General features: G+C 36.9%; 55 protein-coding genes, 12 tRNA genes, 2 rRNA genes, 1 other RNA gene and 2 riboswitches (2 of these 72 only partly in view). Of the genes, 55 read left to right on the forward strand and 15 right to left on the reverse strand.

Annotated features, from left to right (window positions below):
- From IGJ03_RS03915 to IGJ03_RS03980, 14 genes are all read left to right on the forward strand, one after another.
- Positions 1-94, forward strand: a 23S ribosomal RNA gene (locus tag IGJ03_RS03915); it begins 2,819 nt to the left of the window's first position.
- A 96-nt stretch (positions 95-190) separates the two neighbouring features.
- Positions 191-306, forward strand: a 5S ribosomal RNA gene (rrf, locus tag IGJ03_RS03920).
- A gap of 6 nt (positions 307-312) precedes the next feature.
- Positions 313-386 (forward strand) — tRNA-Asn (locus IGJ03_RS03925).
- 43 nt (positions 387-429) lie between these two features.
- Positions 430-518 (forward strand) — tRNA-Ser (locus IGJ03_RS03930).
- Between the two features lie 17 nt (positions 519-535).
- Positions 536-607, forward strand: a tRNA-Glu gene (locus tag IGJ03_RS03935).
- Between the two features lie 27 nt (positions 608-634).
- A tRNA-Val gene (locus IGJ03_RS03940) sits at positions 635-707 on the forward strand.
- 10 nt (positions 708-717) lie between these two features.
- Positions 718-793: transfer RNA gene (locus tag IGJ03_RS03945), tRNA-Asp, on the forward strand.
- Positions 794-838: 45 nt separating this feature from the next.
- Positions 839-911 (forward strand) — tRNA-Phe (locus IGJ03_RS03950).
- Between the two features lie 5 nt (positions 912-916).
- Positions 917-997, forward strand: a tRNA-Tyr gene (locus IGJ03_RS03955).
- Between the two features lie 4 nt (positions 998-1,001).
- A tRNA-Trp gene (locus IGJ03_RS03960) sits at positions 1,002-1,075 on the forward strand.
- Between the two features lie 36 nt (positions 1,076-1,111).
- Positions 1,112-1,184: transfer RNA gene (locus IGJ03_RS03965), tRNA-His, on the forward strand.
- A 14-nt stretch (positions 1,185-1,198) separates the two neighbouring features.
- A tRNA-Gln gene (locus IGJ03_RS03970) sits at positions 1,199-1,270 on the forward strand.
- Between the two features lie 25 nt (positions 1,271-1,295).
- A tRNA-Cys gene (locus IGJ03_RS03975) sits at positions 1,296-1,366 on the forward strand.
- A 13-nt stretch (positions 1,367-1,379) separates the two neighbouring features.
- Positions 1,380-1,463: transfer RNA gene (locus IGJ03_RS03980), tRNA-Leu, on the forward strand.
- A gap of 17 nt (positions 1,464-1,480) precedes the next feature.
- Here the strand turns inward: IGJ03_RS03980 and IGJ03_RS03985 are convergent.
- The 3 genes from IGJ03_RS03985 to IGJ03_RS03995 all read right to left on the reverse strand — a co-directional run bounded on the left by IGJ03_RS03985 (position 1,481) and on the right by IGJ03_RS03995 (position 4,676).
- Positions 1,481-1,741: a hypothetical protein gene (locus IGJ03_RS03985; RefSeq protein WP_033595476.1), complete on the reverse strand. Its 261-nt coding sequence runs from the start codon at positions 1,739-1,741 to the stop codon at positions 1,481-1,483.
- Between the two features lie 64 nt (positions 1,742-1,805).
- Positions 1,806-1,973, reverse strand: a riboswitch (M-box (ykoK) riboswitch).
- A gap of 62 nt (positions 1,974-2,035) precedes the next feature.
- A complete protein-coding gene (locus tag IGJ03_RS03990; protein WP_002360638.1) occupies positions 2,036-2,815 on the reverse strand; it encodes an ABC transporter ATP-binding protein in 780 nt (259 codons plus the stop codon).
- Between the two features lie 88 nt (positions 2,816-2,903).
- The gene (locus IGJ03_RS03995) at positions 2,904-4,676 is read right to left on the reverse strand and encodes an ABC transporter permease subunit (protein WP_002384764.1); all 1,773 of its coding nucleotides are present in this window, start codon (positions 4,674-4,676) and stop codon (positions 2,904-2,906) included.
- Between the two features lie 41 nt (positions 4,677-4,717).
- Positions 4,718-4,885: riboswitch (M-box (ykoK) riboswitch) on the reverse strand.
- Between the two features lie 314 nt (positions 4,886-5,199).
- Here IGJ03_RS03995 and IGJ03_RS04000 point away from each other — a divergent pair.
- The 3 genes from IGJ03_RS04000 to IGJ03_RS04010 all read left to right on the forward strand — a co-directional run bounded on the left by IGJ03_RS04000 (position 5,200) and on the right by IGJ03_RS04010 (position 8,007).
- Positions 5,200-5,715 (forward strand): AAA family ATPase, encoded by a 516-nt coding sequence (locus IGJ03_RS04000; RefSeq protein ID WP_375804665.1) that lies wholly within the window; start codon positions 5,200-5,202, stop codon positions 5,713-5,715.
- A 268-nt stretch (positions 5,716-5,983) separates the two neighbouring features.
- The gene (locus IGJ03_RS04005) at positions 5,984-7,582 is read left to right on the forward strand and encodes an Nramp family divalent metal transporter (RefSeq protein ID WP_113848388.1); all 1,599 of its coding nucleotides are present in this window, start codon (positions 5,984-5,986) and stop codon (positions 7,580-7,582) included.
- A complete protein-coding gene (locus tag IGJ03_RS04010; RefSeq protein WP_002358161.1) occupies positions 7,582-8,007 on the forward strand; it encodes a universal stress protein in 426 nt (141 codons plus the stop codon). Before IGJ03_RS04005 ends, IGJ03_RS04010 begins: the two co-directional genes overlap by 1 nt.
- 54 nt (positions 8,008-8,061) lie before the next feature.
- Here the strand turns inward: IGJ03_RS04010 and IGJ03_RS04015 are convergent, their stop codons facing one another.
- Complete coding sequence (locus tag IGJ03_RS04015) at positions 8,062-9,732, reverse strand: PucR family transcriptional regulator (protein WP_002358159.1); 1,671 nt, start codon at positions 9,730-9,732, stop codon at positions 8,062-8,064.
- 380 nt (positions 9,733-10,112) lie between these two features.
- Here IGJ03_RS04015 and IGJ03_RS04020 point away from each other — a divergent pair, with 380 nt between their 5' ends.
- From IGJ03_RS04020 to IGJ03_RS04040, 5 genes are all read left to right on the forward strand, one after another.
- Positions 10,113-11,774, forward strand: a complete 1,662-nt coding sequence (locus IGJ03_RS04020; protein WP_002406993.1) for a peptide ABC transporter substrate-binding protein — start codon at positions 10,113-10,115, stop codon at positions 11,772-11,774.
- Complete coding sequence (locus tag IGJ03_RS04025) at positions 11,775-13,025, forward strand: amidohydrolase family protein (protein WP_375804666.1); 1,251 nt, start codon at positions 11,775-11,777, stop codon at positions 13,023-13,025.
- Positions 13,022-14,239: an amidohydrolase gene (locus IGJ03_RS04030; protein WP_375804667.1), complete on the forward strand. Its 1,218-nt coding sequence runs from the start codon at positions 13,022-13,024 to the stop codon at positions 14,237-14,239. Before IGJ03_RS04025 ends, IGJ03_RS04030 begins: the two co-directional genes overlap by 4 nt.
- 234 nt (positions 14,240-14,473) lie before the next feature.
- Positions 14,474-14,953 (forward strand): GAF domain-containing protein, encoded by a 480-nt coding sequence (locus IGJ03_RS04035; protein WP_002365470.1) that lies wholly within the window; start codon positions 14,474-14,476, stop codon positions 14,951-14,953.
- Between the two features lie 66 nt (positions 14,954-15,019).
- Complete coding sequence (locus IGJ03_RS04040; protein ID WP_002390068.1) at positions 15,020-15,451, forward strand: VOC family protein; 432 nt, start codon at positions 15,020-15,022, stop codon at positions 15,449-15,451.
- Positions 15,452-15,496: 45 nt separating this feature from the next.
- Here IGJ03_RS04040 and IGJ03_RS04045 read toward each other — a convergent pair whose 3' ends face one another.
- The 3 genes from IGJ03_RS04045 to galM form a co-directional block, all read right to left on the reverse strand.
- Positions 15,497-16,135, reverse strand: coding sequence for a sugar O-acetyltransferase (locus IGJ03_RS04045; protein WP_002365472.1), 639 nt, complete (start codon positions 16,133-16,135; stop codon positions 15,497-15,499).
- A 120-nt stretch (positions 16,136-16,255) separates the two neighbouring features.
- Positions 16,256-16,402, reverse strand: a complete 147-nt coding sequence (locus tag IGJ03_RS04050) for a hypothetical protein (RefSeq protein WP_002384758.1) — start codon at positions 16,400-16,402, stop codon at positions 16,256-16,258.
- A 130-nt stretch (positions 16,403-16,532) separates the two neighbouring features.
- Positions 16,533-17,591, reverse strand: coding sequence for a galactose-1-epimerase (galM, locus tag IGJ03_RS04055; RefSeq protein ID WP_375804669.1), 1,059 nt, complete (start codon positions 17,589-17,591; stop codon positions 16,533-16,535).
- A 198-nt stretch (positions 17,592-17,789) separates the two neighbouring features.
- Here galM and IGJ03_RS04060 point away from each other — a divergent pair, with 198 nt between their 5' ends.
- The 18 genes from IGJ03_RS04060 (at position 17,790) to IGJ03_RS04145 (ending at position 31,801) form a co-directional block, all read left to right on the forward strand.
- A complete protein-coding gene (locus IGJ03_RS04060; protein WP_375804670.1) occupies positions 17,790-18,953 on the forward strand; it encodes a galactokinase in 1,164 nt (387 codons plus the stop codon).
- Positions 18,954-18,968: 15 nt separating this feature from the next.
- A complete protein-coding gene (gene galE / locus IGJ03_RS04065) occupies positions 18,969-19,958 on the forward strand; it encodes a UDP-glucose 4-epimerase GalE (protein ID WP_375804671.1) in 990 nt (329 codons plus the stop codon).
- 14 nt (positions 19,959-19,972) lie between these two features.
- Positions 19,973-21,463: a UDP-glucose--hexose-1-phosphate uridylyltransferase gene (gene galT / locus IGJ03_RS04070; RefSeq protein WP_002411158.1), complete on the forward strand. Its 1,491-nt coding sequence runs from the start codon at positions 19,973-19,975 to the stop codon at positions 21,461-21,463.
- A 6-nt stretch (positions 21,464-21,469) separates the two neighbouring features.
- Positions 21,470-22,474 (forward strand): LacI family DNA-binding transcriptional regulator, encoded by a 1,005-nt coding sequence (locus IGJ03_RS04075; RefSeq protein WP_074653268.1) that lies wholly within the window; start codon positions 21,470-21,472, stop codon positions 22,472-22,474.
- A 9-nt stretch (positions 22,475-22,483) separates the two neighbouring features.
- A complete protein-coding gene (locus IGJ03_RS04080; protein ID WP_002408620.1) occupies positions 22,484-23,050 on the forward strand; it encodes a kinase in 567 nt (188 codons plus the stop codon).
- A gap of 27 nt (positions 23,051-23,077) precedes the next feature.
- On the forward strand, positions 23,078-23,377 hold the full coding sequence (locus IGJ03_RS04085) for a hypothetical protein (protein WP_025186579.1): 300 nt from the start codon (positions 23,078-23,080) through the stop codon (positions 23,375-23,377).
- A gap of 67 nt (positions 23,378-23,444) precedes the next feature.
- A complete protein-coding gene (locus IGJ03_RS04090) occupies positions 23,445-23,957 on the forward strand; it encodes a GNAT family N-acetyltransferase (RefSeq protein ID WP_002386019.1) in 513 nt (170 codons plus the stop codon).
- A gap of 48 nt (positions 23,958-24,005) precedes the next feature.
- On the forward strand, positions 24,006-24,446 hold the full coding sequence (locus IGJ03_RS04095) for a GNAT family N-acetyltransferase (protein ID WP_425135816.1): 441 nt from the start codon (positions 24,006-24,008) through the stop codon (positions 24,444-24,446).
- 192 nt (positions 24,447-24,638) lie between these two features.
- The gene (emeA, locus tag IGJ03_RS04100; RefSeq protein ID WP_002358140.1) at positions 24,639-25,793 is read left to right on the forward strand and encodes a multidrug efflux MFS transporter EmeA; all 1,155 of its coding nucleotides are present in this window, start codon (positions 24,639-24,641) and stop codon (positions 25,791-25,793) included.
- 767 nt (positions 25,794-26,560) lie between these two features.
- Entirely contained in the window at positions 26,561-27,883 is a 1,323-nt protein-coding gene (locus IGJ03_RS04105) for a Y-family DNA polymerase (protein WP_375804721.1), read from the forward strand.
- A 4-nt stretch (positions 27,884-27,887) separates the two neighbouring features.
- Positions 27,888-28,277 (forward strand): hypothetical protein, encoded by a 390-nt coding sequence (locus tag IGJ03_RS04110; protein WP_010710518.1) that lies wholly within the window; start codon positions 27,888-27,890, stop codon positions 28,275-28,277.
- 71 nt (positions 28,278-28,348) lie between these two features.
- Complete coding sequence (locus tag IGJ03_RS04115; protein ID WP_002360617.1) at positions 28,349-28,546, forward strand: hypothetical protein; 198 nt, start codon at positions 28,349-28,351, stop codon at positions 28,544-28,546.
- A gap of 17 nt (positions 28,547-28,563) precedes the next feature.
- Positions 28,564-28,869 carry a hypothetical protein gene (locus IGJ03_RS04120; RefSeq protein WP_002397742.1) on the forward strand — a complete coding sequence of 102 codons (306 nt, stop codon included), beginning with the start codon at positions 28,564-28,566 and terminating at the stop codon, positions 28,867-28,869.
- A 52-nt stretch (positions 28,870-28,921) separates the two neighbouring features.
- The gene (locus IGJ03_RS04125; protein ID WP_002391595.1) at positions 28,922-29,353 is read left to right on the forward strand and encodes a universal stress protein; all 432 of its coding nucleotides are present in this window, start codon (positions 28,922-28,924) and stop codon (positions 29,351-29,353) included.
- A gap of 70 nt (positions 29,354-29,423) precedes the next feature.
- A complete protein-coding gene (locus tag IGJ03_RS04130; RefSeq protein ID WP_002358134.1) occupies positions 29,424-29,666 on the forward strand; it encodes a hypothetical protein in 243 nt (80 codons plus the stop codon).
- Between the two features lie 369 nt (positions 29,667-30,035).
- Positions 30,036-30,482, forward strand: a complete 447-nt coding sequence (locus IGJ03_RS04135) for a GNAT family N-acetyltransferase (RefSeq protein ID WP_002396414.1) — start codon at positions 30,036-30,038, stop codon at positions 30,480-30,482.
- Positions 30,483-30,621: 139 nt separating this feature from the next.
- Entirely contained in the window at positions 30,622-31,335 is a 714-nt protein-coding gene (locus tag IGJ03_RS04140; protein WP_033625697.1) for a DsbA family oxidoreductase, read from the forward strand.
- Positions 31,336-31,405: 70 nt separating this feature from the next.
- Positions 31,406-31,801: a DUF805 domain-containing protein gene (locus IGJ03_RS04145; protein ID WP_002358131.1), complete on the forward strand. Its 396-nt coding sequence runs from the start codon at positions 31,406-31,408 to the stop codon at positions 31,799-31,801.
- A 180-nt stretch (positions 31,802-31,981) separates the two neighbouring features.
- Here the strand turns inward: IGJ03_RS04145 and IGJ03_RS04150 are convergent, their stop codons facing one another.
- Positions 31,982-33,403, reverse strand: a complete 1,422-nt coding sequence (locus IGJ03_RS04150) for a helix-turn-helix domain-containing protein (RefSeq protein ID WP_002382000.1) — start codon at positions 33,401-33,403, stop codon at positions 31,982-31,984.
- A gap of 174 nt (positions 33,404-33,577) precedes the next feature.
- On the opposite strand from IGJ03_RS04150, the gene ebpA reads away from it, so the two are divergent.
- From ebpA to srtC, 4 genes are all read left to right on the forward strand, one after another.
- Entirely contained in the window at positions 33,578-37,042 is a 3,465-nt protein-coding gene (gene ebpA, locus IGJ03_RS04155) for an endocarditis and biofilm-associated pilus tip protein EbpA (protein ID WP_425135872.1), read from the forward strand.
- A gap of 3 nt (positions 37,043-37,045) precedes the next feature.
- Positions 37,046-38,476: an endocarditis and biofilm-associated pilus minor subunit EbpB gene (gene ebpB, locus IGJ03_RS04160; RefSeq protein ID WP_425135817.1), complete on the forward strand. Its 1,431-nt coding sequence runs from the start codon at positions 37,046-37,048 to the stop codon at positions 38,474-38,476.
- A complete protein-coding gene (gene ebpC / locus IGJ03_RS04165) occupies positions 38,473-40,356 on the forward strand; it encodes an endocarditis and biofilm-associated pilus major subunit EbpC (RefSeq protein WP_104866503.1) in 1,884 nt (627 codons plus the stop codon). The genes ebpB and ebpC overlap by 4 nt, the downstream gene beginning before the upstream one ends.
- 93 nt (positions 40,357-40,449) lie before the next feature.
- A complete protein-coding gene (gene srtC, locus IGJ03_RS04170) occupies positions 40,450-41,304 on the forward strand; it encodes an Ebp pilus assembly class C sortase (protein WP_002371340.1) in 855 nt (284 codons plus the stop codon).
- 67 nt (positions 41,305-41,371) lie between these two features.
- Here the strand turns inward: srtC and IGJ03_RS04175 are convergent, their stop codons facing one another.
- Positions 41,372-41,665: a hypothetical protein gene (locus tag IGJ03_RS04175; protein WP_002358125.1), complete on the reverse strand. Its 294-nt coding sequence runs from the start codon at positions 41,663-41,665 to the stop codon at positions 41,372-41,374.
- 193 nt (positions 41,666-41,858) lie between these two features.
- On the opposite strand from IGJ03_RS04175, the gene IGJ03_RS04180 reads away from it, so the two are divergent.
- The 3 genes from IGJ03_RS04180 (at position 41,859) to IGJ03_RS04190 (ending at position 43,103) form a co-directional block, all read left to right on the forward strand.
- Positions 41,859-42,062: a DUF378 domain-containing protein gene (locus tag IGJ03_RS04180; protein ID WP_002381996.1), complete on the forward strand. Its 204-nt coding sequence runs from the start codon at positions 41,859-41,861 to the stop codon at positions 42,060-42,062.
- 358 nt (positions 42,063-42,420) lie between these two features.
- Positions 42,421-42,933 (forward strand): enterococcin EntV, encoded by a 513-nt coding sequence (entV, locus tag IGJ03_RS04185; RefSeq protein ID WP_002358120.1) that lies wholly within the window; start codon positions 42,421-42,423, stop codon positions 42,931-42,933.
- Positions 42,918-43,103 (forward strand): hypothetical protein, encoded by a 186-nt coding sequence (locus IGJ03_RS04190; RefSeq protein ID WP_014524989.1) that lies wholly within the window; start codon positions 42,918-42,920, stop codon positions 43,101-43,103. Before entV ends, IGJ03_RS04190 begins: the two co-directional genes overlap by 16 nt.
- Positions 43,104-43,237: 134 nt before the next feature.
- Here the strand turns inward: IGJ03_RS04190 and ssrA are convergent.
- Positions 43,238-43,604: a transfer-messenger RNA gene (gene ssrA, locus IGJ03_RS04195) on the reverse strand.
- Between the two features lie 138 nt (positions 43,605-43,742).
- Entirely contained in the window at positions 43,743-44,063 is a 321-nt protein-coding gene (locus IGJ03_RS04200) for a DUF898 family protein (protein WP_425135873.1), read from the reverse strand.
- A 319-nt stretch (positions 44,064-44,382) separates the two neighbouring features.
- Here IGJ03_RS04200 and IGJ03_RS04205 point away from each other — a divergent pair, with 319 nt between their 5' ends.
- From IGJ03_RS04205 to IGJ03_RS04215, 3 genes are all read left to right on the forward strand, one after another.
- Positions 44,383-46,548 carry a collagen binding domain-containing protein gene (locus tag IGJ03_RS04205; RefSeq protein ID WP_438711078.1) on the forward strand — a complete coding sequence of 722 codons (2,166 nt, stop codon included), beginning with the start codon at positions 44,383-44,385 and terminating at the stop codon, positions 46,546-46,548.
- A 124-nt stretch (positions 46,549-46,672) separates the two neighbouring features.
- Positions 46,673-48,268, forward strand: a complete 1,596-nt coding sequence (locus tag IGJ03_RS04210) for an ATP-binding cassette domain-containing protein (protein ID WP_425135819.1) — start codon at positions 46,673-46,675, stop codon at positions 48,266-48,268.
- Positions 48,269-48,337: 69 nt separating this feature from the next.
- Positions 48,338-49,072 carry a class I SAM-dependent methyltransferase gene (locus IGJ03_RS04215; RefSeq protein WP_010822689.1) on the forward strand — a complete coding sequence of 245 codons (735 nt, stop codon included), beginning with the start codon at positions 48,338-48,340 and terminating at the stop codon, positions 49,070-49,072.
- Here IGJ03_RS04215 and IGJ03_RS04220 read toward each other — a convergent pair.
- From IGJ03_RS04220 to IGJ03_RS04235, 4 genes are all read right to left on the reverse strand, one after another.
- Positions 49,069-49,470: a YxeA family protein gene (locus IGJ03_RS04220; protein ID WP_375804674.1), complete on the reverse strand. Its 402-nt coding sequence runs from the start codon at positions 49,468-49,470 to the stop codon at positions 49,069-49,071. The two genes, IGJ03_RS04215 and IGJ03_RS04220, sit on opposite strands and share 4 nt — an antisense overlap.
- A 109-nt stretch (positions 49,471-49,579) precedes the next feature.
- Positions 49,580-50,932 carry an amino acid permease gene (locus IGJ03_RS04225; protein WP_016633854.1) on the reverse strand — a complete coding sequence of 451 codons (1,353 nt, stop codon included), beginning with the start codon at positions 50,930-50,932 and terminating at the stop codon, positions 49,580-49,582.
- Between the two features lie 172 nt (positions 50,933-51,104).
- Complete coding sequence (locus tag IGJ03_RS04230) at positions 51,105-51,290, reverse strand: hypothetical protein (protein ID WP_002358046.1); 186 nt, start codon at positions 51,288-51,290, stop codon at positions 51,105-51,107.
- Between the two features lie 180 nt (positions 51,291-51,470).
- Positions 51,471-51,758 (reverse strand): hypothetical protein, encoded by a 288-nt coding sequence (locus IGJ03_RS04235; protein WP_016633855.1) that lies wholly within the window; start codon positions 51,756-51,758, stop codon positions 51,471-51,473.
- Positions 51,759-52,127: 369 nt separating this feature from the next.
- Between IGJ03_RS04235 and IGJ03_RS04240 the strand changes: the two genes are divergently transcribed.
- The 5 genes from IGJ03_RS04240 to IGJ03_RS04260 form a co-directional block, all read left to right on the forward strand.
- Positions 52,128-52,889, forward strand: coding sequence for a (Fe-S)-binding protein (locus IGJ03_RS04240; protein ID WP_002360596.1), 762 nt, complete (start codon positions 52,128-52,130; stop codon positions 52,887-52,889).
- Positions 52,890-52,901: 12 nt separating this feature from the next.
- Positions 52,902-54,374, forward strand: a complete 1,473-nt coding sequence (locus IGJ03_RS04245) for a LutB/LldF family L-lactate oxidation iron-sulfur protein (protein WP_010777528.1) — start codon at positions 52,902-52,904, stop codon at positions 54,372-54,374.
- A complete protein-coding gene (locus IGJ03_RS04250) occupies positions 54,367-55,086 on the forward strand; it encodes a LutC/YkgG family protein (RefSeq protein WP_010777529.1) in 720 nt (239 codons plus the stop codon). The genes IGJ03_RS04245 and IGJ03_RS04250 overlap by 8 nt, the downstream gene beginning before the upstream one ends.
- Positions 55,087-55,306: 220 nt before the next feature.
- Positions 55,307-55,855 carry a signal peptidase I gene (gene lepB / locus IGJ03_RS04255; RefSeq protein WP_002358039.1) on the forward strand — a complete coding sequence of 183 codons (549 nt, stop codon included), beginning with the start codon at positions 55,307-55,309 and terminating at the stop codon, positions 55,853-55,855.
- A gap of 110 nt (positions 55,856-55,965) precedes the next feature.
- Positions 55,966-57,671: the start of a PD-(D/E)XK nuclease family protein gene (locus IGJ03_RS04260; protein WP_010777530.1), read on the forward strand. Its footprint extends 1,885 nt past the window's final position; 1,706 of the gene's 3,591 nt are visible here — the first part of the coding sequence; the start codon lies at positions 55,966-55,968; the stop codon falls past the right edge of the window.

The raw sequence follows: 57,671 nt of genomic DNA on the forward strand, positions 1-57,671 counted from the left end.
AGACCCCTGAGAGATGATCAGGTAGATAGGTTGGAAGTGGAAGGCTAGTGATAGTTGGAGCGGACCAATACTAATCGGTCGAGGACTTAACCAAAGAATGGATAAGTAAAAGCAACTTGGTTATTTTGATTCAAACTTCAATCCAGTTTTGAGTGAATGAAGATTCAACTCAATAAGAAACAACACCCAGTGTGGTGGCGATAGCGAGAAGGATACACCTGTTCCCATGCCGAACACAGAAGTTAAGCTTCTTAGCGCCGATTGTAGTGAAGGGTTTCCCTTTGTGAGAGTAGGACGTCGCCACGCGATTATTCCGGCATAGCTCAGTTGGTAGTAGCGCATGACTGTTAATCATGATGTCGTAGGTTCGAGTCCTACTGCCGGAGTTTAACATATGAAATATCACGAGTATGTGCTTCTTTCAGCTATGGAGAGTTGTCCGAGAGGCCGAAGGAGCATGATTGGAAATCATGTAGGCGGTAAACACTGTCTCAAGGGTTCGAATCCCTTACTCTCCGTTTCATATTTACAAACTGGCCCGTTGGTCAAGCGGTTAAGACACCGCCCTTTCACGGCGGTAACACGGGTTCGAGTCCCGTACGGGTCATTTATTTTAATAGTAACATTCCTTTTTGGAGGTTTAGCTCAGCTGGGAGAGCACCTGCCTTACAAGCAGGGGGTCAGCGGTTCGATCCCGTTAACCTCCATTACTCGGTTGGTTCCGTGGTGTAGGGGTTAACATGCCTGCCTGTCACGCAGGAGATCGCGGGTTCAAATCCCGTCGGAACCGCCATTTAATGTTGTTACTTGAAAATTATTTGAACAAGCTTTTGTTTTAGGCGTGGTAGCTCAGTTGGTAGAGCAACGGATTGAAGCTCCGTGTGTCGGCAGTTCGACTCTGTCTCACGCCATTTATGGAGGAATAGCGAAGTGGCTAAACGCGACGGACTGTAAATCCGTTCCTTAGGGTTCAGTGGTTCGAATCCACTTTCCTCCATTTTAGGGGCATAGTTTAAAGGTAGAACAACGGTCTCCAAAACCGTTGGTGTGGGTTCAATTCCTGCTGCCCCTGCCATTTAATTATTTAATAGATACACTTTTTAAAATTACGGCGATCGTGGTGAAGTGGTTAACACACCAGATTGTGGCTCTGGCATTCGTGGGTTCGATTCCCATCGGTCGCCCTTTGTAATTTTATTGGGGTATAGCCAAGCGGTAAGGCAACGGACTTTGACTCCGTCATGCGTTGGTTCGAATCCAGCTACCCCAGTTTTTTTGTAACAAAAATGGAATATGGCGGTATAGCCAAGTGGTAAGGCAGAGGTCTGCAAAACCTTCATCACCGGTTCAAATCCGGTTACCGCCTTCCAAAATATCTTGCCGGCGTGGCGGAATTGGCAGACGCGCTGGACTCAAAATCCAGTTCCTTCACGGGAGTGCCGGTTCGACCCCGGCCGCCGGTATACTAAAGACTGTTAAATCATTGATTTAACAGTCTTTTTTGTTTATTATTTTCTCGAATACATAAAAAAACCATCTCAAAAAAATGAGATGGAAAGTTAAGTGAGAGAGTGATAAGTATAGTGCGAATAAATACAAGGATTACAGAAGAATGTGGGGGTTCTGCATCATCGTCATTAAATGTTCCTGCAGTAGGAATATGAATTTCTGTCATATTATATTCAATAACTTGAACTGTGATGATTGCAACAGTTCCAATGATTGCTAACATAGTAGTCATACTTTCACTCCTCTCTTAATTTTAAATAAAAGTACTTAACTGATTGACTAGAGACTAAAAAGATACATCAACATGAACGTTGAGCTTTAGCACTATACAACGTAAAGATCACTCTTAGCTATTTTGAGAAAAGCCTTTTCCTCGACCAGTCTTGTTCTACTCATTGGTGTCTCTCGACATTTCTGAGCAATAGCCTATGTTTGTATAGGAGCCTCACCTAACTTATTACAAAGAAATAATAGTCTTTTAAGTAACTCTTTGTCAAGACATAAGCAGAAGTCAAAACAGTTCTATTTACAAATGAATGCGACGAACCATTTCTTCTGTTATTTGTTCTACAATATCAATGGTTGTTTTTGGCGAACGTTGATTTCTGGGGATATCGATTGAGTAAATTTTGGCAATACGACCAGGATTTGCATCCATTAATACAACCCGATCAGAAAGTTGAACTGCTTGTTGGACATCATGCGTGATCATCACAATTGATTTAGTCGCAATTTGATTGTTTAGCCAAATTTCTAATAAATCGTTAGATAATTGGCTGGCTGTAATGATATCTAAAGCTGAAAAAGGTTCGTCTAAGAGCAATAAGCTAGGTTCGATGGCTAAAGCACGAGCAAAGCCTACACGCTGTTTCATTCCACCAGATAACTCTCTGGGATAAGCTTTTTCAAAACCAGTTAAACCAATCATTTCAATGAGATTACTGACTCTTTTGTTTATTTGTTCACGGGAAATTTCTTTACGGTTTTCTAAGCCAAAGCTGATATTTTTTTCAACTGTCAACCAAGGAAAAAGGGCAAAATGTTGAAAAACCATGCCGATATTGGCATCAGGCTCATTAATGATTTTATCTTCAAAAGTAATTTCACCTCTAGTTGTACGAAGAAGTCCAGCGATACTTCTGAGCAACGTTGATTTTCCTGTTCCTGATTGTCCGATAATACTTAAAAATTCATTCGTTTTAACTGTTAAATCAATATTTTCAAGGACTTTTAAATGTTCTGAATGTCCTTCAATTTCAAATTCTTTATATACTGATTTTATGCTTAATAATTCTTTATTTTCCATCGTCTTATTAGATAGGTCAAGGTAAATCACCTATCGTTCTCCTCTCTAGTTTATCTTAAAAATTTAGTCGAGTTGAGTCGTCCAGCTATTAATAGTGAAATTTTTGTTTTGCTGCTCGATATAAAGGTTGCCAAACAAAGGCGATACATAAACCAACAACGAAACACATCGCTAAGGTTCCTAAGGCAGATTTATCTTTTACGCCATCGTTTGCCGCAATATATTGTCCTAGGCCAGTAACATCTATTGATTTTTTGCCCCATTGAATGCTTTCTGCTGCGATATCAGCGTTCCAAGCAGCACCAGCAGCGTTAATAATTGCTGTAATGAGGTAAGGTAAAATAGAAGGGATCAAAAATTTTGTCCACCATTGCCATTTAGATAATTTAAAAAGTTTGGTCACGTCACGAATATCATCAGGGATGGCTAAGTAGCCAGCAATTACATTAAAGAAAAAATACCATTGGCAACCAACCATGATGAGTGGTAAAATCCACCATTCTAATTTGTTGAAGCCCATACTAATAATCAACACAATGAATGGAGTATAAACATTTGACGGAATGGAGCCTAAAATTTGTCCAATCGGTTGAACGATACTTAAGCGCCGATTATCATTCGCAACCCAGATTGCTAAGGGAGTAAAGATAATGCCAGCAACGACCATAGCCAAGGTAACCCGTAGTGTAGTATAAAGGGTTAATCTAGGAATCATGCTGAAATCTTGATGGGGCAAGAAATGATAGAGCTTAATAGAACAATAAACCCCAATAATGGTTAAGCTGACATACCATAATGTTTTGAAGAAATGGCGTAATTTTGCTAGTAATCGATAGAGATAGTCTAGCTTGAAAAAGTACCAAACTTTTGGTAAATCGTAAATCCAAAAATGACTGAATTTCACAAAAGCTTTTGAAAAGTATTTCGTTAAAGTTGCTTTTTTTAATAAATGATAAATGATGGATTTAGGTGGCGTCGTACTTTCGACATCTGTTTCATATTTAAAATAATAAGTGGCTCGAACTAAAGGTTGAAAAACTAAAAAGTTTAAAATCACCACATTGATTAATAAGGCAAAAACAGCCCATAAACAGGATTTAAAGTCGGCTCGATTTAATGCTACTTGGATATAAGAACCAATTCCTGGTAAATAAAGGTTGGTTTCTTTAGGAAAGGCAACAGAAGCTTGCTCGCTGGCCACCAAGGCAAACCAAGCCGCAGTTTGAGAAATAATAACGTTCCAAAGTAAGCCAGGAATTGAGTAAACAAATTCAAGCCGCCAAAATTTTTCCCAAGCATTGTACTTGAACTGATCGGTCACATTGACTAGATCTGAAGGAATAACTTCCATTATTTGATAAAGAGTCAACATGATGTTCCAAGCTTGACCTGTGAAGATGGCAAAAATAGCAACCGCTTCTGCGCCCATCACATTTCCTGGAAATAAACCAAGTAACCAAGCAGTTGTAAAGGTCAAAAAACCTAGCAATGGAACAGATTCAAGGAAATTAACTAATGGTAAAATGACTCTTCGTGCCGTTTTATATTTTACGGCTAAAATACCAAAAACAAAGGAAAACAGGAAGGACCAAGCCATCCCCACAATCATTCGAAACATGGTTCGAATTGAAAAGTAAAAAAGATTTGATGGAGATAAGAAATCATCTGTTTTACTTGGTGTTGCGAGGAATTCTTCTGAGGGAAGGGTGTGGAGAGGGCGATTCATTTTTAGCCAAGAGAAGACGATGATAAAAATGAAAATGCCTAAAATGATGAGCAAGGTAAGATTCCCGATACTTTTAGCAAGTAGGGTATTTTTCTTAGATGATGCAGTGACAGCTTTCAATTTAAAAACCTCCAATTAATCATATTAAAGAGGTCGCCGAATAAAAGAAGATTATAGGGTAATCACAATAATTGAGCTTTGGCTTTCTGAGACGTAAGAAAAAAATTCTAGTTATCTTAGGAAAGCCTTAATTCGACAATCCCTGCTTTACTCGTTACTGTCTCTCGACATTTCCGAGCGATAACCTGTGTTCTTCAGAGTAACCTCACCTAATATGATTCTATTTGATTTACATGCTTATCATACTCGTGACTAAAAATAAAACAATTTCTAGCTGGTTATACCTGAATTACTGTTTGTTGTTATTCTATTCAATGATTCTTAAAAAGATTGCCCACATTCTGTTTTTTTAGGGAGAAATTATCAGATGAGTATGTTATATAACCCGAGGTTAATAGCGTAGGATGTTGTATTTTTAGTTTGTCTCGTTTACTGTTAAAGATGTAAGTAGTAACTATACGTGAATGGCTAAAAAAATTAAAAGTAATCTAGCACCTAAATTAAACAACAAAGAAATTTGTTCAGAAGAAAGGAAATTATGATGATTATTTGGTTAAACGGTGCGTTTGGAGCCGGAAAAACGACCATTGCACATGAGTTACAACAAAAACTTCCCAACGCAATCATTTATGATCCAGAAATTATTGGTAGTGCATTGATGGAGTTAGTTCCCGAAGAAATGAAAGAAAATGATTTTCAAGATTATCAGGAATGGCGTTGCTGGAATGCTCATTTATTAAAACGAATGTCCAAAGAGTCTGGACGGCCGATTATTGTTCCAATGACCCTTTATAAAAAAGAATATGAAGAAGAGCTGATTGGTTATTTGAGAAGAGCAGGCATTAACGTTTGTCATTTTTTGTTAGCGGTCGAGAAAGAAGAAATTTTACAAAGATTATTGAAAAGAAATGATGGAACTTTTGAATGGGGGAAGAATAAGTTGCCCGAAGTACTTGAAGGTTTTCGTCAGATTCAGTTTACCGAGATTTTTAGAAATCATTCAGCTGACACGACAGAAATTGTAGCAACCATTCTTAATAGAGTAACCGAATAAAAACAAAATAAGGGACCTAAGCCGAAATGACTTAGGTCCTTTATTTTCTACTTCTTAAGATAATCAACTACCAGCTACCCTAATTTCTTCAAACTTTAAGATCGCACATTTACGACAACCTATTTTTACACTGTCAAAATTTTCTTTCAAGTCTTGCATTTTGTTATTTTTAGCAGTATATTTTAGGTGTACCTAAAATATATTAGAGGTTAACCTTCTAACAGGAAGGGCCTTTTAAAATTATTGCAAAACGAAAGAAGGAATTGAATTGAAAAATTCAGAAGAACATGAACCAAAGCAAAGACATCATTTGATTGAATATGCAAATGGTCCTTCGCTTGAAGAAATTAATGGCACCATCGACGTGCCTAAAAATATGAGTTTTTGGAAAACGTTATTTGCTTACTCAGGTCCAGGAGCATTGGTAGCAGTGGGGTATATGGATCCAGGAAACTGGTCTACTTCAATTACTGGGGGACAAAATTTTCAATATTTATTGATGTCGATTATTTTAATTTCCAGTTTGATTGCAATGTTGCTCCAATATATGGCTGCTAAATTAGGCATTGTTTCACAGATGGATTTAGCACAAGCGATTCGTGCTAGAACTAGTAAGACGTTAGGTATTGTATTATGGATTTTAACAGAGTTAGCAATTATGGCTACAGATATCGCTGAAGTTATCGGGGGCGCAATTGCCTTATATTTATTATTTCATATTCCTTTAGGTCTGGCTGTCTTTATTACGGTATTTGATGTTTTACTTTTGTTGTTATTGACAAAAATTGGTTTTAGAAAAATTGAAGCTATTGTTGTTGCTTTAATTGTTGTTATTTTTGTGATTTTTGCTTATCAAGTGGCATTGTCAAATCCAGTATGGGGAGATGTAATTAAAGGGCTGGTTCCTAGCGCAGAAGCTTTTTCTACATCGCATGCGGTGAATGGGCAAACGCCACTGACAGGTGCATTGGGGATTATTGGTGCAACAGTGATGCCTCATAATTTGTATTTACATTCTTCTGTTGTGCAAAGTCGTAAAATTGATCGTAAAGATAAAACCGATATTCAACGCGCTTTACGCTTTTCAACTTGGGATTCTAATATTCAATTAACGATGGCATTTTTTGTTAACTCTTTGTTATTGATTATGGGTGTGGCCGTTTTTAAATCCGGCAGTGTCAAAGATCCTTCATTCTTTGGTTTGTTTGATGCTTTATCAAATCCAGCGGTTATGAGTAATTCTATTTTAGCGCATATTGCAGGTTCTGGAATTTTATCAATTTTATTTGCGGTAGCCTTATTGGCATCAGGACAAAATTCAACAATTACAGGAACCTTAACTGGTCAAATTATTATGGAAGGGTTTATTCATATGCGCGTACCAATTTGGTTACGTCGGATGGTCACACGTTTGTTATCTGTTATTCCTGTCTTAATCTGTGTTTTAATGACCAGCGGGAAAAGTACAGTGGAAGAGCATATCGCGATTAATAATTTAATGAACAATTCACAAGTTTTTCTAGCATTTGCTTTGCCATTTTCGATGTTGCCTTTACTGATGTTTACAGATAGCCGTGTTGAAATGGGTGAACATTTTAAAAACTCGTGGTTAATTAAATTATTAGGCTGGGTTTCTGTCATTGGCTTAATTTACCTCAATATGAAAGGCTTACCTGATCAAATTGAAGGATTCTTCGGTGATAATCCGACAGCGAGTCAAATTACGTTAGCCGATAATATTGCTTATGTCATCATAGCACTCGTCATCCTCTTGTTAGTTTGGACGGTTGTGGAATTATATAACGGCGATAAACGATATGCACAGCAGCTTGCAGCTATGGAGCAACAAGTAGAGGAGGTTAAATAATGAAATTTTCAAAAATTATGGTTGGTGTTGAAGAGTCGCCAGATGCGTTAAAAGCATTTCATTATGCTATCCAAAAAGCAAAAGAAGAACAAGCTGAATTGGTTATTGTTTCGATTTTAGAAGAGAAAGAGATTAATGTTTACCAATCGTTAGATAAAAATTATTGGCAAGAACAGTTGGCGAAATTAGAGAAACAAACGGAAAAATATCAACAAGAAGCGTTAGCGAATGGCATCGATAAAGTAAGTGTAATTGTCAATGAAGGGAACCCAGGAGAATTAATTATTAATAAGCTTATTCCTTTGAATAAACCAGATTTGTTAATTATTGGCTCCAAGTCAACTAGCAAATTAAAAAGCTTTTTTGGTAGCCAAGCAGCTTATATGGCTCGATATGCCCCAATTTCTGTAATGATTATTCGCTAACAAAATTGAAACAGTTAAAAAAGCCGCCACGATTTACTATTCGTGGTGGCTTTTTTATAGTAATTTTTGTTTGTATAAATAAACAGCCAAACTTAGTTGTAGCGAACTATCAGGAAATTCTAAAGTTAAGTGAAGAATCTCTTCTATTTTTTTTAAGCGGTAAATAATTGTATTACGATGTACATACATATTTGTGGCAGTCAACGAAATATTTTTATTCGATTGAAAGTAGGTATTGATGGTTTCTAGTAGGGAACTTTCATGTTTTTGATCTTCTTTTTCTAATGGTTCAATCAATCGTTGATATATTTTTTGTTTGGCTTGTTTAGTCAGGGTTTCGATCATTAAACGATAAAAAAAGAGGTCGTCATAATTCAAAATAGTTCGTTGTTGTAATTCTTGACTTGCTTGTGCTAAGTGGAATGTTTCTTGTGCTAATTTATAAGAATCACACAGATTGGTGATTTTTTTGACAGTTGGCCCAATCGCTAATTTAAATGATAATTTTGGATTCAGTTTCATTAGTTGCTCTAGTAAATTCTTGGCAAGATGAGTGGTTTGTGCAAGGTAGGTGGCTTCCTCTTGTGCTGGATTTTCTAGTAATAAAATAAAGCCAGTTTGTGTAGGAAAGGCAGTAATTTTTTGTCGATATCCTTCTAAAATATGATTCAATTGATGGCCAATGCTATTCATTTGAATAGTCGGATTAAACAGTTGTTCCAATTGTTCAATGGCTACAAGCAAGAGACTAAATGTATCTTTTTCATTTAATTGCAGATAATTACTAAATTCTTGCCAAGCTTGAGGATTGGTATTTTTTTCTTGGATAAGGTCTTGAAACAGCGCCCCGATCTTTTGCCTCGTTGTTAAATTTTCCGAAGATTCTAATTGAAGTTGTGGTAAAAGGTAGTGAGCACAGACCTCCACAGATAATAAATCAATCGTCTGTAATTTTTTGGTAGTTTGCCAAATCACTAAGTAAGATAAGCTGAGATTTTTCTTTTTGATGGGTAAAATTCGCAAAGATAACTGATGGTTCGCTAAGGAAAATTCAACAGTCAATGGTTCTTTATAAAATAATAGGAGCTCATTGTTCTGGGCTTTTAAAGCTGTCTCAAACTGTTTTTTGAGAGTCGCGTTATTTAAAATACTGGTGATTCTTGTTGGCGCATCAGGTAAATCAAAATGATTCATAATCTGAAAACGCTCGTCTAAAAGCATTACAGGCGCTTGAATCGCGGCACTTAATACTTCCAGTAATTGGGTACTTTTTCCGCCAGCTTTGATAATTGTATAAAATTTATTATGCATATGAACAGAATGTTGGCTAATCGTTTCGTCAGGTTGATTGACTCGGCGATTGACCAATGAAATAATTTGAGAAAAGTTGTAATTATAAGGGATTGAGAGAATTGGTAATCCGACGTCATTCGCTAATTGGATCATCTCTTGTGGAACTTCATTGAAATAACGTTGGACTTTAAAGCCTAGAGCAGCGCAGTTCATATTTGCTAGTTCTTGAATAAGACGTTTTTGCAAGCAAGGCTGATCTTTGAAAATATAGCCGGTAGTTAATAAAATTTCTCCTGGCGTTAACCAGTCAAAAGCATCAGGATTTTCTAAAATATTTGCTTGTAGAATTGGCGCATCTAAATTGGTCTCGTGCGTCAATAAGGTTAAACCAGGTAGTTCTTCTGCATGGAGTAGATCATTGACCGTCATCATTAGCAAGGCCTCCTTTTGTATGAATTATCTAAAAATTAAGTGTATTTATTGTAAGATGTTACAAAACTATTTTAGGGAAAATAAGGTATCCTTATACTAATAGAAAAAAGTTCCAAGTCATCACGTGATTGGTAGTCACAAATGACCAAATAAGAACAATCAGCGCTTACAACCTATAGAAACGCATCGTTTAAAGATATAGCAATAGTATACTTAATTTTTAATGCTTTTACTATTGTTTCAGCTACTTTAAATTTCTCAAGTATTTCTATAATCTGTAAGTTTTTTGAGACTCTTATCAGATATGCTTCTTTTTCTATATTTTATCAGAAAATTCTGGTAACTTTGAAGGTTATAGTTTGTAAAATGGAGGGATCGGTATGAAGAAATTAAAAATGTTAGGATGCGTCGGTTTGCTTTTAGCTTTAACGGCTTGTCAGGCGGGAACGGGAAACTCGGCTGATAGTAACAAAGCAGCGGAACAAAAAATTGCAATTAGTTCTGAAGCGGCTATTTCGACAATGGAACCACACACAGCGGGGGATACGACCTCGACTTTAGTCATGAATCAAGTTTATGAAGGACTCTATGTTTTAGGTAAAGAAGATGAATTAGAGTTGGGGGTCGCTGCCGAAGAACCAGCGATTTCTGAAGATGAAACCGTTTATACATTTAAGATTAGAGAAGATGCCAAATGGTCGAACGATGATCCAGTGACAGCAAATGACTTTGTTTATGCATGGCAACAAGTTGCTTCCCCTAAATCAGGGTCGATTCATCAAGCGTTATTTTTTGATGTCATTAAAAATGCTAAGGAAATTGCTTTAGAAGGCGCAGATGTGAATACTCTTGGGGTTAAGGCGCTAGATGATAAAACGTTAGAAATAACTTTAGAACGGCCCACCCCTTATTTGAAATCATTACTTTCGTTTCCTGTTTTGTTTCCACAAAATGAAAAATATATCAAAGAACAAGGGGATAAATATGCCACTGATGCAGAACATTTGATTTATAATGGTCCTTTTAAATTGAAAGAATGGGATAATGCCTCTTCCGATGACTGGACCTACGAAAAAAATGATACGTATTGGGATGCTGAAAAAGTTAAATTAACAGAAGCGAAAGTTTCAGTAATTAAGAGCCCAACGACAGCGGTGAATTTGTTTGACTCGAATGAATTGGATGTAGTGAATAAGCTAAGTGGTGAATTTATTCCTGGTTATGTTGATAATCCAGCCTTTCTTTCAATTCCTCAATTCGTCACATACTTTTTAAAAATGAACAGTGTTCGTGATGGAAAAGAAAATCCGGCTTTAGCGAACAACAATATTCGTAAAGCGTTGGCACAAGCTTTTGATAAAGAAAGTTTTGTAAAAGAAGTCTTGCAAGATCAATCCACGGCTACAGATCAAGTAATTCCGCCGGGGCAAACGATTGCGCCAGATGGAACAGATTTCACAAAACTAGCTGCTAAGAAAAATAGCTACTTAACCTACGATACAGCGAAAGCAAAAGAATTCTGGGAAAAAGGGAAAAAAGAAATTGGGCTGGATAAAATCAAATTAGAATTTTTAACAGATGATACAGACAGCGCCAAAAAAGCTGCTGAGTTTTTCCAATTTCAATTGGAAGAAAATCTAGATGGATTAGAAGTGAATGTTACTCAAGTTCCTTTTACTATTCGTGTTGATCGTGATCAAACGAGAGACTATGATTTAGAATTATCTGGTTGGGGAACCGATTATCGTGATCCATTAACAGTTATGCGCATCTTTACTTCGGATAGTACCTTGGGCGGCGTAACGTTCAAGAGTGATACGTATGATCAATTAATCCAAGAGACTAGAACAACACATGCGGCTGATCAAGAGGCTCGTTTAAATGACTTTGCTCAAGCACAAGATATTTTGGTGAATCAGGAAACGGTTTTAGCACCAATCTACAATAGAAGCATTTCTGTATTAGCTAATCAAAAAATCAAGGATCTGTATTGGCATTCATTTGGACCTACGTACAGTTTAAAATGGGCTTATGTTAACTAATTGAATGAAGGTAGGAAGGGGTTTGTCATGCTTTTAAAAAACTGTAAATTAGAAACAGGATTTTCTACTGTGAATCAGCGAATTGTTGCGACAGAAACAGCTAGCTATGATATTCGAATTGAAAACGAGGTCTGTACTGCGGTCGCACCGCAGTTAAGGCCTTTAGAGAACGAAACAGTTATCGATGTGAATCAGCAACTCGTTTTACCTGCTCTAAGAGAAATGCATATTCATATTGATAAAACGTATTTTGGGGGACCTTGGAAGGCCTGTCGTCCACTAACGAAAGGAATTTTAACACGTATTGAAGAAGAAACTTGGCTGTTGCCTGAACAATTACCAACTAGTTTAGAACGTGCTTGCCAAGTTATTGAGCAGTATATTCAACAAGGCCATTATCATATTCGCAGTCATTGTAATGTAGATCCATCTATTGGAACGAAACATATTGAAATCACTAAAGAAGCATTTAGTCGATATGAACAATACATTACTCATGAAATTGTGGCTTTTCCTCAACACGGATTACTCCGCTCACAAGTCGAACCTTTGATGCGCGAAGCCTTACGCATGGGGGCAACTCATGTCGGCGGCGTTGATCCAGCCCTTGTGGATCGTCATGTGAATCATTCAATCGCAAAAATATTTGAATTAGCTACCACATTTAATAAAAAAATTGATGTTCATTTACACGCCCGTGATACTTTGGGACTTTATGAATTTAATAAATTTGTTGATTATACAGAACAAGCAAAGATGTTTGGCAAAGTCACTTTAAGTCATGCTTTAGCCTTAGGGAGCTTAGAAGAAGCAGCAATTAGAGACATTGCGCAAAAATTCATCGAAACAGGTATTGATTTGACTTCGACTGTACCAATTGGAATGCCCACCATGCCGATTCCAACCTTGGTTGAACAAGGTGTTAAGATCTCCGTGGCTCATGACAGTTTGACGGATCATTGGTCGCCTTTTGGCAGTGGCAATACAATAGAAAAATTAAATACAGCCGCTCAAAGATTTAAAATTAGCGATGAGTATCGCTTGAATCGTTTATGGGGCTTAGCGAGTAATTTTGTAACGCCTCTTGATCCTAACGGGCAGCGAGTTTGGCCTAACGTCGGCGATTCTGCAGATTTCCTACTATTTAATGCTGAGAGCACTGCTCACGTGATTGCACGCCAACAGCCAATCCAACAACTGATACTAAAAGGACAACTGGTTGAAGCCGTTCAAAAGGGGGAAAGAGAATGACAACATCCATTGTTTATTTGAATAATGTTCGTTTAGAAACTGGTTTTGCTAAAGACCACCACGAATTAACGTATACTAAAACCTCACGCTATACTTTAGCGATTCAAGAAGGCAAAATCCAAGCGATTATTCCGCAAAATCAAGTCACTGAAAAGCAACAAGGCACTGATTTAAACGGACAACTGGCTATTCCCGCTTTTCAAGAGAGCCATAATCACTTAGATAAAACCTACCTTTCATTAGGCTGGCGCGCTAGCCAACCTGTTAAGAATTTAAAAGAGCGTTTAGCAGACGAAGCCAGTGAACTTAAATTGTTAGCTCCGTCAACAGAACAACGAGCGACGGCCATGATTGAAAAATTGATTGGGTATGGAGCCTCTTATATTCGGACACATGTCAACATTGATCCTTATGTAGAACTAGAAAACTTTTGGGGCGTCAAAAGAGCCTTAGAAAAATATGCGCATGTGATTGATTATGATATTGTTGTCTTTCCACAGCATGGATTATTAAAAAATCCCCAAACGGTTTTACTCATGAGAGAAGCTCTAAAAAATGGTGGAACAATGGTCGGCGGTTTAGATCCTGCAGGCATTGATTATGCAATTGAAGAATCTTTAGAAACTATTTTCGATCTGGCAGAAGAATTTCAAGTAGGAATCGATATCCACTTGCATGATACGGGGGAAGTTGGCGTTTATACAATTGATAAATTTTTAGACATTTTGGAAGAACGAAAATTTACTCAGCGAACCGCTATCAGTCACGCCTTTGCGCTGCTAGATGTACGACCAGCAGAAAAAGAAAAACTATACCAACGCTTGGCAACGCATCAAACGGCGATTATGTCTACAATTCCCTATGATCCTCGTTATTTATTGCCACCAATTGATGTGTTACGCCAAGCTGGTGTATCGGTTCATTTAGGTAGTGATGGCTTTTTTGACTCTTGGAGTTCTAATGTTTCAGGTGATTTATTTGAAAAATTACGTAATTTTTGTGAAATGACAGGAAAGATTACAGAAGAGCAACTTACTCAAGCTTACGTCCATGGCTGCGGCAAAGAAGCACCTTTTTCATTTGAAGAAGAACGCCTTTGGTTTACAGAAGGCGACGAAGCAAACTTTATTTTTACAGAAGCAGCTTCTACAGCAGAAGTGATTGCTAGAAAACCACAGAAACGCCAGATTATGTTGAAAGGACAATGGGTTTAACTTGCTTTAAAATTAGGTAGAAATAGAATGCTAAAAAGCCAAACAGAGGAAACAAGGTTCAGCTCTGAGCAACGCATAGTGTCAGTCTAGCGGTTACTCGTCACAGTTTAATCCTTATAAAGTGCTTCTGCTCACAACGTGGATCAGCGTTTCAAGTTTGTTTGACTCACTTTAACATAGCACTTTTGCGTATCTTCCTTTATAATAAGACAAAATGAAGGAGATGAACCAAGCATGACTGAACAAACGAGAGAAAACAAAAAAGCAGCCTACGAATTGTGCTTACAACAATTGAGCGGTTTGTTAGAAATAGAAACGGATGCTATTGCAAATTTAGCAAACTCGTCTGCGTTACTTGCACAAACATTACCAGATACCGTTTTTGCTGGGTATTATTTATATAAAAATGAAGAATTAGTTTTGGGTCCTTTTCAAGGGAAAGTCTCTTGTACCAGAATTAAAATGGGCAAAGGTGTCTGTGGTGAGTCCGCGGAAAAACAAGCTACATTGATTGTTGATAACGTGAAGACACACGCCAATTATATTTCTTGTGACTCAGCTGCGATGTCTGAAATCGTTGTACCGATGGTAAAAAATCATCAATTGGTCGGTGTTTTAGATATTGATAGTGGTGTAACAAATAGCTATGATGCGGTTGACCAACTGTATTTGGAAAAATTTGTTACCTTGTTACTAGAAAAATCAGATTTTTAAGCAGACTATTTTTGCTTTCTGACAAATCATGAGAAAATAAAGTATAAAATTTGATCATGAAAGAAGGTGAGTCATTTGTTAGAGCTGTATATAAATTTTAAAGGTGAAGCAAAAGAAGCAATTGCGTTCTATGAAGATGTTTTTGATACAAAATGTCAAAATTTAATGACTTTTGGCGAAGCACCTGAAGATCCTGAGCATCCTATAAACGACGAGATGAAGGATTTAGTGATGAACGCAAGTATCATTATTGAAGGAACCTATGTAATGATTTCAGATGTTCCTGATATGTTTGGTTTTGAAGTTACGGAAGGAAATAACCTTTCGCTCGTGGTTAGCACAGATGATGATGAAAAAATTGATCGCTTATTTAAACGATTATCTGAAGGTGGCACTGTTACAATGCCATTATCTGAAACTTTTTGGTCCAAAAAGTATGGTTCCCTAAAAGATCAGTTTGGCATCCATTGGATGTTTAATTATTATGAAGAAGATTAAAATAAAAAATCCCCAATCCGTTATTTTCATTGGATTGGGGATTTTTTATTCATGAAAGAATTGCTTCTTAGCGATTTGATACTGCCGTTGCTTTTCTGTCCAAAATTGCTGATCGTTTTCATCAATTTTGCGAATGACTTTTGCTGGATTACCCCCAACAATCGTGTTGGCAGGAACGTCTTTTGTAACCACAGCACCAGCAGCGACAATAGCATTTTTTCCAATTGTAACGCCAGGTAAAATGGTGGCACTTCCGCCAATCCACACGTTATCTTCAACAATAATTGGCGTCCCGAATTCTAATTCTGCAGTTCGAATCGTTGGATCAATTGGATGGCCGGCAGTATAAAAACTAGCACGAGGGCCAACCATGACATTATCACCGAAGATGATTTTGTTTACATCTAAAAAAATGCAATCCATATTTGCATAAAAATTTTCTCCTACCTCAATATGGCGACCGTAATCTACATAGAGGGGTGGGGTGATATATAACTCATTGCCAGTTTTTCCTAATAATTCTTTTTCTAGGGCCACAATTTCTTTCACATTATCGATAGGAAGTTGATTGATTTTTTGAGCTAACACCTTGCCTTTTGTTGATTTATTTTCGGGTAAAATGGTGGGGGCGTAATATAATTCACCTTTTAACATTTGCATATAATCAAAGTCATTTTGTTTCATGTAAGCGCTCCTTTAGGCTTTTTCTCTATTGTATCAAATTAATACAATAAGTCGAGGAATATGTAAAATAAAAAAGGACAGATAGCAAAATAGCCTTGCTTATCTATCCTTTACCTAAGGTTATCCAATTTTTTTAACTCTCCCGCCAATTTTATCTGCTAATTTTTGTGCTTCTTTTTCAGAGTGGTAAACTAAACAACCTGATTTATCTCGCGTACGTTTACCATCTGCAGTTAAATAGCCATGAAAAAATTTGATTGCATACATAGACATCACCACCTTTCTAATTGAAAATAGTGTAAATGGAGCGATTAAAAATGTCAAATAATAGAAGTGCTCTTAACCATTCTTATCTTTTTTAGTTCGAAGATAAGCTTGGTTAAGAGCATAATTTCACTTAATAAATTAGTTTGAAACGGGTCGTTGAGTGAAATTCCTGTTCAGGTGAGAGGGTGATAGAACCGAACAACGGAAATCTTTCAGCACCAGGACAGACTTGGGTTTCAAATGTGAGCGCTCCGTGATTGACTAATTTTTGCCCTTGAATATCGGGACCGTCATCAGCAAAATTTGCTGAAAAAATAACAACTGAAGGTTGATCAGTGAACATTTCTAAGGTGATATCTTTAGTAGGACTTTTTAAGATAACATCTGGGTTAATTAAATCATGATTGGTTAAGATGAAAGGGTGATCGAAGCCGTTCATCTTTTGGATTTGTTCATCGTTACTTGAAAAAATCTCAGCTAATTTTTTAGGTTTTTGTAAATCAAAAGCTGTCTGGTCGACGGAAGCTAATTCTCCAAGCGGTAAAACTCTTTCATCAAGCGGGACATACTTTTGGGCATTTATTTGTAACTCATGCGCATCAATGGGGATTGCGGGATTTCCAGTTAAATTAAAGTAGACATGATTGGTTGGATTAAAAAGTGTTTGTTCATCTGTAGTTGCCTGATACTCAATTTGCCATTCATTTTCTTCAGTCAATGTATACGTGACTGAAACAGTGAGATTTCCAGGAAAACCATTTTCACCAGCAGGACTCTCTAGCCAAAATTTCACAGAAGGATTCACTTGTGCCTCTTGGATTTCGCTGTGCCATTTTTTACTTTCAAACCCAGGTGTGCCGCCGTGAAGTGTTGTTTGAGTAGGAGTATTAATCATCGTTTGATACGTTTTACCCGCTAGTTTAAAGGAGCCATCGGCAATTCGACCAGCTGTTCGACCAATTGTTGCACCAAAATATAAGTCTTTAGACAAATATTCATCTGCTGAGGGAAAGCCTAGCACGAGTGATCGGGATTCATTTTTTGTAAGAGGAACGTCGAGCGCAACAATTCGCGCACCAAAATCTGTTGCTTTTAAAGTCACACCATTTTTATTCGTCAGTGTGTAAAGAAACATTCCTTGTCCAAATGATTCAGTTGAAATAGTCAAAATAATCAATCCTTCCTTCAAGTAAATATTTAGTAAATTTAACTTTGTTGTTTAGATTATTTAAATAGTCGAAAAGAAACACTAAGAAAATAAATCTTTATTTAATTGTATTGTACACGTTTTCAATCAAAATGACAATTAAGAAAATGTTAAGTAAATATTTGCAAAAGTTTAGTAAATATTATACAATTTGTTTACTAGTGAAAGGAGCGATTAGTGATGGAAGAACTGTTAATGAATCGATTTGTAGAAATATTTGGTGAGAAAGGGACAGCCTGTTATTTTGCCCCTGGAAGAATTAATTTGATTGGTGAACATACAGATTACAATGGCGGTCATGTTTTCCCAGCGGCTATTACTTTAGGGACATTTGGTGTGGCAAGAAAAAGAGACGACCAAAAAATTCGGATGTTTTCTGATAATTTTAAAGAGGTTGGTCTCATCGAATTTACATTAGAAGATTTAGCCTATTCAGATTCAGATGATTGGGCAAATTATCCTAAAGGTGTTTTAAATTACTTGATTGAAAGCGGACACAATATTGATTCTGGCTTAGATGTGCTCTTCTACGGTACGATTCCTAATGGTGCTGGCTTGTCTTCTTCTGCTTCTATTGAACTTTTAATGGGGACGATCTGTAATGATTTATATGCTTTACACTGTCCAATGCTTGAATTGGTGCAAATCGGTAAAAAAGTGGAGAATGAATTTATTGGCGTTAATTCAGGAATTATGGACCAATTTGCCGTAGGGATGGGAGAAAAAGATCAAGCTATTCTACTAGATACCAATAATATGCACTATGAAATGGTTCCCGCCAAACTAGGTGAGTATACGATTGTTATTATGAATACTAACAAACGTCGTGAATTAGCAGATTCAAAATATAATGAACGCCGTGCAGAATGCGAAGAAGCCGTTCGTTTGCTTCAAAAAGAGTTATCTATTGAATTTTTAGGTGAATTAGACAGCGAGACATTTGACCAATATCAAGCATTGATTGGAGATCCAACGTTGATTAAACGAGCGCGTCATGCCGTCACAGAAAATGAACGAACTTTATTGGCAAAACAAGCGCTAACTGAAGGGGATTTGGAAGAATTTGGCTTATTATTAAATGCCTCACATCGTTCGTTAAAAGAAGATTACGAAGTAACTGGCATTGAGTTAGATACCTTAGTGGCTTGTGCGCAAGAACAACCAGGCGTTTTGGGCGCACGGATGACTGGTGCAGGGTTTGGCGGTTGTAGTATTGCTTTGGTACCAAAGCAAAATATAGATGCATTTATTGAAGCTGTTGGCCAGAGTTATCAAGATAAAATTGGCTATGCTGCTGATTTTTATCCTGCATCAATTGATGACGGTGCCAGAAAGTTATTTTAGAAAGGAAGGCTTTAAATGTCTATTTTAGTATTAGGCGGCGCAGGCTACATTGGCTCACATGCCGTCGATCAATTAATTTCAAAAGGATATGCCATTGTTGTTGTTGATAATTTATTAACGGGACATCGTTCAGCAGTTCATGAACAAGCGACTTTCTATGAAGGCGATATTCGTGATAAAACTTTTTTACGTAGTGTCTTTGAAAAGGAATCAATTGAAGGGGTGTTGCACTTTGCGGCCAATTCTTTAGTAGGAGAATCCGTGGAGCAACCCTTAATGTATTTCAATAACAATGTTCACGGCACTCAAATTGCCTTGGAAGTCATGCAAGAATTTGGAGTGAAACATATTGTTTTTTCTTCCACAGCGGCCACTTATGGCGAACCAAAAGCAATGCCTATTACAGAAGAAACCCCAACGAATCCTAAAAACCCGTATGGGGAAAGTAAATTAATGATGGAAAAAATCATGAAATGGTGCGACAACGCTTATGGAATGAAATATGTTGCTTTGCGTTATTTTAATGTTGCAGGAGCAAAAAAAGATGCCTCAATTGGTGAGGATCACACGCCAGAAACGCATATTGTGCCAATTATTTTACAAGTGGCATTGGGCCAACGAGCAGAGCTAAGTATTTTTGGGGATGATTATGATACACCAGATGGCACGTGCATTCGAGATTATGTTTACATTGAAGACTTGATTGCAGCACATATTTTGGCTTTAGAATACTTGAAAAATGGCGGCGAAAGTGACGTCTTTAACCTTGGTAGCAACAACGGCTATTCTGTTAAAGAAATGTTAGATGCTGCTCGCGAAGTGACAGGTCAAGAAATTCCTGCAACAATCGCGCCACGCCGAGCAGGGGATCCTAGTACGTTAATTGCTTCTAGTGAAAAAGCCAAACGAGTTTTAGGCTGGCAACCAGAAGTAACTGAGGTCAAGGATATTATCGCCACCGCTTGGCAATGGCATGTGAAACATCCTCAAGGCTATAATGAATAGGAGAACATCAGATGATGAAAGAAAGTAGTAAATGGATTGCTGCATTTGTAGAGATAATCATAGAAAATGGCGATTGGACGGAAACAGACCGCTATTATTTGACGAATCGGATTGCCAAACTAGTTGGCTGTGATTTTTTTGAACAACCAGAAGCGGTTGCTTGTGAGCAAGAACCGTTGCGTGTGGTGGAACATCTTTTAAACATTGCACAAGCCAATCACCAAATCGATGACTCAATTACGGAAGCAGAACAACTAGAAGCGGAGTTAATGGATTTTATTACGCCGACCCCAACCATCATTAATCAGAAGTTTATGGATTATTATCAAGAGTCTCCACGAAAAGCAACGGATTATTTTTATCAGTTATGTAAAACGAATAACTACATTAAAACGAAAGCAATCGCCAAAAATATTATTTTCCCAATGGACTCACCCTATGGTAAACTAGAAATTACCATTAACTTATCGAAGCCAGAAAAGGATGCTCGAAAAATTTTGGCTGAAAAGAAAATGAGTCAAAAAAAATATCCAGCGTGTATGTTATGTATGGAGAATGAAGGCTATTATGGCCGTGTAAATTATCCAGCACGGACAAACCATCGGATTATCCGACTAAATTTAGAGGACGAAGCTTGGGGCTTTCAATATTCGCCATATGCTTACTATAATGAGCATGCGATTTTCTTGGACCAACAACATCGAGAAATGAAAATCGAGAAAAAAACGTTCCAGCGACTCCTTAAAATTACGGAGTTATTCCCTGAATATTTTGTGGGCTCTAATGCAGATTTGCCAATTGTTGGTGGTTCTATTTTATCTCATGATCATTACCAAGCAGGACGTCATACATTTCCAATGGATTTAGCACCAATGGAAAAAAGATTTTCTTTGAAAAAATATCCTGAGATAACTGCTGGTATTTTAAAATGGCCGATGTCTGTGATTCGTCTTCAAAGTGATCGTCAAGAGGAACTAGTTGAGGCGGCCGAATTAATTTTGACCAAATGGCGCAATTATTCTGATGAACGTGTCTCAGTTCGGGCCTATTCAGAAGATGGCACACCGCATCATACGATTACGCCAATTGCCCGACGCAAAGGGTCATTATTTGAATTGGATTTAGTTTTACGAGATAATAATGTTTCGGAGGAATTTCCAGATGGCATTTTTCATCCACATCCAGAAGTACAACATATTAAGCAAGAAAATATTGGCTTAATTGAAGTAATGGGACTAGCTATTTTGCCACCAAGGCTGGCACAAGAATTAAGAGAAGTCGAAAAGTATTTATTAAAGCAACCCAATCAAATTGCTGAAAGTCATCGAGCTTGGGCGGATGAACTCAGTCAGCAAACCATCACTGAAGCCAATGTCAAAGAAGTGATCCAACAAGGAATTGGGACAATTTTTGTTCAAATTTTAACAGATGCCGGCGTCTTTAAACGTGACGAAGAAGGTCGTCGTGCTTTTGAACGATTTATTCAATGTATAGAAAATGATTAGTTTGAGGTGAGGAACATCGTAACCATTAAAGATATAGCAGAGCAAGTCGGTGTTTCTTCAGCGACAGTTTCGAGAGTTTTGAACTATGATGAAACATTATCAGTTAGTGATGAAACGAAGAAGAAAATATTTGAAACAGCAGAAACGTTAAATTATAAAAAGCGAGCCAGAAAAAAACAAGCAGGAAAAAAGAAAATTCGGTTTGTCCAATGGTTCAGCGATCCAGAAGAACTGGATGATATTTACTATTTATCGATTCGTTTAGGTGTTGAAAAGCGGGCAGAGGAATTGGGTTTTCTTTTAGTCAAAGAATCTCTGACAAACCTGTCTCAAAAAAGATTTGATGGGACAATTGCCCTAGGAAAATTTGATGAAAAGCAAGTGGCGGCCTTAGCCGCCTTAGGCGCACCTCTTCTATTTGTAGACTTTGATGCAATGGCTTTTGGCCAAAACTCCATTGTTGTTGATTTTGCTGGAAGTGTTAAAACAATTGTGCAAGAATTTTTGGCGCAAGGGCATCAGAAAATTGGTATGCTTTCTGGGCAAGAATATACGAAAGAGTCCCACGTGGCATTGGTTGATCCACGTTTTGTCGCTTTTAAAGAAACCTTAAAAGATCTGGACCTTTATCATCAAGAATGGGTTGTCGAAGCAGCTTTTTCTGTTGAAGAAGGCTATCAAGCGATGAAAGACTTTATTGAAAAAGCGGACACTCGTCCAACCGCTTTTTTCGCTGCAAGTGATACGTTGGCAATTGGCGCGATGCGGGCGTTACAAGAAGCAGCCATTCGTGTGCCAGAAGATATTTCTATCATTGGTTTTAATGATATTAGTGTCGCAAAATATGTTTCACCAACATTAACAACAGTTAAAGTTCATACTGAATGGATGGGTGAGCTAGCCGTTGAGACAATGAAAGAGTTATGCTTGAATACCCCACCAGTTCCTAGAAAAATTATTGTCGGAACGGAATTCATTCAGCGAGATTCAACGAAACATTCATCAAAATAACAGCAAAACTTGGAGAGTTTTTTCCAAGTTTTTTGCTCTTTTCTGCTGGTTTTCAACAATCAAGAAAATGGAGGGAAACAGATGCAACCGAAATTAATTATTTTACGTGGTAATTCTGGTAGTGGTAAAACAACGATAGCTAAAGCGCTTCATCAGTGTCTTAAAGAACAATCGTTATTGATTTCTCAAGATGTGGTGCGCAGAGAAATGCTTCGTGTTAAAGATGAAACAGGTAATCTAAGTATTGCTTTGTTAAAACAGTTGGTAGCTTTTGGGTATCAAGAATGCCAGTATGTGATTGTTGAAGGGATTTTTCAAAAAGCTATTTATCATTCCTTTTTTCAGGAAATAATCCATCTCTTTGAAGGAAACGTTCAGGTTTATTATTTTGATATTTCTTTTGAAGAAACGCTGAAAAGACATAGCCAGAGAAACAAGAATCAAGAATTTGGTGTCGTGGAAATGAAACGTTGGTGGCTACCAGAAGATTATTTAGAGCTTCCGGGAGAAAAGCGGTTATCTGAACAACTGTCTGAAAAGCAGATTATCAGGCAAATTTTAGCAGATATTCAGTAGTGAGTGCTGCGCTTTTTAGAGAAATGGATGTTGTGGTATGATAAAAAAGAAGGAGTGGTTTCAATGGATTACCAAGAACGATTAAAAAATTTACCACCTGAAGTCATGACAGCTTTTTCAGAATCATTTATTTTTTTAATCAGTAACGATAAAGTTCAACATTTTCCTGCACGAGACTTAACGCAAGCTGAAATGATTCAACGAGTGAAAGAGAAATTAGGTGAAACGGTGACGTGGTCCTTATGGCAAGGGTTCGTTATTGCTGTTAATTCAGAAGAAACATGTGTTGCTGTTTTGCCCAAATATCATCAACTCGATGGTTTTTGAAAATGAATAAGGGAGCGAAGAATTATTCGCTTCGTTGTATAAAATGAAAACGTTTTTTTTGGAGGAAATGCTGATGTCTGAGCTAGTGGTTATTAGAGAAATGCAAGAGAAAGATATCTTAGCGCTGGATACTCAATTTGTCCAACAAGGTTGGCCAAGTCGCCAAGAGATTTTAATGAACTATTTAGAAGAACAATTAGTCAAGCAACGAACGGTTTTTGTAGCGGAGAAAAAGGCAACGCTGTTAGGTTATGTGACGTTACTGCCATTAGCTAAGGAAGGACCTTTTAAAAATTTATATCCTGAAATAGCTGATTTCAATGTATTCTTACCATTTCAAAAACAAGGAGTGGGGCGGTTATTATTAAATCGTGCAGAAAATGTTGCCAAAAGTTATGCAGATACTGTTTCTTTGGGAGTAGGCCTGCATCCTGGTTATGGTGCAGCGCAAAGATTATATATCAAACAGGGATATGTGCCAGATGGTTCAGGAGTCTGGTTTCAAAATAAGCAGCTGAAACCAAACGATCGGTGTGTTAATGATGATGCGTTAGTTCTTTATTTATCGAAAAAACTATAGAGTAGCCAAAGTAATACTCTATAAATATCATTTAGGAGGGTGTTACCCTTGATTAGAAAAATGAAGCCAACAGATGCAGCGGCGTTAACTATCATTAATAAAGAACAATTGGGCTATGAAGTTCCCATTGACGTGACCTGTAAACAGATTGAGAAATTACTACTAGCCAGTGACAGAGAGTTTTTATATGTTTATGAAGAAACGAAGACAGGGAAGATTTTAGGCTATGTGCATGCGCAACTGTATGAAACAATTTATTCCCAAACGTTATTGAACGTTCTGGGGTTAGCAGTGGCAAAAGAAGCAGAAGGCCGTGGAATTGGCAAACAATTAATGACGAAACTAGAAACGGAAGCTAAAAAGTGTAACTTGTCTGCGATTCGCTTAAATTCAGGGGAACAGCGTACAGCAGCACATCAATTTTATGAACACATTGGCTATGTTTCTGATAAAAAACAAAAGCGATTCATTAAATACTTGGATACTTAAGTTATGTCTTTAAAAAATAACAATTTCCTTTAAAAAAATAAGTAAAAACTAGTGAAATTTTCAGCGAATTAGTGTAAAATGTATCTCAATGACTCAACGAGTGTTTCAGCCGAAACACTGTCAAAGAAAGTACATACAAAGAAACAGAAATAGCCATTTTTGATGGCTGTTTTTTTATGGAGGAGGCAAATTATGACGAAAAAAAATAGTATGATGTACTTAGCAATTTCTAACTTATTTCTTGTTTTTCTAGGCGTAGGCCTAGTCATTCCCGTAATTCCCCAATTAAAAGAAGAAATGCATTTTTCTGGTACCACAATGGGAATGATGATTTCTATTTTTGCGATTGCCCAATTAATCACATCGCCAATCGCAGGTGTCCTTTCGGATAAAATTGGTCGGAAAAAAATGATTGCGACGGGCATGTTGGTGTTTTCAATTTCTGAGTTATTATTTGGTTTAGCCCAAGCGAAAAGCGGTTTTTATATTTCTCGTGGTTTAGGTGGGATTGCCGCCGCTTTATTAATGCCGTCAGTGACAGCTTTTGTGGCAGATATGACCACGATTTCTGAACGTCCGAAAGCGATGGGACTTGTGTCAGCTGCAATTAGTGGTGGTTTTATTATCGGACCAGGAGTTGGTGGTTTTATTGCTTATTTAGGTATTCGCGCTCCATTTTTTGCGGCCGCATTTTTAGCGTTTATTGGTTTTATTTTGACATTAACTGTTTTGAAGGAGCCAGAGAAACGAATTTTAGCCGCTGTTGAAGCGAAAAAAGGTTCATTTATGGATATTTTAAGAAATCCAATGTTTACCTCATTATTTGTGATTATCTTAATTTCCTCTTTTGGCCTGCAAGCGTTCGAATCTATTTATAGTATTATGGCGACTATTAATTTTGGCTTTACCACAAGTGAAATAGCAATCGTGATTACGGTTAGTGGTATTTTAGCGTTGATTTGTCAGTTGTTTTTCTTTGATGCAATCGTCCAAAAAATAGGTGAAATGGGTTTAATCCAATTAACCTTTTTTGCAAGTGCCATTTTTATTGCCGTGATTGCCTTTACAAAAAATAATTTAGTTGTTGTATTTTCAACGTTTATTGTCTTTTTAGCGTTTGACTTGTTTAGACCAGCAGTAACTACTTATTTATCCAAACATGCTGGAGATCAACAAGGAACCATCAACGGACTAAATTCGACATTTACAAGTTTTGGTAATATTTTAGGACCAATGGCAGCAGGAGCTTTATTTGATATCAATCACTTTTTCCCTTATTATGTTTCAGCAGTAATTCTGTTAGGAACGGGCTTTTTATCGTTATTTTTAAATCGAAATAAGATGTAAAAAGTGATAATAGGGTGTTACGGCGTCAAAAAGTTAGATGAATATTCTAACTTTTGATGCCGTTATTTATTTTTTTATAGGCAGAATATGCTATAAAAAAAGTATGATATAGATATGTTATTAGTAGTTTTGATAGCGGTTTCTGGAATTGTGTGTTATGCTTTTCCTGATTACTTTGATGTTAGAGCGACGCACACACAAACTTGGAAAGGCTAATCTTAGTAATTTAATAGAAAGTAGGTCTGGTTATGAATCTCCTTAAATATATTAGTAGCTTTATTTGGATGCTGTGCTCTTTGGGGATTATATATGCTATTCTTCGAATGATAACTAGTGTGAGCAAGACGGATTTTTCAGGAAATGGAACAAAAATCTATCTTATTTTGATAGTACTGTACACACTAGGAACGATAGGATTAGGGATGCTAGTTTCTAAAAAATGGTTCTATTTTTTGATTATTTTTATTTCTCTATGTGTATTATCACCTATAATATTGATTTTGATATTAAACTACACCAATCTATTAAAATAATCATGTTTTAGATAGTATTTATTCAAGTTTATCCTCTATGTATTAATCTGAATACACTGTTATTTTATTGGAGAGTTCTTTTTCAAATATATGTAAATAGTCTAACAATAGGGTTCTGTTTGTTGTTGGACTATTTTTTTGATCACCAACCGTTCTTGAAAAAAACAAAAAAATAAACAGTGTTCGCTTGATTAATCGAACGTTTGTTCGTATAATGATTTTGCAAGTGAGGTGATGTTTGTGAAATTTGATTATGAAAAAGAACCTAGTCGCGATATTCTTTGTATTGATTGCAAAAGTTTTTACGCTAGTGTAGAATGCGCAGAACGTGGGTTAGATCCGTTGAAAACGATGTTGGTAGTGATGAGTAATGCCGAAAATGCGGGGGGATTAGTTTTATCAGCATCGCCAATGGCAAAAAAAGTTTTAAGTGTTTCAAATGTTACGCGTAAAAATCAAGTGCCCGCTCATCCTGATTTATATGTGGTTCCGCCACGAATGAATTTGTACATGAAAAAAAATCAAGAAATCAATAATTTATATAAAAAGTTTGTCGCAGATGAAGATCACTCTGTGTTTAGTGTAGATGAATCATTTCTTGATGTAACGGCTTCTTTAAGTTATTTTCATTGTGAAACCGCCTATAAGATGGCTCGGATTATCCAAAGAGTCGTTTATAATCATGTGGGTATTTATGTGACCGTTGGGATAGGGGACAATCCGTTACTGGCTAAATTGGCCTTGGACAATGGCGCCAAACATTCGCCAGATTTTATTGCAGAATGGCGGTATGATCGTGTACCAGATACTGTCTGGCAGTTGCCTTCTTTGACAGATTTTTGTGGGATTGGTCGCAGAATGGCTAAACGACTGAATCGCTTAGGAATTGATTCTGTATATGAGTTAGCGCAAGCGAATCCGCATCTTTTACAAGAAACATTTGGCGTGATGGGGCTTCAATTGTATGCTCATTCATGGGGGATTGATCGTACCTTTTTAGGGAAAAAAGCACCACATAAAGCTGAAAAATCATTTGGGAATAGTCAGATTTTACCGAGAGATTATGCGCGAAGAGATCAGATTGAACTAGTCTTAAAGGAACTGACAGAACAAGTGGCTGCTCGTTTAAGAAAAGCGCATTGCCAAACGGAATGTATCACAGTCTACGTTGGTTATTCCAAAGGACAAATTGACCGTGAAGGACGAACTGGTTGGCGAAAACAACAAACGATTCCTGCAACAAACAATACAAAAGTTTTGATTACCTATGTATTAGCCCTTTTTAGAGAACATTATCTAGCGGGAACCGATGTCCGGCAATTAGGGCTTTCTTATGGGAAATTAGTTTGGAATGAATCTTTACAATTAGATTTATTTTCGGAACCAGAAGAGCAAATTAGTGAAATGGAGTTAAACTATCTGATTGATAAAATCCGACAAAAATTTGGCTTTCAAGCTTTAATCCACGCCTCTTCTTTGTTGGAAGGCGCGACGGCAATTCATCGTTCAGGATTAGTCGGTGGACATGCTGGAGGAAATGTCGGTTTAGGAGGATAACATCATGAAACGAACAAAAAAAGAATTTACACCTTATAATGAGTACCATGATCGGCCCTTTGAACTGAAATGGGCGACCGCTTTTGCATTGGGGGAGTTACAAGAAGGAATCGAAGCTTCTGACGAATATTCTAAGAGAGCGTTTGAACGCTTACCGCAACAGACAACAGAAGAAATTGAAGAATACTTAGAGCAGTCTTTAAAAAATAACCAAGTTTTAGAAATCCAATTGAATACATTGGATGATTTTGGCCGTGTTCAACCGCCAATTGTTGGTGTTTTTGAAGGGATGAGTTCAATGGAGTATGCAAAAGTTGGAAATACACATATTTTATTTGAAGAGATTCGGCATATTAAAAGTCATGAGTTTACAAAGTGGTCGAGCCTTGATTAAAAAACTATTGTTATACGTGTGTTTTGTGAAAACATATGAGATAATGTTCATAGGTGATAGAAATAAAAATTATGGAGGTGGCTAGGATGGGACATCATTTAAAAGGACACCATGGCAAAAAAACAAACGCAAATGGCGGCTTTTTAACAAAGTTATTGGCAGGCGGCGCCTTAGTGGGCGTAGGAAAAAAGTTATACGACAATCGTGAAAAAATTAAAGAGCTGTTAAGTGACGACAAAGAAAAAAGCAACGACACTGAAAACAAATAAAGGACTGGATTGACGGAATGGTAAAAGATGCAGCGTATATTATTGAAGAGATTACCACGATTTTAGAGGGAACCTATTTTGTGATAACCAAGAAAGCGAATAAGCGCCGCATGTGTTTACATGTTTCGGATACCGCGAAAGAATTTTTACGTTGTCGACTGGAATATGAAACATTCTTAGAGCAACAGTTTGATTATGCCACAAGGTTTTTAGAAACATGTACGGAAGATGTTTCTGTTGAAATTCAAACGGGACTACTTGAAGAAACAAATTATCAAGCATTAACTGTGGAAAAATTACAACAGATAGCCACTAAAATGTAACACAGCTGTTGTGTTAGTTTTGATTCTTAATTTGGTTAAGGAGGCGGATAAAATGTCAGTATATCAACATATTTTGGTTGCTCTTGATGGCTCAGATCAATCTGAAAAAGCTTTTCATGAAGCTGTCAGGATTGCCAAAGAGGAACAAGCCACTCTTTATTTAGCTACAATTATTAATGATGCTGAATTTACGACGAGTCCATTTTCTTTTGAAGAATTGTATGATTTAGAAAAACACAAGTCAGAAGAGATGCTCACTGAAAAGGCAAAACAAGCGAGTGAAATTGGTGTAAAAACAGTCAAAAAAATTGTTGAACTTGGGAGCCCAAAACGTTATCTTGCCAATACGATTTCTGAAAATTATGCCATAGATTTAATTGTGCTAGGTGCCACGGGAAGAGGTGCTATTCAACGAACCTTGATTGGTTCTACTACAGATTATGTGGTTAACCATGCTTTGTGCAATGTCTTAGTCGTTCGCTAATTGTGAGTAAATAATCAAGGAAACAATGTTTTATCGGGACGTTTTTTTAAATTAAACGAGAGGTGAGTTTATGAAAACAAAAATCGGAAAAACAGTTATCTTGTCAGCGTTTTTATTCACAAGTTTCCTTTTACTGAGTGGTTGTACCTCGGCTGGCGAAGAGATGGAAAAAACAATTGATCGACAGAAAGAAAAAGTCGATAAAACGGTCGATAAGCAGAAACATAAAAATGAAAATTCCATGGAAAGTTACGACGAAAAAGTTGACCGTTCTTTAGATAGTCAAGAAGACAAAATCGATACTACTGAGTAACGGGAAAGCTTTCAACTATCGGCTAGTAAATAAATAATATACAAAAGGGAGCATCCACTGCAGTTATTTCTCACAGCGGATCCTCTCTTTTGTGGTTAAAAAGAAAAAGTTAACTGCTCCCCAACAGTTAACTTTTAATCATGTTGCACATAGTTAAAACACTCTATATATCATTTATATCATTTGAAACGGGTAGTGTAAAAAGAAATCTCTTGAAAAGAGTCTCCATTTATAGGGAAGAATTCCCATAAAAAAGAGAAACGTATAATCACAGAGAGTTAGAGAAAGCAAAGGGAAATAAGTATGTTAAAATAAGAAGCAAGAAAGAAGACAAGTATGCAGAAAATAACAACTAATTAGGTGAAAACAATGGAAATACATTTTGAAAAAGTAACAAGCGATAATCGTAAAGCAGTGGAAAACCTACAAGTTTTCGCTGAACAACAAACCTTCATTGAATCAATGGCAGAAAATCTAAAAGAATCAGACCAATTTCCAGAATGGGAATCGGCAGGTATTTATGACGGCAATCAATTAATCGGCTATGCCATGTATGGACGTTGGCAAGATGGGCGCGTTTGGCTAGACCGCTTTTTAATTGACCAACGGTTCCAAGGACAAGGTTATGGGAAAGCAGCCTGTCGACTTTTAATGTTAATGCTAATAGAAAAATACCAAACAAACAAGCTATACTTGAGTGTTTATGATACGAACAGCTCAGCAATTCGGTTGTATCAACAACTTGGTTTTGTATTTAATGGTGAATTAGATACGAATGGTGAGCGGGTAATGGAATGGACACATCAGAATAAGTAGATAGAACAGGTGATACAAAAGCCATAGCGCATTTTGTTTCACCTTTTTCTTTTAATTGGCTCCATTTGTTTACTTTTAGTAAGTAAAATGGTAAATTTAGTTCAATCTGTTTTGAAAAAAGAGTTACTGGAGGGTAAGGATGAAAATAGAATTTTTCCATGATGTTATTTGTAGTTTTTGTTTTCCAATGTCTGACCGCATGCATGAGATTCAACAAGAATTTCCTGAAATTGAATTGATTCATCGGTCGTTTGCGTTAGGATGGTCAGCAAACGATTTTGAAACAATGTTTGGCTCACGAGCAGCAGTAAAAGAAGAAGTTTTGACGCATTGGGTGCATGCCAATCAAAACGATTCAAAGCATCGTTTTAATATTGAAGGGATGAGGAAGCAACGATTTGATTTTCCAACATCAAAGAATGCATTATTAGCAGCAAAAGCAGCTGGATACATTGGCAACCAAGACACTTATTGGTTACTGTTTGATAAGTTACAAGAAGGTTTATTTATGAGAAGTTTAAATATTGAAGAGCCAGAAGTAATTGAGGAGCTAGTAAAAGAGACAACGATTGATTTTGCTTTATGGAAAGAAGCTGTTGCTTCCGAGGCTGTTTGGACGGCGGTTCAAGAAGATTTCGCGCTAGCTTCTGCTTATGGTTTACAAGGAGTTCCCGCACTAATCATTAATCAAAAATATTTAATTAATGGTGCAGTACCGAAACAACAAATCAGCCAAACTATTCAAAAAATTCTCGCAGAAGAAAAACAACAGCAACCGTTAGTTTCATTAACTCCTTCTTCTGAAAAGTCAGCTTCGTGTGAGTTTAAGGAAGGCACATGGACGTGTCATTAAGCGGCATAAAATAACGTTATTCTTTGACAAAACGAAAGACTTCTGTAATAGTTAATGCGGGGGTGATAATATGTTTAACGCGTATAGAGAATACTGGAATAATATTACAACAATGAATGCGTCAGCAACACGAGCACAATATTGGTGGCCACAATTAATTAATTATTTGGTGTTAGGGATTTATTCAGCAATTACGGGCGTTTACAGATATATTGAAGTAACACCCAATGATGGAACAATCATTAAAGAATGGAATACCGTGACCATTATCTTTTTCTTGCTGACTGCTTTAATTTGGTTGGCAAACTTTACTGTTCGAGCAAGAAGATTGCATGATCGCGACCACAGTAACTGGTGGATTTTATTCTATTTACTTCCTTTTATCGGTACTTTAGTGATCTTCATTACATTAATTTTGCCAAGTAAAAGTCACACAAGATGGCCAGTGAATCAATCAGAAATTTAATTTGCTGGTTTAGCTGATTATCTTAAGAGTGAAAATAGGACATAAGTCATTTCGACTTATGTCCTATTTTCTTTTTTATTTCAGAAAAATAAAAATATCTTCTGTATGATGGCACCTCACATTACGCGGTTCTTGATAAAAGGGCTATCTTTTTGGTAGATAGGGAAAACCATTAAGACGTTAAAAGTTTAATAAATCGAGCAATTCTCTTTTGTTAGAAAATAAGATAGCATCATTAATTAAAATACTTGGAACACTGGTTTCAATAATTGGTTGATTGGTAATAATCAAGTCAAATTCTTCGAGTCGATGGTCACCTAATTGTTCTTCCGTAATTGCTAACGTATTTGAACGAATCCGATGCAAAGCTAAAATATCGTGGACATAGTTTCCAATATATTGACTATGATTCAGGCCCATGTCGCTAATAATCAAAATCTTTTTTGAGTCGAAACTCTGGTTAATTTCTGGAAAAGTATTAAGCAACCAAAAAATATAAGAAGATGAATAGTTTAATAGATTTGTTTCTAAAAGAGCGGAAAAGAAATGCAATTCTGCTTTTAATCGTGCATATAAGTGAAGCTGAGTAAAATGAATTTGTCGAGTGAAAAAGGTGGCCCTTTGTGTCAATTCGGAGGTGTCAAAAGGCACTAATTGAGAAAACAAATAAAGACAGGTTAACAAGTGAACAGCGAAGTCGACGACTTCTTCTGTTAATTGTTCAATCTGTGAAAAAGCATTAAATTTTAAATTTTCACGTATTCTTTGACTGATGACTTCTTGGTCTTCGGAGTAGTATTGCTGAAAAGCGCCTCTTTGAAAATATCGGAGAACTTCCCGATAGGTTTCACGGCTGAGCCCAGTAAAATGACGACTGAGTAAAAGATAATCTTCCATTTTGATTGGACTCTTTTTATCTGTTTTTTTCTGGAAACGTTGTTGAAATCCTTGATGCTCTCTTAATAAATCAACAATAAAATACATAATAAAGAAATCGTGTTCATAACTGTTATCCATACTAATAATATTTAATTGGCATTGATTGCGGCGCATTAATTGTTTGATTTCTTGCTTATCTAATTGATAAGGCAATTCATAATGACCATAATACATTAAAAAGAAAAAGGTCGTAAAAATACGTAAAGGCAATTCTTCTGTTTGGCTAGTTAATTGATAGCCTTGATCAACGATAACGCGAAGAGAGTAAGTTTCCAAGACCTGATTACACTGCTTCAATTTTCGAGCAAAAGAAGAGCGACTAATATTGATGGTATCGCAATAATATTCGATGGTTTTGCCAGGATTTTGGATAAACTCATGGAGCAATTGGGTGGTCGTTGACGTTTTTGCCATATCCGTCAGCACGTTTAAATATAAGGACACATTAAAGTTTTCTAAACGATAGCCTAATTTATGCGATGTTTTAATGGTTAAACTTTCGCCCCAACGCTGTTTAATCTCCTCAATATAACGAATAAAAGTAGACTCAGAACTACCAATATATTTTGCAAGTTCTTTTTTAGTCATCCATTTATCAGAAATGGATAAGACACGAATGATTTCTTCCATTTTCCGATAATTTTTTTCTAAAAACCTAATCATATTGTTTCCTCCCAAGTCCTTTACTTTAATGAAACAATCATCGAAACAATAACGCAATTTCAGAAATGAAACCGCTTGGTATGAAAGCTGGTGTGATTTAATGAGCTCCTTCTCTGTATAATAATTATCAGATTAGAATAATGAAATTTTACGTGCTAGGCAATTCTAATTTAACTGTTAATTCATAAAAGAAAGGAGAGAACAGACATTAAATTACTAAAGAAATTTGGGGTTTTCGGCGTAGTCTTTTTACTTGTCTCATCCTATTTCATACCGCTCATTGGCTATGCAGAAACAGCCAAAGAAGTTGAAATTACATCCGCTCAAATGATAACAGATGAGAATGATAAAACGAATATTAATATCGAGTTAAATCTTCTCAACCAAACAGAGCAGCCATTACAACGAGAAATTCAATTGAAAAATGCACAGTTCATGGATACTGCTGTAATTGAAAAAGACGGATATTCTTACCAAGTGACTAATGGTACGCTTTATCTGACTTTGGACGCACAAGTAAAAAAGCCGGTACAGCTTTCGTTAGCTGTTGAGCAAAGTTCGCTTCAAACAGCTCAGCCACCTAAGTTATTGTATGAAAACAACGAATATGATGTTTCAGTTACTTCTGAAAAAATAACAGTAGAGGATTCTGCTAAAGAATCAACTGAACCAGAAAAAATAACTGTACCAGAAAATACGAAAGAAACTAACAAAAATGATTCGGCTCCAGAAAAAACAGAACAGCCGACCGCAACAGAAGAGGTAACCAATCCATTTGCAGAAGCAAGAATGGCGCCAGCTACTTTGAGAGCGAATCTGGCACTGCCTTTAATTGCACCACAATACACGACGGATAATTCTGGGACTTATCCGACAGCTAATTGGCAGCCCACAGGCAATCAAAATGTGTTAAACCATCAAGGGAATAAAGACGGTAGTGCACAATGGGACGGCCAAACGAGTTGGAATGGGGACCCTACTAATCGCACAAATTCTTATATTGAGTATGGCGGTACAGGAGACCAAGCCGATTATGCCATCCGAAAATATGCTAGAGAAACAACAACACCAGGGCTTTTTGATGTATATCTTAATGTGCGTGGGAATGTTCAGAAAGAAATCACGCCATTGGATTTGGTCTTAGTCGTTGACTGGTCCGGAAGTATGAATGAAAACAATCGGATTGGTGAAGTTCAAAAAGGAGTGAACCGTTTTGTTGATACATTGGCAGATAGCGGTATTACCAATAACATCAACATGGGCTATGTTGGCTACTCAAGTGACGGTTATAATAACAACGCCATTCAAATGGGGCCGTTTGATACAGTCAAAAATCCAATTAAAAATATTACGCCAAGTAGCACTAGAGGAGGAACTTTCACTCAAAAAGCATTAAGAGATGCTGGTGATATGTTAGCAACGCCAAATGGACATAAGAAAGTCATTGTACTTTTAACGGATGGCGTCCCAACTTTCTCTTATAAAGTGAGTCGAGTTCAAACAGAGGCAGATGGTCGCTTTTATGGGACACAATTTACAAATCGACAAGATCAACCAGGTAGCACTTCCTATATCTCTGGTAGCTATAATGCGCCAGATCAAAACAATATCAGTAAACGAATTAACAGTACGTTTATCGCCACGATAGGTGAGGCAATGGCCTTAAAACAACGTGGGATTGAAATACATGGATTGGGCATTCAATTGCAAAGCGATCCACGAGCTAATTTATCTAAACAACAAGTTGAAGATAAAATGCGTGAGATGGTGTCAGCCGATGAAAATGGAGACCTTTATTATGAATCCGCGGATTATGCACCAGACATTTCTGATTATTTAGCGAAAAAAGCCGTTCAGATTTCAGGAACGGTTGTAAACGGAAAAGTAGTTGATCCAATTGCTGAACCTTTTAAATACGAGCCAAATACATTATCAATGAAAAGTGTGGGTCCTGTTCAGGTTCAAACATTACCAGAAGTGTCGCTAACAGGCGCTACAATTAATAGTAATGAGATTTATTTGGGTAAAGGGCAAGAAATTCAAATTCATTATCAAGTACGTATTCAAACAGAGTCAGAAAACTTCAAACCTGATTTTTGGTATCAAATGAATGGTCGGACAACGTTTCAGCCATTAGCCACGGCCCCTGAAAAAGTTGATTTTGGGGTTCCTTCGGGAAAAGCACCAGGCGTGAAGTTAAACGTGAAAAAAATCTGGGAAGAGTATGATCAAGACCCAACAAGTCGGCCAGATAACGTGATTTATGAAATTAGTAGAAAGCAAGTAACTGACACAGCCAACTGGCAAACTGGGTATATTAAATTATCAAAACCAGAAAATGATACCAGCAATAGTTGGGAGCGCAAAAATGTAACCCAACTTTCCAAAACCGCGGATGAAAGCTATCAAGAAGTTCTTGGGCTTCCCCAATACAACAATCAAGGACAAGCTTTCAATTATCAAACAACCCGTGAATTAGCAGTTCCTGGTTACAGTCAAGAAAAAATTGACGATACTACTTGGAAAAACACGAAGCAATTCAAGCCATTAGATTTAAAAGTAATCAAAAATTCTTCCTCAGGTGAGAAAAACTTAGTGGGAGCCGTCTTTGAATTGAGTGGTAAAAATGTTCAAACAACATTAGTGGACAATAAAGATGGTAGCTATTCTTTGCCAAAAGATATGCGCCTACAAAAAGGGGAACGCTATACATTAACTGAAGTAAAAGCACCTGCAGGACATGAGTTAGGTAAGAAAACGACTTGGCAAATTGAGGTGAGTGAGCAAGGCAAAGTAAGCATCGATGGACAAGAAGTGACCACCACAAATCAAGTTATTCCATTGGAAATTGAAAATAAATTTTCTTCTTTGCCAATCAGAATTAGAAAATACACCATGCAAAATGGCAAACAAGTGAACTTAGCAGAGGCGACTTTTGCGTTGCAAAGAAAAAATGCTCAAGGAAGTTATCAAACTGTGGCAACTCAAAAAACAGATACTGCAGGATTGAGCTATTTTAAAATTAGTGAACCTGGTGAGTATCGAATGGTGGAACAATCAGGACCATTAGGCTACGACACTCTTGCTGGAAATTATGAATTTACTGTTGATAAATATGGGAAAATTCACTATGCAGGCAAAAATATTGAAGAAAATGCGCCAGAATGGACACTGACACATCAAAATCATTTGAAACCTTTTGACTTAACGGTTCATAAAAAAGCCGATAATCAGACGCCACTTAAAGGAGCGAAATTCCGTTTAACAGGACCAGATACGGATATTGAATTACCAAAAGATGGCAAAGAAACGGATACTTTTGTTTTTGAAAACTTAAAACCAGGGAAATATGTCCTAACAGAAACCTTTACGCCAGAAGGATATCAGGGGTTAAAAGAACCAATCGAATTAATAATTCGCGAAGATGGTTCAGTCACGATAGATGGGGAAAAAGTAGCAGATGTTTTAATTTCTGGAGAGAAGAATAATCAAATTACTTTAGATGTTACTAACCAAGCAAAGGTTCCTTTACCTGAAACTGGTGGCATAGGACGCTTGTGGTTTTACTTGATAGCGATTAGTACATTCGTGATAGCGGGTGTTTATCTCTTTATTAGACGACCAGAAGGGAGTGTGTAATCAATGAAAAACGCACGTTGGTTAAGTATTTGCGTCATGCTACTCGCTCTTTTCGGGTTTTCACAGCAAGCATTAGCAGAAGCATCGCAAGCAAGCGTTCAAGTTACGTTGCACAAATTATTGTTCCCTGATGGTCAATTACCAGAACAGCAGCAAAACACAGGGGAAGAGGGAACGCTGCTTCAAAATTATCGGGGCTTAAATGACGTCACTTATCAAGTCTATGATGTGACGGATCCGTTTTATCAGCTTCGTTCTGAAGGAAAAACGGTCCAAGAGGCACAGCGTCAATTAGCAGAAACCGGTGCAACAAATAGAAAACCGATCGCAGAAGATAAAACACAGACAATAAATGGAGAAGATGGAGTGGTTTCTTTTTCATTAGCTAGCAAAGATTCGCAGCAACGAGATAAAGCCTATTTATTTGTTGAAGCGGAAGCACCGGAAGTGGTAAAGGAAAAAGCTAGCAACCTAGTAGTGATTTTGCCTGTTCAAGATCCACAAGGGCAATCGTTAACGCATATTCATTTATATCCAAAAAATGAAGAAAATGCCTATGACTTACCACCACTTGAAAAAACGGTACTCGATAAGCAACAAGGCTTTAATCAAGGAGAGCACATTAACTATCAGTTAACGACTCAGATTCCAGCGAATATTTTAGGATATCAGGAATTCCGTTTGTCAGATAAGGCGGATACAACGTTGACACTTTTACCAGAATCAATTGAGGTAAAAGTGGCTGGAAAAACAGTTACTACAGGTTACACACTGACGACGCAAAAGCATGGATTTACGCTTGATTTTTCAATTAAAGACTTACAAAACTTTGCAAATCAAACAATGACTGTGTCGTATCAAATGCGTTTAGAAAAGACCGCTGAACCAGACACTGCGATTAACAACGAAGGACAATTAGTCACGGACAAGCATACCTTGACTAAAAGAGTCGCAGTTCGTACAGGCGGCAAGTCTTTTGTCAAAGTTGATAGTGAAAATGCGAAAATCACCTTGCCAGAGGCTGTTTTTATCGTCAAAAATCAAGCGGGGGAGTACCTCAATGAAACAGCAAACGGGTATCGTTGGCAAAAAGAAAAAGCATTAGCTAAAAAATTCACGTCTAATCAAGCCGGTGAATTTTCAGTTAAAGGCTTAAAAGATGGCCAGTACTTCTTGGAAGAAATCTCTGCACCAAAAGGTTATCTTCTGAATCAAACAGAAATTCCTTTTACGGTGGGAAAAAATTCTTATGCAACGAACGGACAACGAACAGCACCGTTACATGTAATCAATAAAAAAGTAAAAGAGTCAGGCTTCTTACCAAAAACAAATGAAGAACGTTCTATTTGGTTGACGATTGCAGGCCTGCTAATCATTGGGATGGTAGTCATTTGGCTATTTTATCAAAAACAAAAAAGAGGAGAGAGAAAATGAAGCAATTAAAAAAAGTTTGGTACACCGTTAGTACCTTGTTACTAATTTTGCCACTTTTCACGAGTGTATTAGGGACAACAACTGCATTTGCAGAAGAAAATGGGGAGAGCGCACAGCTCGTGATTCACAAAAAGAAAATGACGGATTTACCAGATCCGTTTATTCAAAATAGCGGGAAAGAAATGAGCGAGTTTGATAAATATCAAGGACTGGCAGATGTGACGTTTAGTATTTATAACGTGACGAGCGAATTTTACGAGCAACGAGCGGCAGGCGCAAGCGTCGATGCAGCTAAACAAGCTGTCCAAAGTTTAACTCCTGGGAAACCTGTTGCTCAAGGAACCACCGATGCAAATGGGAATGTCACTGTTCAGTTACCTAAAAAACAAAATGGTAAAGATGCAGTGTATACCATTAAAGAAGAACCAAAAGAGGGTGTAGTTGCTGCTACGAATATGGTGGTGGCGTTCCCAGTTTACGAAATGATCAAGCAAGCAGATGGTTCCTATAAATATGGAACAGAAGAATTAGCGGTTGTTCATATTTATCCTAAAAATGTGGTAGCCAATGATGGTAGTTTACATGTGAAAAAAGTAGGAACTGCTGAAAATGAAGGATTAAATGGCGCAGAATTTGTTATTTCCAAAAGCGAAGGCTCACCAGGCACAGTAAAATATATCCAAGGAGTCAAAGATGGATTATATACATGGACAACGGATAAAGAACAAGCAAAACGCTTTATTACTGGGAAAAGTTATGAAATTGGCGAAAATGATTTCACAGAAGCAGAGAATGGAACGGGAGAATTAACAGTTAAAAATCTTGAGGTTGGTTCGTATATTTTAGAAGAAGTAAAAGCTCCAAATAATGCAGAATTAATTGAAAATCAAACAAAAACACCATTTACAATTGAAGCAAACAATCAAACACCTGTTGAAAAAACAGTCAAAAATGATACCTCTAAAGTTGATAAAACAACACCAAACTTAGATGGTAAAGATGTGGCAATTGGAGAAAAAATTAAATATCAAATTTCTGTAAATATTCCATTGGGGATTGCAGACAAAGAAGGTGACGCTAATAAATACGTCAAATTCAATTTAGTTGATAAACATGATGCAGCCTTAACTTTTGATAACGTGACTTCTGGAGAGTATGCCTATGCGTTATATGATGGGGATACAGTGATTGCTCCTGAAAATTATCAAGTGACTGAACAAGCAAATGGCTTCACTGTCGCCGTTAATCCAGCGTATATTCCTACGCTAACACCAGGCGGCACACTAAAATTCGTTTACTTTATGCATTTAAATGAAAAAGCAGATCCTACGAAAGGCTTTAAAAATGAGGCGAATGTTGATAACGGCCATACCGACGACCAAACACCACCAACTGTTGAAGTTGTGACAGGTGGGAAACGTTTCATTAAAGTCGATGGCGATGTGACAGCGACACAAGCCTTGGCGGGAGCTTCCTTTGTCGTTCGTGATCAAAACAGTGACACAGCAAATTATTTGAAAATCGATGAAACAACGAAAGCAGCAACTTGGGTGAAAACAAAAGCTGAAGCAACTACTTTTACAACAACGGCTGATGGATTAGTTGATATCACAGGGCTTAAATACGGTACCTATTATTTAGAAGAAACTGTAGCTCCTGATGATTATGTCTTGTTAACAAATCGGATTGAATTTGTGGTCAATGAACAATCATATGGCACAACAGAAAACCTAGTTTCACCAGAAAAAGTACCAAACAAACACAAAGGTACCTTACCTTCAACAGGTGGCAAAGGAATCTACGTTTACTTAGGAAGTGGCGCAGTCTTGCTACTTATTGCAGGAGTCTACTTTGCTAGACGTAGAAAAGAAAATGCTTAATTTCTAGCATCACTGAAGAAATTTTTAGAAAAACAAAGAGCCTGGGCCAATCACTGTCCCAGGCTTTCATGCTTTATTTTTAAGGAGGAAGCAATGAAGTCAAAAAAGAAACGTCGTATCATTGATGGTTTTATGATTCTTTTACTGATTATTGGAATAGGTGCATTTGCGTATCCTTTTGTTAGCGATGCATTAAATAACTATCTGGATCAACAAATTATCGCTCATTATCAAGCAAAAGCAAGCCAAGAAAACACCAAAGAAATGGCTGAACTTCAAGAAAAAATGGAAAAGAAAAACCAAGAATTAGCGAAAAAAGGCAGCAATCCTGGATTAGATCCTTTTTCTGAAACGCAAAAAACAACGAAAAAACCAGACAAATCCTATTTTGAAAGTCATACGATTGGTGTTTTAACCATTCCAAAAATAAATGTCCGTTTACCAATTTTTGATAAAACGAATGCATTGCTATTGGAAAAAGGAAGCTCCTTGTTAGAAGGAACCTCCTATCCTACAGGTGGTGCGAATACACATGCGGTCATTTCAGGCCATCGTGGTCTCCCTCAAGCCAAATTATTTACAGATTTGCCAGAATTAAAAAAAGGCGATGAATTTTATATCGAAGTCAATGGGAAGACGCTCGCTTATCAAGTGGATCAAATAAAAACCGTTGAACCAACTGATACAAAAGATTTACACATTGAGTCTGGCCAAGATCTCGTCACTTTATTAACTTGCACACCGTATATGATAAACAGTCATCGGTTATTAGTTCGAGGACATCGTATCCCATATCAACCAGAAAAAGCAGCAGCGGGGATGAAAAAAGTGGCACAACAACAAAATTTACTATTATGGACATTACTTTTAATTGCCTGTGCGTTAATTATTAGCGGCTTCATTATCTGGTACAAGCGGCGGAAAAAGACGACCAGAAAGCCAAAGTAGTATGACGAAAAGGCTAAACATACTAAAAAAAAGAGTAAAAAAATAGCTTTTCAATTTTTAATCCTCCTTATCGTGCATAATTGAACCAGAGAAACAGAAGTATTAACGAAATAACTAAAAGAGCAAGCCCTGAATAAAAAGCGACAAAAGGCCAATCAATCGATTGTTTAAATTCCTGCCAAGTTTGGATTTTTCTGTTTTTTTTCGCGCTATCCTCAAGCGTGAGTAAATAATTCAATAGTAAGAGGAGCAGCAACACCGTGAAATCATTTGTGGTAAAAAGCACATGTAAAAATAGAATGACAAAGACAACACGGGATAACACTCGATTCCGCAAAATTAAAAATAACTTAGCACGCATAATAAACCACCATTTCTTATCAGAGATAATGACTCTGTTTTTGTCTACTCTTTAGTTATATCATAAAATTCTTAATAATGAAAAAATGATTCGAGAAAATAATTGAAAAAATTTTTTTCCTGAATCATTATTTTCGTAAATAAAGAATAAACGTGTTACTCTTGGCTTATCAAATTTGGAAGGAGTGTTAAAAATGAAATATCTGGATATTATTGCTTTAATTTTATTGATTGTCGGAGGTTTAAACTGGTTATTAGTTGGTGCATTTAATTTTGATTTAGTTGCAACAATTAGTGGCGGTGCAACCACACCATTAGCAAAAATTATCTATATTATTGTCGGAATTTGTGCGATTTATTCTATTAAGTTTTTAGCTCCTTTGTTCCGCGAACCATAGGATTGATTTAAAAGATTTAGATAACGTGAAGTTATTTTGACTTAGTAATTGAGAGTTTCCTTGAGAAAGGGGACTCTTTTTTTATTTTCTATATTCGTTTCAGAAGGTTTAGGCAAGCTCAAAAAATATTTCAAGAGAGCAGCGTTGTTTTCAAAATAGAACCTAGCATTACCTCGAACGTACCTCAAATAACCTGTGTCTTTTTTTGAATCATTAGTTCAAATTGATGTGATCACTAGTGAGAAAAATCAGCTCTAGGATATATAGGAAAATATAAGCATCAAATAGGGATTTTGATGATAAATTATCTTTTTCCTTGTTATGATTATAACAAGGAAAAGAAAGTAGGGATTTATTTATGGAATTACAGGTGACAAAAAAGGCTAAATTTTTTTGTTTGGCGATGGCATTACTAATGACATTAGGTATTTTTATCAGCGCTGGTACAAGTGTTTATGCATCTGACCAACTAGAGGATTCAGAAGTTGAGGCTGTAGCAAAAGGACTGGAAGAAATGTATGCGAATGGAGTGACGGAAGATAACTTTAAAAACTATGTCAAAAATAATTTTGCTCAGCAAGAGATTTCTTCAGTTGAGGAAGAGTTAAATGTAAATATTTCTGATGCTTCAACAGTAGTTCAAGCACGTTTTAATTGGAATGCATTAGGAAGTTGCGTTGCTAACAAAATCAAAGATGAGTTTTTTGCAATGATTAGTATCAGCGCAATTGTAAAAGCTGCACAAAAGAAAGCCTGGAAAGAATTAGCAGTGACTGTATTACGCTTCGCTAAAGCCAATGGGTTAAAGACGAATGCTATTATTGTAGCTGGACAACTAGCTTTATGGGCAGTTCAATGTGGGCTAAGCTAATGAATTTAAAAGATCATGTTACGGAAATAGTAATTACTTTTATCATCGCTTTTGTGTATACTTGGATAGATTCAGGAGAACTTGAAATCTTAAAAACTCTTTTGATAACAATAATATTTTTAGCCATGTTCTATGCAATACCCAAAATCACCAATAGAAAAAGAAAATGAAGTGGTTTTAGAAAGATAATGTGATAGGAAGTGTAAGAGGAGGTAACGAGCCTTCTCTTGCTTATAGAAAAAAAGAGCTAAAACCTTATAAAATAAAGGTTTTAGCTCTTTTTTGTTTTTCTCTACTTTTCTAAAAATGGAGACGGCGGGAGTCGAACCCGCGTCCAAACATATTGCCACTTAAATCTCTACGTTCATAGACACTCATTTAAAGGTTCGCTTTACAGCGTGCCGAGTGACAGGCATTCTGTATTGCTAGTCTGGTAAGCTCTTCTAAATTTTACAGACGGAAAAATTTAGCGTATCCCACTTCGATTAGGACCCTGACCCGAGCACATGGGCGATGCCGGGAGGATCTTCGCTAGCTGGTTTTTAGGCAGCTAAAGCGAAAGAATTGTTTTCGTTTTTAGCAGTTATATTTAACTGTAACGTTTTAACGTAGCCGTAACCTACGAAACGCAATTCAAGCTCAACTATGCCTGTCGAATCCGTAACGCCCCCGAAATAACATAAGTATCCCTTGATACTTATCAAAGTATAGCATAAATTCCTTGTTTTTTCAAAGAGTAGGATAACACTCTGTTAGATATTCATAAAAAGAGGAAGGATGGACCGTAACTCAGTTCATCCTTCCTCTTTTTATGAAAGTGTGTGGGTATGTTTTGTAATCCATTGTTGCAAACGGATATTCAACCAAAAACCATAAATTCCTAAAGTAATTATAGTTAATAAAAGCCATTTAATCCAATGACCGAATAATTGCATAGCTGTACCGTCAAAATAAAGGCGTTTACCATCAATAACGGTATGCTTGATTTTCCAGTTGTACATCATACAAATTCCCCAAGGTGCGCAAATGCCTAATGTAAAGACAGTAATCAAGGTTGCTAAAATTGAAGTCCCGATATACGTGGCTAAATCACCGTCAAAATATGAATTTTTCCTTCTTTTCCTTCTTATCTCATAACTTTTATTATAACAAGAATAAATGGCCTGGGAAACAAAATGAGGATGAAATAAGTATTTTTATTCATTATTGATGTGAAATATGTTATTTATGCAACTCAAACTTGGCAGCATTAGATATTTTGTAACAAATGTTATCTAATGTAACTACAATAATAAAACGTTTTCCTTAGGAAGTGAATTAGAAATTAAAAAAAAAGGCTACTTAAATGAGCATTAATATTGTGCGAGACATATCTTTTTGCTATTGTCAACTTCTGAAAAAGACCACTAAGTGGAAAAAATAAGAGAAAAGAAGGGTGAATAATTTTTTATGACAAAAAGTGTAAAATTTTTAGTGTTACTGTTGGTAATGATTCTACCAATTGCGAGGGCGTTATTGATTGGTCCAATTTCGTTTGGCGCCGAATTGAGCAAAAGTTCAATCGTTGACAAAGTAGAATTAGATCACACTACTTTATATCAAGGAGAGATGACCTCAATTAAAGTATCTTTTAGTGACAAAGAAAATCAGAAAATAAAACCTGGAGATACTATTACTTTAACTTTACCAGACGCACTAGTTGGAATGACCGAGAACGATGGTTCACCACGAAAAATCAATTTAAATGGTTTAGGGGAAGTTTTTATCTATAAAGATCATGTTGTAGCAACATTTAACGAAAAAGTTGAATCTTTACATAATGTGAATGGGCATTTTTCTTTCGGGATTAAAACGCTTATCACCAATAGTTCGCAACCGAACGTGATAGAAACGGATTTCGGAACAGCAACGGCGACTCAACGTTTGACGATTGAAGGAGTGACTAACACAGAGACTGGCCAAATTGAGCGAGACTATCCGTTTTTTTATAAAGTAGGCGATTTGGCTGGAGAGTCAAATCAAGTACGTTGGTTTTTAAATGTGAACCTCAATAAATCCGATGTCACAGAAGATATTTCAATTGCGGATCGACAAGGAAGTGGTCAACAATTAAATAAAGAGAGTTTTACATTTGATATTGTGAATGACAAAGAAACTAAATATATTTCACTTGCCGAGTTTGAGCAACAAGGTTATGGCAAAATTGACTTCGTGACAGATAATGACTTTAATTTACGTTTTTATCGGAATAAAGCACGCTTTACTTCCTTTATCGTCCGTTACACTTCGACAATCACAGAAGCAGGCCAACATCAAGCAACATTTGAAAATAGTTATGACATCAATTATCAACTAAACAATCAAGACGCAACGAATGAAAAAAATACATCACAGGTTAAAAATGTTTTTGTAGAAGGCGAGGCAAGCGGCAATCAAAATGTGGAAATGCCAACAGAAGAAAGTCTAGACATTCCTTTAGAGACAATAGATGAATGGGAACCAAAGACACCTACTTCGGAACAGGCAACAGAAACAAGTGAAAAGACAGGCGCAACAGAAACTGCAGAAAGCAGCCAACCAGAAGTTCATGTCTCGCCAACAGAAGAAGAAAATCCAGATGAAGGTGGAACACTAGGCACGATTGAGCCAATCATACCTGAAAAACCAAGTGTGACAACTGAAGAGAATGGCGTAACAGAAACTGCAGAAGGCAGCCAACCAGAAGTTCATGTCTCTCCAACAGAAGAAGAAAATCCAGATGAAAGTGAAACGTTAGGTACAATTACACCAATTATTCCTGAAAAACCAAGTGTGACAACTGAAGAGAATGGCGTAACAGAAACTGCAGAAGGCAGCCAACCAGAAGTTCATGTCTCTCCAACAGAAGAAGAAAATCCAGATGAAAGTGAAACGTTAGGTACAATTACACCAATTATTCCTGAAAAACCAAGCGTAACAACTGAAGAGAACGGCGCAACAGAAACGGCAGAAAGCAGCCAACCAGAAGTTCATGTCTCACCAGCGGAAGAAGAAAATCCAGATGAAAGTGAAACGTTAGGTACAATTTCACCAATTATTCCTGAAAAACCAAGTGTGACAACTGAAGAGAACGGCACAACAGAAACCGCAGAAAGCAGTCAACCAGAAGTTCATGTCTCACCAACAGAAGAAGAAAATCTAGATGAAAGTGAAACACTAGGCACGATTGAGCCAATCATACCTGAAAAACCAAGCGTAACAACTGAAGAGAATGGCACAACGGAAACGGCAGAAAGCAGCCAACCAGAAGTTCATGTGTCGCCAACAAAAGAAATTACTACAACTGAGAAAAAACAGCCATCCACAGAAACAACTGTGGAGAAAAATAAAAATGTTACATCAAAAAATCAACCACAAATACTAAACGCTCCATTAAATACAGTGAAAAATGAAGGAAGCCCACAGTTGGCTCCCCAACTGCTTAGTGAACCAATTCAAAAATTAAATGAAGCAAACGGGCAACGAGAACTTCCCAAAACAGGCACAACAAAAACACCGTTTATGCTAATAGCAGGAATACTGGCAAGTACATTTGCCGTTTTAGGTGTAAGTTATCTACAAATCAGAAAGAATTAACAATAGAAAAGCCATCCAGCTTTCGCTGGGGGGCTTTTCTATTATCTGGAGATAAATTGCTGATAGGCGCCAATCAAAAACTATGCTACAGTAAGGTATGTACTGCTCGAAAAGGAGGGAGTAAATGACTAAAAAAATATGGTCGCACTTTCAGAAAAGCTTCACTTGGTACATTTTGATTGGTGTGATTGTTTCATTATGTAGTGCTTTAGCAATTTATTTTTTTCAACAGTTGTTAGATCATTATCAAAAAAGTTTCCAACTAGGGTTGTTAGTAGCGTATGGAACGACAATTATTTTAATTCCGCTATTGTCTTACTGTGAACAGAAACCGAAAGCTTACTTAACTAATGGCATCTATTTCTATTTGAAGAAATTAAGTTTAATAAAAATGAGCAAGATTTCCTATGAAGAATATCTAAAACTGGGAGCGGGAGCTTTACTACAAAAAGTAGAAGTTGGTGCAGCAGCTGGGAGAAATATCCACTTGAATTTTTATGGGCGCTTATTTCGAGAGCTAATTCCAGAGACGTTATTTAATTTATTTTTCATAGCATTGATTGATAAAAAATTACTGCCAGCAATTCTAATTGGTTATGTGATTGTATTTATTTTAACCAAAATACTTTTGAAAACGCTACAAAACATGAAAGAAAAAACACTTATTTCCGAAGAAGCAATGAATGCTACTTTGATACGAGGGATGACAGAACTAGTAACTTTTAGAATTAATGGAAAATATAAAAAAGAGATTGAAAATTACGCGTTAATGGCAGAGGAAAATAGTCAAAATATAACAAAAATGACTATGATCCATGAATTTTTCTTTGGCTTTTTTGCCTTGTTAGTCGCACTAATCAAAGTAAGTATTGTCGTACTTAGTTTTACTAACGTCGTGACGTTAAGTTTAGGTGGACTTGTAGCGATAGTGATGTATATCGATCGAATTTATACGCCGATAGCCATATTTAATGTTTTATTTGTTCAATATAATTTGGATAAAGTAGCCTATCAGCGCTTGGAAGATTTTTATAAAAAAGAAGATGATCCTGATTTAGCGGTTTCCGGCAAAGCGTTACCTGAAATTCAAACAATTTCATTAAAAGATGTGTGTTTTAGCGTAGATAGTCAAACGATTATGTCCCAACAAAATCGACAATTTTCAATGAATAAAACCTATGGCTTGATTGGAAAAAGTGGGACAGGCAAATCTACCCTGATTAAATTGATTTTAGGATTATTGAAGCCGACAGAGGGGACAATTTATGTGAATCAATTTCCTCTAACACAATTTAATTTGGAAGATTATTATGAAAAAGTTTTTTATTTATCTCAAGATGTGCCAATATTTCAAGGAACGTTAAAAGAAAATATTGTATTGAATCAAGAAATTTCTGATGAACAAGTAATTGAAGCTATGTATCGTTTTCAGTTGGGGGAACTTTATGAACGGTTGCCGGAAGGCTTAAATACTATTGTGAGTGAAAAAGGAATGAATTTTTCTGGTGGCGAGAAACAACGGATTGCTTTCACGCGCTTAGCATTTACACAAGCAGAGATCCTTATTTTAGATGAGGCGACTTCCGCATTGGACGAAAAGACCGAAGAAAAAGTGTTACAAGAAGTACAAAAATTTACCCACAATAAGTTGACTATTTTGGTTACTCATCGACCTAAAACCCTGCGATTTGTAGATGAAATTATTGATTTAAATGAGTGAACTTGTTAGCTCTTTGGCGCTTCTTTTGCTACACTTTTTATAAGAATTGAGAGAAAGGGGCAACTGTTGATGAATAATAATGAGCAAGAATTAGCGGAATTTTGGGATGAATTTGCAGAAGAATATGAAGAAATTCAACAAGAATCGCCATTTCCAATTGCCCGAGAATTACGTGATTTCTTGGTCCAAGAAGGTCTTTTTCCGTGTCAGACATTTCTGGATATCGCAGGTGGGACGGGACGATATTTACCTTTTTTTCAAGAGCAAGTCACGGAGTATACGCTAGCCGATATTTCTCAGAGAATGTTGGAGATTGCGGAAGCAAAAGCACAAAGCAACGTTGTTTTTCTTCACCAAAGCCAAGAAAGACTGATTGAGACTGGGAAAAAATTTCAAGTCGTTTTTTCAGCGATGAACCCTGCTTTGGATACGCCGGAAAAAGTTAATGCATTGTGCCAATTAAGTGAAGAATGGTGTCTTATATTTCGGCTAGTGGAAGAGCAAGATTCGTTGTTTTCTCCTTTTGAGCAAGAGAGCAACCCGCAGTTAAATTGGATGGCAAAATACAAAGCATTTCTAAAAAAAGAACAGCGACCTTTTTTCACAAAAAAATTTTTCTTTGAAGCATCAGAAACTATTTCAAAAGACTTTTTCCGCAGCTATTTTGAAGAACAATGGTCACTTCCAATTTTAGAACAACGCATACAAGAAATTTTTGGTTCTCATGAAATTAAGCAAAATCAGCGTACCATTATTTATGAATTAATTGCGATTCCATGTAAAAAAACAACCAGCGATGACTAATTATCGCTGGTTGTTTTTCGGTTATTTAATTGTGCGAAAGCTTTTTCTGGAATCTCTTTTTTATCAATTTTAACAGGAGATTGGATGATTCTTTTTTTACTAATGGTTGCTTCTATGTAAGCATTTGGTTCCAAAGGTTGCGGATTTTTGTCTGTCCGTTCGTAATCCATGACTTGTGTTTTTCCATTACTTTTAACAAAAGTTAGTCGATAGCGTAAAGAATATTGGCCATCTATGCTTTTTTGATTGTCATCTACTGTTTGTTTTCGTTCAGGAATTTCTAGAGGAACTTGTGCATAGGCTTTTTCACCCTTATATGTATCTGCATAATAACGATAGCCTGTATAACCACCAACAATCAATAAGCCAATAAATAAAATAGCACCGATTTTTTTCATTTTTTCTCCTCCTAACAATTTACAAAAATAGCATAGCAAAAGAAGAAGGAGATGGAACATCGAAAAAACGAACAGTTGTCTTACAAAACTGTTCGTTTTTTTGGTCTATTTAGCTTTCATCAGAGAGTAGAAAGGAATCATTTTTCTTACGATAACTAAAGAAAATAACAAAGTACAGTAGACCTGTTAAAAGAGTGACGCCTAACGAATTTGTAAATAAGATGCCAATAAAGATGAGTCCTAAAATGATTAAAGCAAGGAGATTAATACTTTTTTCAAAGAGAGACCCTCGTTTTAAAGACAGAACAAACGCCGCAGCGCTAATTAAAATCCAAATTAGCAAGACAGTGTAAGAGAGAGAACCGGCTAAGTAACCAAATAATTCATCGCCAACAAAATAAGAAAGAATAACTCCCAGATATAAAACACTTGCGCAGAAGAAAACTGAACGTTGAGGTACTTGGTGCTTGTTTAAAACCGCTAGTTTACTCATGGGTCCTTTTTTATCTTTTAAGCGAAAATATAAAAGGCGAGAAGAGGCGTATACCCCAGAATTAATAGAAGAAAACAAGGCTAAAATAATCACAAAATTTACGATGTCAGCAGCAAAAGGAATATTCATTTTTTCAAAAACCATAACAAATGGACTCACCGTTGTGCCTGCTAATGTATTCCAAGGGAAAATAATCAAAAGTAAGAATAATGGAATGATATAGAAGGAAATAATCCGTCCCATCACACCACGAATCGCCTTAGGAATGGCTTTTTTAGGATCATCTGCTTCACTGACAGTAATCGCGATTAATTCTGAACCGCCATAAGAATAAATAACTACTAATAAAGAATTAACAATACCTTTCATGCCATGTGGGGCGAAGCCACCATGATCGGTGATACTTTGTAAAGTAGGGAAGACACCATTGCCTAGCATTTGTTGTCCCACCAGATAAACACCAAAAATAATTAACAAAATGATGACACTAATTTTAGCAAACGCCAACCAATATTCTGTTTCTGCAAATAAACGAACCGAGTAAAGATTAATGAGCGTCGTTAAAATAGCTAAAATGAAAACAAAAAACCAAGCAGGAATATTAGGAAACCAAAGTTGTAAAAAGGAAGCTGCGGCAACCGCTTCTGCGATAATATTAATTGTCCACATGGAATAATAAACCCAATCAATAAAATCAGCAGAATGTGCACCTAAAAATGGTCGAACCAAGCCAGACAAACCATGATGTGTGTCTCCGCCATCTAAAACGAGTTTTCCTAAACCACTCATGACGATGAAGAGAACAGCACCGCCAATTAGAAAGGCGATTAATACAGAAGGACCAGCAATACCAATTGCTTCGCCACTTCCTTTAAAAAGACCTGCGCCAATCGCTCCTCCTAAGGCTAACATCGTAATATGGCGCGAGCTTAATTGTTTTTTTAAGGTTGTTTGTTGTGTTTCACTCATAGGATTCTCCTTTAATTGAAAAAAAATAATATGAAAATAACTTTCTTTATTATATACAATTTTCTGACAATTACAACTATTCTGTCAATGAAAATGAAAAAAATAAGTGAAAAATATTATGAAAATAAAAAAATCGAGCAATTTAAGTGATTAAAATCGCTCAATTTTTTTATTAATTTTTATTTTTTAATAGAGTCATAATTGTTAATGGAACAGTAATGACTACATAGCCGATGATACTAGCCACTACTAAATAAGCTATAGGACTCGAGAAATTAAATAAGTCCGTTAAAAGTATTGCGACAATCATTGAAATAGCATAACAAATGAATAATTGAATAAACCGCTTTGCAGACAAAAAATCACCTCTTCCTAATTAGTTAAAGTCTCTTTTCAATCATTTAGTATACACCTGAAAAGAAGAATAAACTATCATTAATTAAAAGAAAAAGTGAAACCACTAGCGGATTTTTTGTTCAGCTGATTATCTTAAGAATTAGAAAATGGGACATAAGTCATTTCGACTTATGTCCCATTTTTATTTATGACGTTGGCTTCGTGTAAATTGAGAAGTCTCGTCCTCTCTAGTGGTTGGTTGTTGTGTTCGTTGTACGGCTTGCTTTTCCGGCTCGCTCTTTTTTGCAACATCAGTCACAACATTTGGCTTCTGAGAAGGGGGAACGGTTGTTTTTTTGTTTAAAGTTGGCGTAGTTCTTTTTGTTTCTTTCTTTTGTTTCTTTATATTATTTTTATCATTTCCAGTGACTGTCAAATAGATAATCAGAAAAATCATTAGGATCGTTGCAACAATTAATAGAATAAACATGTTAAATGAAATGAACATGCATGGCCCTCGTTTCTCGTTTTTTCTTAGTTTACCAAAATTTCAAAATTTCGTCACTCTTTTCTTCAGAAAAAACGAATTTCGAAGGGGGTAAAAGAAACTTTTATAAAAAAGCCTCCTTTTTTGTGTGAAAATGCACAAAATTTCTGGAATCGTTTGCTGTTAAAACCAGATACTGGTAAAATAATTATTGTATAAGAATCATTTTAAAAAACGATTTTTGTTACAAATAACGTATTTGTTGAAAAGGCACTGTGAAGTAGTTAGAGACGACAGCCAAGTGACTTTTAATGACAGCCGCCCAATTAATTTCATGGAGCCTTTTCGTAGAAAACGAGGAGGTTATTTTGCGTGAAAGTGAGTATATTTTCGACATGCGTGGTGGATTTACTTTTTCCAAATGTAGGGCAAGCAATGGTAGAGGTTTTGGAACGGTATGGCTGTGAAACGGTTTTACCAACAAGCCAAACGTGTTGTGGTCAGCCAACGTACAATAGTGGCTATGTGACAGAGAGCACGACAACGCTTAAGAATCAAATTGATAGTTTTGACGGTGCCGATTATGTGGTGGGACCTGCGGGGTCTTGTGTCGGCATGATGAAAGAATACCACAAATTTTTAGCAGATGATCCTATTTATGGACCAAAAGCACAACGTTTAGCTGAGCGAACTTACGAGTTTAGTCAGTTTCTTTATCGTGTCTTAGGGGTCAAAGATGTTGGCGCAACGTTATATGGGAAAGCCACTTATCATCGTTCTTGTCATATGACGCGAATTTTAAATGAACGAGAATCACCCTTTGTTTTGTTGGATCATGTGAAAGGATTAGAAATGATTCCTTTAGGACATCTTGAAAATTGTTGCGGATTTGGCGGAACGTTTTCAGTGAAAATGCCAGCTATTTCTGAACAAATGGTGACGGAAAAAATGAACGATGTGATTGATACAGGCGCAGAAATTTTAATTAGTGCGGATATGGGTTGCCTGATGAATATCGGGGGTAAATTCAATCGTGATGGGAAAAAGATTAAGATTATGCATATTGCAGAAGTCCTTAATCACGAAGTGGATGAAGCACGCATGGACCAACCGCAAATCATATCGGTAGGGTAAGGGGGAAGAACTGTGGGATTATCAACGAGCAATAAGCCGTTAAGTGAACGAATTGAAGAAAGTAAAAAAGATGTGTTTATGCAAAAGGCTGTCGCCAAAGCACAAGATGCCCAATGGGAGAAACGAGAAGGTGCGCGGGAAGCTTTAGGCAATTGGCCACAATGGCGTGAACTGGGAGAACAAATTCGCCAACATACAATTCAGTATCTGCCTGACTATTTAGAAGAGTTCAGTGATAACGTTGCCAAACGAGGTGGCAAAGTCTTTTTTGCTCAAACCGCCGAAGAGGCCAATGAATATGTGAAGCAAGTGGTTCTAGAAAAAAAGGCGAAAAAAATTGTGAAATCTAAATCAATGGTGACGACCGAAGTCGATATAGATCCAATGTTATTGGGATTAGACGATGTTAGTGTGATGGAAACAGATTTGGCGGAATTCATTTTACAAATGGATGACTGGGATGAGCCGTCACATATTGTTTTCCCAAGTATTCATAAAAATCGCGAACAGATTCGTCAGGTTTTTGCGAAAAAATTAGGGTATCAAGGAGATAATGACCCGGTAAATTTGGCACGCTGTGCACGAGAAGTGATGCGCAAATTCTTTTTGGAAGCGGAGATTGGCATTACAGGTTGTAATTTCGCTATTGCGGATAGCGGCTTAATTAACTTAAATACAAATGAAGGAAATGCTGATTTGACCATCAGTATTCCTAAGACACAAATCGTGTTAATGGGGATGGAAAGAATCGTACCAACAATGCGTGAAGCAGAGGTTTTAGATAACCTTTTAGCCAGAAGTGCCGTTGGTCAAAATTTAACAACGTATGTGACGTTTGCCGGGCAAAAAAATGCGGATGAATCCGATGGTCCAGAAGAATTTCACGTGGTCATTTTGGATAACGGACGTTCAAAAGCGTTAGGAACAGCCTTTCAGCCAGTCTTACAGTGTATTCGTTGTGGGTCTTGTCTGAATGTTTGTCCGGTCTATCGCCATATTGGAGGGCACGGTTATGGCTCTATTTATCCAGGACCAATTGGTGCTGTGCTTTCTCCAATTTTAGGTGGATATAAACAGTTTGGGGAATTGCCTTATGCGTCTAGTCTTTGTGGGGCATGTACGGAAACGTGTCCTGTGAAAATTCCATTGCACGAATTATTAATTGAACATCGTAAAGTGATGACCGATGATCTGAAAATGAAACATGGATTCGAAGATTTCCAAATGCGTATGGTAGGCAAAGCCACTGGTTCACCAGCAATGTTTAAAGCAGCCATGAAAGTCGATCATGCTGCAGTGGGCATTTTAAGTAAACAAAAAGACATTACTGTTGAAAACATGTACAATCATGGGGGCTACCTTGATAAAGGACCAGGGTTAGTAAAAGGCTGGACCGATGTTCGTGATTTGCCAAGACCACCAAAATCTTCAGAAAACTTCAGAAGTTGGTTCAAAAAACATCAAGAAGGTGAAAAAAATGACTAACGAAGCGATTCAAAATCGAGAACCTTTTTTACAAAATCTACGAGAAAAATTAGGCGTAGAAAAACAGCCTGTTTCGGCCCAGCCATTTGAGCCAGTTAATCATTTACCAGAAGAACAGTTGGCAGATAAAACACCAGCAGAGCTATTAACGATTGTGAAGGAGCGTGTGGAAACGATTCACACGAACTTAGTGGAAACCACACAAGAAAATTTACTGACGACGATTCAGCAAATTGTTGCTGAGTTTGGTGGGGGCAATCTTTTATTGCCAACAGATGCACGTTTTGAAGCCTATGGATTAGCTGATTTAGCTAAGTCATTAGAGGCTGTTTCTGTTAAGCAATGGCAACCTGGAAGTGAGCAACGAGAAGCGAATATTCAAACAGCTGCTCAGGCAAATATCGCGATTGCCTTTGCTGAGTTTTTACTAGCTGAATCAGGAACGATTGTGGTGGAGTCCAATGCGGGACAAGGCAGAGCCTTACATTTTTTACCGAAGCATTACATTTCAATTATACCGTTTAGCAAACTCGTTCCACGTTCGACTCAGCCAGCAGCTTTTTATACAGAAAAAATAGAAAAAGGCGAAAAAATCGGCTCAGCGATTCACTTTATTTCAGGGCCTTCTAATTCAGGAGATATTGAAATGCAACTGGTTGTCGGGTTGCATGGTCCTTTAGAAGTTTGTTACGTGGTTGTGATGGATCGCTAAAACGCTAGAAGCATAATCAATTCAGCCCTTTTTAGAATTGATTATGCTTTTTTTATGAGCAGGATCAAAAAAGTAAGAATCAAATTTGAAAGAAATACGTTTTTTTTCTGACCATTTTGTAAAAAAAGCGTACATAAAAATTAATTGGGTGTTAAGCACTATAGGATTGATTTACTTTGTGGTAGAATATGAGACATAAGATAATAAGGTTTTTGGAGGAATGAGTTTGAAATCAAAAGAATTAATTAAAACAGTCGTCTTTTTTGCCTGTTTAGCTTTGGGTCTGTTTTTACTGAGACAATTTGTATTTACGCCTGTCGTAGTGAGAGGTCATTCAATGGATCCAACGTTAGCAGATGGTGAACGGGTAATTACGTTAAAAAACACAGAAATTAATCGTTTCGATATTATTACTTTCCCAGCGCCAGATGAACCAGATAAAAATTATATTAAACGTGTGATTGGTTTACCTGGAGATACAATTGCGTACAAGGATGATACGTTGTACATCAATGGAAAAGAAGTTGACGAACCCTATTTAGATGAATTTAAAAAAGCCTTAACAGATGGTCAACCTTTGACAGGCGATTTTTCATTAAAAGAAAAAGTACCAGCAGATAGCTACTTTGTTTTAGGTGATAATCGACGGAATTCAAAAGACGGTCGTGTCATTGGTTTTATTCATAAAAAAGATATTTTGGGTGAAGTGAAATTTGTGATGTGGCCATTCTCACGGTTTGGTCCAATACCAGAAGTGTCAAAACAATAAAAGAGACAATGAGTAAAAGAGAAGGACGGAAATGTGTAAAAACAAACACATGTTTCCGTCCTTCTTTTGTGGTAAAATAAAGGCAGTGCAAAGGAAAAGGATGTGAAACCATGAGTGTGCAGTTTATTAGAGGAACCGCTGTGGCAGATTTAGAAGCGCCACTTATACAGGCGACAAAACAATGGCTAGAGGAAGACGCACAGCATGAAGTATTCTATTTAGTCCCGAACCATATTAAGTTTGAGCAAGAAATTCAAGTCTTGCAAAAGTTACGTCAATTACAGACAACTACGTCTGATTCAATAACCAGTACCCGTCTGCAGGTTTTTAGTTTTTATCGTTTGGCTTGGTACTATTTACAACATACACCTTTTTACTCGGCAGATGTTTTATCTGATGCAGGCGCTGCGATGATTTTCCGCAAAATTTTAGTAGAAGCAGAAGAAGAGTTACAAATTTTTAGAGGTGAAATTAACAAGCCTGGCTTTATTCAGCAACTATTTCAGCTTTATCAAGAAATGCGCGAAGGCAATATTGAGATTGCGGAGCTTTATCCATTTTTAGAAAAACAAATGGAGAACCCTAAAGGACAAGATTTACAACTTAAGTTTCAAGATTTAACGTTAATTTTTACGCGATTCCAATTGCAAATGAGTCAGTATGGCTATGAATCAGCGGAGATTATTCAACATTTAAGCGAGTATTTACAAACGGTTGATTTGTCGAATGTTCAATTCGTTATTTCAGGCTATCAGCAGTTTACCGCCAGAGAATTAAAGTTGATTGAAGTGCTAATGGCGCAAGCAGGTTCTGTGAAAGTAGCCCTCTTATTGGACAAACAATATCCGCATGACTTACCTGATCCGCGGTCGTTATTTTATGAAGCGGGACAAACCTATCATCAGCTTTATCAACTAGCAAGACAGAAGCAAATCCCGATTCTTTCAGATTATGTGGAAAAGAAAGAGGTATTAATTACAAATCCAGACTTGCAAGGATTAAACGATTATTGGATTCAATCGCAAGAACACCTGCCTCCATTAAGCACAACTGACTGGAGGGGCGATGGCTTATTTCTGTGGCGTGCTGAAAACGTTAAAGAAGAATTAACACATGTTGCAACCGAAATTCGCCGTTTAGTGGTGGAAGAAGGGTATCGGTACAAAGAAATTCAGGTGTTGACTCGTGATTTAGATTGTTATGAAAATTTATTAGAACCGATTTTTGCGGAACACGAGATTCCTGTTTATGTCGACCGAGATATGGCTATGGATCGGCATCCTTTAGTCGAATGGATTGAATCTTTATTTGCTATTCATTCGTACAATTATCGTTATCGTGATGTGCTCCGTTTTTTGAGAACGGAATTATTTATGCCAATGAATCAACACGCTACTTCTGAAGAAAGCTTGACTGATTGGTTAAACCAACGGAACGCTTGGCGCAGAAAAGTTGATATTACCGAAAATGTAGTCCTGGCATACGGCTATGAAGGTTATTATTGGTCACAAGAAAAAGATTGGGAATTTATTCGGTATGATTTTGAAGCGGAAGAGCAAGAAGATGTCGCTACGATGGAAGAAGAGTCAAATGCGATTCGTCAATCGCTTCAACGGCTGCTACCTAGTTACTTTCAAGCAATGATAAGTGCCAAAACTGGTTTGGAAGCAGCGACCGTCTTCTATCACTTTTTACTGCAAAGTGGTGTGGCAACACAATTAAAAATGTGGCGCTTACAAGCTATCGAAGCAGGTCAACTAGAAACAGCTCGTAACCATGAACAGACTTGGGATGCATTGATGTCATTACTAGATGA

The organism is Enterococcus sp. DIV1315a (assembly GCF_051712325.1).
GTDB lineage: Bacteria > Bacillota > Bacilli > Lactobacillales > Enterococcaceae > Enterococcus > Enterococcus faecalis.

Coding starts and splice junctions, on each gene's coding strand:
- IGJ03_RS04235 (WP_016633855.1), bottom strand. CDS start 51,758: ATGTTTATTCTATTAATTGTTGCAACGATCCTAATGATTTTTCTGATT.
- ebpB (WP_425135817.1), top strand. CDS start 37,046: ATGAAAAACGCACGTTGGTTAAGTATTTGCGTCATGCTACTCGCTCTT.
- IGJ03_RS04020 (WP_002406993.1), top strand. CDS start 10,113: ATGAAGAAATTAAAAATGTTAGGATGCGTCGGTTTGCTTTTAGCTTTA.
- IGJ03_RS04010 (WP_002358161.1), top strand. CDS start 7,582: ATGAAATTTTCAAAAATTATGGTTGGTGTTGAAGAGTCGCCAGATGCG.
- IGJ03_RS04145 (WP_002358131.1), top strand. CDS start 31,406: ATGTTTAACGCGTATAGAGAATACTGGAATAATATTACAACAATGAAT.
- galE (WP_375804671.1), top strand. CDS start 18,969: ATGTCTATTTTAGTATTAGGCGGCGCAGGCTACATTGGCTCACATGCC.
- IGJ03_RS04135 (WP_002396414.1), top strand. CDS start 30,036: ATGGAAATACATTTTGAAAAAGTAACAAGCGATAATCGTAAAGCAGTG.
- IGJ03_RS04190 (WP_014524989.1), top strand. CDS start 42,918: ATGTGGGCTAAGCTAATGAATTTAAAAGATCATGTTACGGAAATAGTA.
- IGJ03_RS04180 (WP_002381996.1), top strand. CDS start 41,859: ATGAAATATCTGGATATTATTGCTTTAATTTTATTGATTGTCGGAGGT.
- IGJ03_RS04030 (WP_375804667.1), top strand. CDS start 13,022: ATGACAACATCCATTGTTTATTTGAATAATGTTCGTTTAGAAACTGGT.
- IGJ03_RS04125 (WP_002391595.1), top strand. CDS start 28,922: ATGTCAGTATATCAACATATTTTGGTTGCTCTTGATGGCTCAGATCAA.
- IGJ03_RS04250 (WP_010777529.1), top strand. CDS start 54,367: ATGACTAACGAAGCGATTCAAAATCGAGAACCTTTTTTACAAAATCTA.
- IGJ03_RS04225 (WP_016633854.1), bottom strand. CDS start 50,932: ATGAGTGAAACACAACAAACAACCTTAAAAAAACAATTAAGCTCGCGC.
- IGJ03_RS04205 (WP_438711078.1), top strand. CDS start 44,383: ATGACAAAAAGTGTAAAATTTTTAGTGTTACTGTTGGTAATGATTCTA.
- IGJ03_RS03990 (WP_002360638.1), bottom strand. CDS start 2,815: ATGGAAAATAAAGAATTATTAAGCATAAAATCAGTATATAAAGAATTT.
- IGJ03_RS04090 (WP_002386019.1), top strand. CDS start 23,445: ATGCTGATGTCTGAGCTAGTGGTTATTAGAGAAATGCAAGAGAAAGAT.
- IGJ03_RS04215 (WP_010822689.1), top strand. CDS start 48,338: ATGAATAATAATGAGCAAGAATTAGCGGAATTTTGGGATGAATTTGCA.
- IGJ03_RS04045 (WP_002365472.1), bottom strand. CDS start 16,135: ATGAAACAAAATGACTTTGATTATATGCAAATGTTAAAAGGTGAATTA.
- IGJ03_RS04110 (WP_010710518.1), top strand. CDS start 27,888: ATGAAACGAACAAAAAAAGAATTTACACCTTATAATGAGTACCATGAT.
- IGJ03_RS04140 (WP_033625697.1), top strand. CDS start 30,622: ATGAAAATAGAATTTTTCCATGATGTTATTTGTAGTTTTTGTTTTCCA.
- srtC (WP_002371340.1), top strand. CDS start 40,450: ATGAAGTCAAAAAAGAAACGTCGTATCATTGATGGTTTTATGATTCTT.
- IGJ03_RS03985 (WP_033595476.1), bottom strand. CDS start 1,741: ATGACTACTATGTTAGCAATCATTGGAACTGTTGCAATCATCACAGTT.
- entV (WP_002358120.1), top strand. CDS start 42,421: ATGGAATTACAGGTGACAAAAAAGGCTAAATTTTTTTGTTTGGCGATG.
- IGJ03_RS04035 (WP_002365470.1), top strand. CDS start 14,474: ATGACTGAACAAACGAGAGAAAACAAAAAAGCAGCCTACGAATTGTGC.
- IGJ03_RS04150 (WP_002382000.1), bottom strand. CDS start 33,403: ATGATTAGGTTTTTAGAAAAAAATTATCGGAAAATGGAAGAAATCATT.
- galT (WP_002411158.1), top strand. CDS start 19,973: ATGAAAGAAAGTAGTAAATGGATTGCTGCATTTGTAGAGATAATCATA.
- IGJ03_RS04085 (WP_025186579.1), top strand. CDS start 23,078: ATGTTGTGGTATGATAAAAAAGAAGGAGTGGTTTCAATGGATTACCAA.
- emeA (WP_002358140.1), top strand. CDS start 24,639: ATGACGAAAAAAAATAGTATGATGTACTTAGCAATTTCTAACTTATTT.
- IGJ03_RS04015 (WP_002358159.1), bottom strand. CDS start 9,732: ATGATGACGGTCAATGATCTACTCCATGCAGAAGAACTACCTGGTTTA.
- ebpC (WP_104866503.1), top strand. CDS start 38,473: ATGAAGCAATTAAAAAAAGTTTGGTACACCGTTAGTACCTTGTTACTA.
- IGJ03_RS04130 (WP_002358134.1), top strand. CDS start 29,424: ATGAAAACAAAAATCGGAAAAACAGTTATCTTGTCAGCGTTTTTATTC.
- IGJ03_RS04115 (WP_002360617.1), top strand. CDS start 28,349: ATGGAGGTGGCTAGGATGGGACATCATTTAAAAGGACACCATGGCAAA.
- IGJ03_RS04120 (WP_002397742.1), top strand. CDS start 28,564: ATGGTAAAAGATGCAGCGTATATTATTGAAGAGATTACCACGATTTTA.
- lepB (WP_002358039.1), top strand. CDS start 55,307: ATGAGTTTGAAATCAAAAGAATTAATTAAAACAGTCGTCTTTTTTGCC.
- IGJ03_RS04105 (WP_375804721.1), top strand. CDS start 26,561: ATGTTTGTGAAATTTGATTATGAAAAAGAACCTAGTCGCGATATTCTT.
- IGJ03_RS04000 (WP_375804665.1), top strand. CDS start 5,200: ATGATGATTATTTGGTTAAACGGTGCGTTTGGAGCCGGAAAAACGACC.
- IGJ03_RS04060 (WP_375804670.1), top strand. CDS start 17,790: ATGGAAGAACTGTTAATGAATCGATTTGTAGAAATATTTGGTGAGAAA.
- IGJ03_RS04210 (WP_425135819.1), top strand. CDS start 46,673: ATGACTAAAAAAATATGGTCGCACTTTCAGAAAAGCTTCACTTGGTAC.
- IGJ03_RS04220 (WP_375804674.1), bottom strand. CDS start 49,470: ATGAAAAAAATCGGTGCTATTTTATTTATTGGCTTATTGATTGTTGGT.
- IGJ03_RS04050 (WP_002384758.1), bottom strand. CDS start 16,402: ATGTATGCAATCAAATTTTTTCATGGCTATTTAACTGCAGATGGTAAA.
- IGJ03_RS04175 (WP_002358125.1), bottom strand. CDS start 41,665: ATGCGTGCTAAGTTATTTTTAATTTTGCGGAATCGAGTGTTATCCCGT.